This is a genomic window from Massilia sp. S19_KUP03_FR1 (genome assembly GCF_036688685.1).
Taxonomy (GTDB): Bacteria; Pseudomonadota; Gammaproteobacteria; order Burkholderiales; family Burkholderiaceae_D; genus JALYUM01.
In genome coordinates this window covers 113,876-171,546 of sequence record NZ_JAQQPS010000010.1, presented here as the reverse complement: position 1 = coordinate 171,546, position 57,671 = coordinate 113,876, and the positions used below count along the sequence as shown (strand labels likewise).

Here is a 57,671-nt window from a genome sequence, read left to right as displayed (position 1 = left end):
CGCTGTTGTGGCAGCCCACCGCCGCGCTGAAATGGAACCTGGCCTACGAGCGCTTCGCCGACCGCGGCACGCTGCCGATGAACCTGATGCAGGAGCCGCGCGCTGGCCAGGACCGCTGGTCGGCCCTGATCGACATCGCCCCATCGCTGGTGCGCGACACCGACACCTTCCGCTCGCGCATCGAGTACGCCCTGTCCGACAGCCTGGCGCTGACCTACATCGCCGGCTACTCGAAATTCGACGGCGCCTCGACCTTCGACCAGGACGGCGGCGTCGCCATCCCGACCAGCTTTACCACCGGCGCGACCTATCAGGGCAACAACACGGTCAGCTCGAAATACAAGAACTACAGCCACGAACTGGAACTGCAATCGACCGGCTCGCGCACCGTCGACTGGCAGGTCGGCCTGTACTACGCGGCCGAGGACAACAGCATCCGCTTCGACATCCCGGTCTTCAACGGCACCCAGCAAGGCAGCGTGGGCTGGCAGGGTTCCTTCATCCAGCCGAAGGAAACGGTCGAATCGAGCGCCGCCTTCGGTCAGGCCACCTGGAATGTGGGCACCAACTGGCACCTGACCGGCGGCGTGCGCTACACCCACGACAAGCGCACCAACGAAGGCGGCAACGGCTACACCTGGAACTACGACGCGACGGTGCCGCAGGTGCCGCTGTCCGGTTCCATCGACCCGACCATTCCAGGCCAGGGCTACAACCCGGGCGTGCCGTCAAACGAAGGGCGCTACAGCGGCAGCAAGGCCACGGGGCTGTTACGCGCGGCATTCGACATCGACCGCAACAACATGCTGTACGCGAGCGTTTCGACCGGCTACAAATCGGGCGGCCTGCAGGATGGCGGCAAGACCTACGGCGCCGAAACGCTGACCAACTATGAAATCGGCAGCAAGAGCTCGTTCATGAATGGTGCGCTGACGATCAACAATGCGCTGTTCTACGAAAATTTCAAGGACTTCCAGTTCAGCGCACCGGTGACCAATCCGGATGGCACCCGCGGCCTGGCCACCAACAACGCCGAAGGCGCCAAGATCTACGGCCTCGAGTCCGAAATCAATGCCCGCATCTCGCCCGACGACCGCCTGCAACTGGCGCTGGCCTGGACCCCGCATGCGAAACTGGGACGCCTGATCGGCGGCTCGAACGATTATGTTTTGCCGGTCTGCGCCGTCCCCGGCATCAGCACCTGCCTGGACGTAACCGGCCACACCATGCCGCACACGCCGAAGTTCTCGGCGCAGGCCCAGTACCGTCACGTGTTCCGTCTCGACGACGGCGCCACGCTGGCACCGCGCATCAGCGCCCACTACGAAACCACGACGACCCTGTCGGTGTTCGACCTGGGCGAGCCAGACCGCCAGAAGAGCTACACCCGCGCCGACATCGGCCTGCGCTATGCGTCCGGCAGCAGCAAATGGTGGGTCGACGCTTTCGTGCGCAACGTCAGCGACGCTACCATCAAGACCAGCGCCATGAACGCGTTCGGCCCATGGGTTGCGCAGTACGTCCCGCCCCGTACCGTCGGCATCAATACCGGCATCGATTTCTAAGGTACGTGGGTTTTGCCCTCCCGGTGCGCCGGGAGGGTGTTTTTATTGACCGTTTTCTTCACCGAACCAGCCCATGCAGCGATCCATGAACGACTCTCTCCCCTTCCCGCCCGGTTTCACCTGGGGCACCGCCACCAGCGCCTTCCAGATCGAAGGCGCTGCCAGCGCCGACGGCAAAGGGCCGTCGATCTGGGACACCTTTTGCCACACCCCTGGCCGCATCATCGACGCCTCCACCGGCGACGTCGCCTGCGACCACTATCACCGCTTTCAGGAAGACGTCGACCTGATGGCAGCCCTGGGCGTGGATGCCTACCGCTTCTCGATGGCCTGGGCGCGCGTCCAGCCCGATGGCAAAGGCGCCTGGAACGAAGCCGGCTTCGATTTCTACAGCCGCCTGCTCGACGCCCTCGAGGCGAACGGCATCGCTGCCCACCTCACGCTGTACCACTGGGATTTGCCGCAAGGCTTGCAGGATGATGGCGGCTGGCTGGCACGCGACACTGCCTACCGCTTCGCCGACTATGCGCGCGAAGTGGCGCGCCGCTTCGGCCGCCGCCTGGCGACCATCGCCACGCACAACGAGCCGTGGTGCACGGCCAATCTCGGCTACGGCAATGCGCAGTTCGCGCCCGGCGTGGCCGACGCGAAAAGCGCGATCCAGGTCTCGCACCACCTGCTGCTCTCGCACGGCCTTGCCATGAGCGCGATGCGCGAAGTGGGTGCGCCGGCCAAACTGGGCATCGTCCTGAACCAGTGGACGGCGGACCCCGCCACCGACTCGCAGGCTGACCGCGACCTCGCCGCCTTCGAATACAGCCGTTCGGTCGAATGGTTCATGGACCCGATTTTCAAGGGCCACTATCCCGACCTCGCGCTGCGCGCACACGGCGCGAATGCGCCCGTGGTCCTGGCGGGCGACATGCAAGCGATCCACCAAGCCATCGATTTCCTCGGCGTGAATTATTATTTCCGCGCCTGGTGCAGCGCGTCCAATCCGCCGATCCCGGCGCCGGCGCTGGGCGGCAGCACCGACATGGGCTGGGAAATCTACCCGCAAGGGCTAACCGAGCTGCTGTTGAAACTGCACGCCGCCTACACCCTGCCGCCGATCTACATCACCGAAAACGGCATGGCCAGCGCGGACCAGCCGGTCGACGGCTGGGTCGACGACGCCGCGCGCATCGATTTTGTCGCGCGCCACCTGGACGCCTTGTACGCCGCCATGCGCCAGGGCGTCGATGTGCAGGGATACTTTTTGTGGAGCCTGCTCGACAACTTCGAATGGAATTCCGGCTACGCCAAGCGCTTCGGCATCGTCCATGTCGACTACGCCACGCAGAAGCGCACGCCGAAAGCGAGCGCCCTGTGGTACCGTGATTTCGTCGCGGCGCGCCGCGCGCTCAGCGCCACGCCATGAGGGAAGCCATGCACTCTGAGACCTGGCCCGACGGGCCCCGCCTGCTGGCACGGCGCTCGCCACTGCTATGGGTCCCCACCGGCTACTTCACGATGGCGCTCGGCTACACCATGCTGTGCAGCGTCACCGCCATCATGTTCAAGAATCTGGGCATGGACAATGGCCAGGCCGCGGCCTATTCCAGCATGCTGATCCTGGCGTACACGATCAAGCCGCTGTTTGCGCCCATCGTCGAGATGTACCGCACCAAAAAATTCTTCGTGCTGTGCTGCCAGGTGGCCATCGGCCTGGGCTTTTTCGGCGCCGCGCTGGCCATGTCGCTGCCGAACTACATGGCGGTGCTGCTGCCGCTGTTCTGGGCCATGTCCTTCATCGGCGCCACCCAGGACATCGCCAGCGACGGCGTGTACGTCACCTCGCTTGATTCGCGCGCCCAGTCGCTGTACTGCGGCGTGCAAAGCCTGTCGTGGAATCTCGGGCCGATCGTCGCCTCCGGCGCACTGGTGTACCTCAGCGGCCGCCTGCACACCGAGGTATTCCACCACGATGCGCGCGCCTTCGGTCCCGAATGGCTGCAAGCGTGGCAAGTGATTTTTGCGATCGTCGCCGCCATCACCCTGGCGATGGCGCTGTGGCATGCGCGCTTCATGCCCGACGGCGCGCGCGCCGACCATGCGCCAGCCAACCTGCGCGGCGCCTGGAATATCCTGGCCGACTCCTTCGTGACCTTTTTCCAGAAGCCGGGCGTGTGGCGCATGGTGGCTTTTGCGTTCCTGTTCCGGCTCAGTATCGGGCTGCTGGAAAAGATCGGCCCCTTCTTCATGGTGGACGCCGCCAGCAAGGGCGGCCTGGGCATGTCGAACGAACAGCTCGGGATCGTCTACGGCACCTGGGGCCTGGCGGCGGTGCTGCTCGGGTCCCTGCTGGGCGGCTGGTTCGTCGCGCGGCGCGGCCTGCGCCGCACGCTGTTCATCCTGTGCTGCGCGGTGAACATCCCGAACGTGACCTTCCTGATCATGAGCGTCTACCTGCCATCGAGCGTGCTGGGCATCGCGGCCGGCGTGATCATCGAAAAATTCTTCTTCGGCTTCGGCTCGGTCGGCTTCATGATTTATTTGATGCAGCAGCTGGCGCCGGGCAAATACGCCACCACCCACTACGCTTTCGGCACCGGCTTGATGGGCCTGTGCGGCCTGGTCACGGGCGTGCTCAGCGGCCACCTGCAACTGGCGCTGGGCTACGTGCACTATTTTGGCCTGGTGATGCTGGCGACGATCCCCTCGTTTCTGGCGACGTGGTTTGCACCATTCCACCATCCGGAGGACTGAAGGCAGGCTCTGTGCGCGTTCCACTGCGCCTAAAAGAAGTGTTCCCACTCGGCGCGCCAGGCCGGAAAGTCTGCCGCCGCCATTGGTTTGGCGATATAAAAACCCTGGGCATCGGTGCAACCGAGATTTTGTAAAAAATCCCAGTCCGCGCGTGTTTCGACGCCGACTGCCACCGACATGCGGTCCAGGCTGTGCGCGAGTGCGAGGCAGGATGACAGCACGGCGCTGAGCGCATGCTTTCTGGACGCGCCGTCGACAAAACTGCGGTCGATCTTGAGTTCGGAAAACGGCACCTGGGCCAGCAGTTGCAAATTCATGGCGCCGGCCCCATAGTCGTCGATGGCCAGCCGGCAGCCCAGCATGCGCAGGCGCAGCAGGCGTTCGAGGAAGGCCGTGTCGGTGACCAGCACCGACGACTCGGGCAGCTCGAGCGTCAGGGCGTCGGGCGGCATCTGATGGCGCTGCAGGCAGCAGCGCAGTTGCCCGATGAAGTCGGGCCGCGCCAGCGTCGCCGGGTCGAGATTGATCGACAGTGTCATTGGCCGGCCCTGCCCGTGGAACTGGCGGCAGTGGGCCAGCGCCTGCTCAATCATGGTCCAGTCGAGCAAACCGATGCTGTCGGCGTGTTCGAACGCGTCAATAAACGCGTCGGCGCCCAACACCCCATGGTCCGGGTGCATCCAGCGTGCGAACACTTCCAGGCCCATGACCTGACCGCTGTCGAGCGCGATTTTCGGCTGAAAAAACGGTTCAAACTGTTTCGCAATCAAGCCGGCCGCCACTTCGGCTGCGCCAAACACGGGGCCGGCACGGGCGACCGCCGCAGCGGCGGGGGCCGTGTAATAGTCGAGCAGTGCCCGCAGTCCGACGTCGGACGCCGGCTGCGCGATGGTGCCGAGCAGCGCCACCCCATACGCCTGCGCCAGCATCTCGACCGACAACATGAGATTGTCCGTGTGCGCACCCACCACCACCAGGCGCACGCTGGAACCCTGTCCGGACAGAATGCGCATCAGCGCGAGCGCATCAATGCCGGGCAGCGCCAGGTCGAGCAGCGCGACGTCAACCTTGCCGGGGCCGGTCTCCTGGAGCCAGCGCAGCGCCACGTGCCCGTCGGGCGCCGCGGTGATGGCACTGGCGCCCAAGCGGCGCAGCATGTCTGCCAGCGTGCCGCAGGCGGACGGGTCGCCGTGCGCGACGAGGAAATGCAGATTCGACAGCAGCGCAGGCGCGTTGTCCATCTTGCCCCGCTATCGAAAAAGTGCTGTAATTAGCATGAACGGTGTCCTTCTTCAGACCAGCAAATCCCGCGTTCGAGCGCGTATCCGTAGTATGCATCTTTTTCGCTTGTTTGCGCCTTTGGACATGGAGATGGTGGCTGGGGTTCAGCGCCACCAACTGGCTGCCGCAACCGAACCTTACGTCAGGTTCTGGCGCAGGTGCTCAAAAAAACACACCGCCGCGCACGCGGCGACATTGAGCGACTCGACCTGTCCGGCATGCGGAATCACGACCCGGTGGGTCGCCAGCGCCAATAAATCGTCTGCGACGCCCTGCCCTTCGTGGCCGAACAACCAGGCTACCGGGCCGCGCAAGTCGAGGTCGTAGAGCCGCTCGGCAGCGTACCCGCTGGTGGCCAGCACCGGAATCTGCGCTGTCTTGACCAGTTCGGCCAGGTCCGCCTGCTCGAAAATCTCCAGCACGAAGTGCGCACCCATCGCCGCGCGCAGTACCTTGGGCGACCAGCAAAATGCCGTGCCGGCGCTGCAGTACACCTGCTTGACGCCGGACGCAGCCGCGCTGCGCAAGATCGAGCCGACGTTGCCCGGATCTTGCACGCCGTCGAGCAGCACGCTGTCGAGCACCAGCGCCGGCACTGTGGCGGGCACCGGCGTCTCGACGATGAACATCAGGCCGACACCATGTTCGACCTGGCTGAGCGGCGCGTATAGCGCATCCGGAAACGCGGTGACGTGGGCGCGCGCGTCCTCGCAACGCTGCACCACCGCCGCCACTTCCGGGTTGGTCAGCGATGATTCGGAAACCAGCACCTGGATCGGCATGCCGCGCAGGTCCAGCCATGTCTGGCACAGGTGGACGCCGTCGAGCAGTGTGCGTCCTTCGCGGCGGCGCGCCTGCGAGCTGCCAGCGAGCAGCTTGAGTTCTTTATAGGTCGGGTTGTCGCGGGAGGTAATCGTCTTCATGCAAACATATCAGTCGTCACAGGTTCAAGGAGCATCCTGACCGGCGCAAACGAGCGCCGGTGCACCGGGCACGGCCCGTATTGCAGCAGGCGCTCGCGGTGCAGCGCGGTGCCATAACCCTTGTGCTGGTCGAACGCGTACTGCGGATACAGTTCGTGCAGGGTGACCAGCGCCGCGTCGCGCGCGGTCTTGGCCAGGATCGACGCGGCCGAAATCGCGTGCACCTTGTCGTCGCCTTCGATGATGGCGTGCGCGCGCACCGCCATCACCGGGCAGCGGTTGCCGTCGATGAGGGCGATCGTCGGCAGCAGGTGCAGCGCTTCCACCGCGCGGCGCATGGCCAGCATGGTCGCCTGCAGGATGTTGAGCGTGTCGATCTCTTCGTGCGAACACTCGGCAATGGCCCACGCCAGCGCGTATTCGCGGATCTGCGGGGCCAGTTCGTCGCGCCGCGCGGCGGTCAGCTTTTTCGAGTCGCGCAGGCCCTCGATGGGCCGGCGCGGGTCGAGGATGACGGCGGCGGCAAAGACCGGACCGGCCAGCGGGCCGCGCCCGGCTTCGTCGACGCCGCACACGATGTCGGTGTCAACAAAGGGGCGGTCTTTTGGCTTCAGGCCGGGATAAAAGTTAAATTTCCTGCTTGTCATTCGAACCTCACGACCTCGACTCGATGATCCGCATGACCGCATTCGCGCTCTCCTGGGCGCTGTTCCTCAGCAGGCTGTAATGCATGTCGGTGAAGCGCTGCACCAGGCGCGCGCGCCCTGCCGTGTCTTCCAGCTGGTCCCACACGGCGTCGGCCAGCGCTGGCGGCGTGGCGGCATCCTGCAGCAGTTCCGGTACCAGCAATTCGCGCGCCAGGATATTCGGCAAACCGATCCATGGCAGGTAGCCCATGTGGCGCATCAACTGCCATGACGCCCACACGACTTTATAGGCGATCACCATCGGCTTTTTGTGCAGCGCGACTTCCAGCGTGGCCGTGCCGGACGCCACCAGCACCGCGTCGGCCGCGGCGATCGCCGTGTGCGCGTCGCCGTCGACCAGCTTGATGTCGACCTCGCCCAGGCCCGCCGCATTGACCAGTTCAGTGAACAGCGTGCGCTGCTTGGGGCCCGCCATCGGCGCAACAAAGCGCAGGGACGGGTCGCGCGCCGCCAGCAATTTTACGGTCTCAACGAAGGGCACTGTCAAGTGCTTCAGCTCGGCCGTACGACTGCCCGGCATGACAGTAACCACGCGCGCATCAGGCGACAAGCCCAGTGCCAGCCGCGCGGCCGCCTGGTCGGGCGTCATCGGGATGGTCTCGGCCAGCGGATGGCCGATATACGTGACCGGTACCCCGGCCGCGCGATAAATCGCTTCTTCGAACGGGAAGATGACCAGCATGTGCGACACGGCGCGCTGGATCTGCTTGATGCGCCCGCCCCGCCAGGCCCAGATCTGCGGCCCGATGAAGTGCACGGTCGGAATGCCGGCCGCCTTCAACTGCTCTTCCAGCCCCAGGTTGAAGCCGGGGTAGTCGGCGCCGACGAACACGTCCGGCGGGTCGGCCAGCAAGCGCTCGCGCAGGCGGTTCTGGATGCCCTTGATTTCGCGGTAGCGCGGGATGATCTCAAAAATGCCGCGCACGGTCAGCACATCCATCGGGATGTCCGAGACCATGCCCTGCGCGATCATGCTGGGGCCGCCGATGCCGTGGAAACGCGCACCCGGCAGCTGCGGGCGCAGGCCGGACAACAGGCGCGCCGCGAGTACGTCGCCGGACAGCTCGCCCGCGACCAGAGCAACGCTGGCCGCGCTGGCCGCGCCGTCAGCGGACGATGCCACGGCTTGCGCTGTCGAGGAAGGTACGCATGGTGCCGATGGCGTCCGCTGCGTCGGGCATGGCCAGCGCTTGCGCATCGAGTGCCGTTTTGGCCTCGTCCAGCGTCAGGCCGGAGCGGTACAAGTGCTTGTAGGCGGCGCGGATGCCGTCGATCTGCGCGCGCGTAAAGCCGCGCCGCTTGAGGCCTTCGATGTTCACGCCGCGCGCGCCGGCCGGATTGCCGGACACCAGCACAAACGGCGGCACATCCTGGGTCAGGCTGGTGTACATGCCGATGAAGGCATGGGCGCCGATCTTGCAGAACTGGTGCACGCCGGCGTACCCGGACAGAATGGCCCAGTCGCCCACTTCCACGTGCCCGGCCAGCTGGGCGTTGTTCGAGAAGATGGTATTGCTGCCGACCTGGCAATCGTGCGCCAGGTGCACATACGCCGAAATCCAGTTGTCGTTGCCGAGACGTGTGACGCCCACATCCTGGACGGTGCCCAGATTGAAGGTGCAAAATTCGCGCACGGTGTTGCGGTCGCCCACTTCCAGGCGGGTCGGTTCGCCCGACCATTTTTTATCCTGCGGCGCGGCGCCGATCGACGAAAACTGGAAGAATTTATTGTCTTCACCAATCGTCGTATGACCCTCGATGACCACGTGCGGGCCGACCACAGTGCGCGCACCGATGCGCACGTTGGGGCCAATGATCGAATACGGGCCGACTTCCACGGTGCTGTCCAACTGCGCGCGCGGATCGACGATGGCGGTCGCATGAATCAACATGATTACTGCCCTGCTGCTTTGCTGGCATCGACCGCGGAGCGGATCGTGCACATCAGATCGCCTTCCAGCGCAACCTGGCCATCGACCGTGCCGACTGCCTTGTACTTCCAGATGCCGCGTGAAATGCGCACGATTTCAACGTCCATTTTCAGCTGGTCGCCGGGCTCCACCGGGCGCTTGAAGCGCGCATTGTCGATGCCGACGAAATACACGACCGAGTTCTCGTCCGGCTTCACGTCCATCGTCAGGAACGACAGGATGGCCGCGGTTTGCGCCAGCGCTTCGATCATCAGGACGCCCGGCATGACCGGCTTGTGCGGGAAGTGGCCATTGAAGAATTCTTCGTTGACGGTGACGTTCTTGATGGCGGTGATGGTCTTGCCCGATTCCCAGGTCAGCACGCGGTCGACCAGCAGCATCGGATAGCGATGCGGCAGGTACTGCTTGATCGCATGAATGTCGAGGGTTTTGGAGACTGCGTTAGAAGTGTCTTGAGTGGTCATGGTTTGGCGGTTAAGTTTTTGATTGTTTTTTCCAGCGCGCGGATTTTCTCGCGCATGGTGGCCAGGTTGCGCACGATGGCGGCGCTTTTTTCCCACTCGGCGTTTTTGGCGAGCGGATAGAAACCGGTGTATTGGCCCGCTTCGAGGATCGAGCGCGACACCATGCTGCCGGATGAAATGTGGACGTTGTCGGCAATCGTCAGGTGGCCCAGCACCATGGCCGCGCCGCCGAAGGTGCAGTGCTTGCCGATGACCGCGCTGCCGGCCACGCCGACGCAGCCGGCCATGGCTGTGTGCGCGCCGATGCGGCAGTTGTGGCCGATCTGGATCTGGTTATCGAGTTTGACGCCGTCTTCGATGACGGTATCGGCCAGCGCGCCGCGGTCGATGCAGGTGTTGGCACCGATGTCGACGTCAGCGCCGATGACCACGCGCCCGGTCTGCGGAATCTTGATGTAAACGCCGCCCTCATTGGCAAAGCCGAAGCCGTCGGTGCCGATCACCGCGCCCGAATGGACAATGCCGCGCGCGCCAATGACGCAGCGCGCGTGGAACGTGACGTTGGCGAACAGGTGGGTAGCAGCGCCGATGACGGCGTCGCGCCCGATGAAGCAGCCGGCGTCAATCACGGCATCCGCGCCGATCTGCGCGCCCGCTTCGATGGTGACCCGGGGGCCGATAAAGGCGCTGGCGTCCACCACGGCGTCGGGATGCACGCTGGCCGAGGGATCGATGCCCGGCGCCGGCACGAACGCGTCCAGCGCGGCAAAATACTGCGCGGCGCGGGCAAAATATGCGTACGGATTGGGTGTCACGATGCGCGCGCCTTCGAAACTGGCGGCGATGGTGGCGTCGTCGCTGGGCGTGACGATCAGGGCGGCGGCCTGGCTTTGCGCGGCCAGCGCGCGCAGCTTGCTGTTGCTGAGAAAACTGATCTGGGTGGCGCCGGCGTCGGCCAGCGGCGCGATGCCGCTGATGACGACGTTCGGGTCGCCCGCCAGTTGGCCGCCGAAGCGGTCGATCAGGTCGCCCAGCCGGGTGATGGTGCCAACGCTGGTGTTGCTGTGTGCGGAATCAGTCAATCTTGTCGTCGTCTTTACTTGTCGAGCAGTTTGATCACTTTATCGGTGATGTCGATGCGCGGGCTGGACCAGGCCGCTTCCTGCAGCACGATGTCCAGGTGATCCTGTTCGGCGATCTGTTCAATCAGCTTGTAGGCCTTTTGTGCGATGTTGGCGCGCTCTTCGCTTTTACGCTGGAACAGGTCTTCCTGGTAGTCGCGCTGGGTGCGCTGGACGTCTTTCTCCATGTCGAACACCTCGCGCGCGCGGCGCGTGCGGTCGGCGTCCGCCAGGCGCGGCGCGTCGGCATCAAACTTGGCCGACAGCGTCTTGAAACGCGCGACCATCTCTTCGTTCGACTTCTGGCGCACCAGGAACTCGGCCTGGATCTTGGCGTCTGCCGCCTTGGCCAGTTTCGACTCGGTCATCAAACGTTCGGTGATGACGATACCGATCCGGCTCGGCGCATATTGCGCGCGCGCCATCGGGGTGGCGCACAACACGGCAGCCGCCATGGCCATACCGGCCGCCAATCCGCGGGAACGCGATGCTAACAGGGTATTCAACATATTTCTCCGCATTTTTTGGAATGGTAACCGGAACAGGCGGCGCCGATCAGAAACCGGTACCCATCTGGAACTGGAAGCGCTCGGTACGGTCGCCCTGTTTCTCATTCAAAGGTTTAGCATAACTGATCTTGAGCGGGCCAACCGGCGAAATCCAGGACACGCCCAGGCCGGCCGATGCGCGCAATTCGTTGGCGCGGATTTTCTGGCCTTCCTGGTAAATCTGGCCGGCGTCGGCAAACGTGAACCAGCGCAGGCTGCGGTCGGTGCCGCTGCCAGGGAACGGGAACTGCAGCTCGGCGTTGCCAAGCAGGCGGGTCGAACCACCCAGCGCATCGCCGTTGACGTCGACGATACCCAGCGACGAGCTGTAATAGCCGCGCACCGAGCCCATGCCACCGGCGTAGAAGTTCTTGAAGACCGGGTAGGCCTTGCCCTTCAGGCCATGGCCGTAATCGACCTCGCCGCGCAGGGCCAGCGTCATCCAGCGCGTCAGCGGCCGGTACCACTGCTGTTCGTAGATGGCGCGGTAGTACTTGCTCTTGCCGATGACGTCGATCTCGAGGTTGGCGCGCTGGTAGCGGCCGATCGTCGGCGTGGTGGCACTGTCGCGCGAATCGCGGCCCCAGGCAGCGGTGAACGGAATCGAGAAGGTCTGGGCACTGCCGACGCCGTTGGCCGGGCCGCCATTCTGCTTGACGAAGTTCAGGTAGATCTGCGGGCTGGTGACGTCCGTTTCGAGCGTGGTGCGCTCGATACCGGCACCGAAGAAGACGGTATCGATCTCGGAGAACGGCACGCCGAACGTCATGTTGCCGCCGGTCTGGCGAATCGTGTAGGAACCGTAGTTGACTGCCGGCGGACGGGTGGTGCGCAGGTAGATCTGGAACGCGCGCGAAACGCCGTCGTCGGTGAAGTACGGATTGGTCTGCGACAGCGCGATGGTGCGGCTGTACTTGCTGGTATTGAGTTCGATGCCGATCGTCTCGCCGCTGCCGGCGAAGTTGGCCTGCTGGACCGACGCGGTGAACGTGAATTTTTCCGACTGCGAGAAGGCGCCACCGATCATGAAGTTACCGGTCGGTTTTTCCACCACGGCGATGTTGACATCGACCTGGTCGGAGGTACCCTGCGCTTCCGGCGTTTCCACCGTCACGTCCTTGAAGTAGCCGAGGCGGTCGACACGGTCGCGCGACAGCTTGATCTTGTTGCTGTCGTACCAGGAGCCTTCGAACTGGCGGAACTCGCGGCGAATGACTTCATCGCGGGTAGTGGTATTGCCCGAAATGGTCATGTGGCGCACGTAAGCGCGCTTGCCCGGGTCGACATTGAAGCTGAACGAGACCAGGCGCTTGGCGCGGTCGATTTCCGGCTTGGCGTCGACCGACGCGAACGCATAGCCAAAGTTGCCCATGCGGTCCATGATGCGCTTGTTCGACGCGGTCAGCAGCGCGCCCGAATACACGGCGCCCGGTTTCAGCAGGATCAGCTCTTTCAGCTCGGCTTCGCGGCCGAAGGTTTCGCCATCCATCTTGATGTCGGCGACGGTGTATTTTTCGCCTTCGGTGATGTTCACCGTCAGGTAGATATCCTTCTTGTCCGGCGTGATCGAGACCTGGGTCGATTCGACGTTCGCCTCTAAATAGCCGCGGTCCAGATAAAACGATTTGATCGCTTCGATGTCGCCGGTCAGCTTGGTCTTCGAGTACTGGTCGGCCTTCGAGTACCAGGTGAACCAGCCCGAGGTCGACAGCTTCATCGCCTCGCGCAGTTCCTTGTCGCTGAAGGTTTTATTGCCGATGATGTTGATCTGGCGGATGCGCGCGATATCGCCTTCGTCGACGGCGAACATGATGGTCACCCGATTGCGTTCGATCGGCGTGACGGTGGTGGTGATCTTGACGCCATACAGGCCGTGCGACAGGTACTGGCGCTTGAGCTCCTGCTCGGCGCGGTCGACTGCTGATTTGTCGAACGTCTTCGCTTCACCGACGCCGATTTCTTTCAGCGCCTTGACCAGCATGTCCTTCTCGAATTCCTTGGTGCCGCTGAAGTCGACGCTGGAAATCGCAGGCCGTTCTTCGACCAGCACGACCAGCACGCCCTTGTCTTCTTCGAGGCGCACGTCCTTGAAGATACCGGTTGCGTACAGGGCCTTGATGGCGGCGCTGCCCTTGTCGTCGTTGAAGGTTTCACCCACGCGCACCGGCAGATAGCTGAACACGGTACCCGCTTCGGTGCGCTGGATGCCTTCGACGCGGATGTCCTTGACGACAAACGGGGTGACGGCCAGCGCCTGGCCGGAGCACAGGGCAAGCACGGCCGCGCCAATCAGGCTGCGGCGATGGAACGGCAGGGCAAAACGATCTGAGTGTAATTTCATGTGCTAAATCGGTGGGGCTATCATTGAACAGCTGGTTATTCTAATGCCGGCGGCCGGGGTGTAGTCAAAAACTACAGATGCCGCGAGATATCATTGAAGACGGCGAGCGCCATCAGCATGAACAGCAGGCCCACCCCGGCGCGCTGCGCCATGTCGCGGATCCGCTCAGGCAAGGGGCGTCCTGTCAAAACTTCCAGCGAATAATACAGCAAATGGCCCCCATCAAGAACGGGAATTGGTAACAGGTTCATCACACCAAGGCTGATGCTGATGAAGGCGATGAACTGCAAATACACGATCAGACCACCCTTGGCAGACTGGCCGGCGACGTCGGCAATCGTGATCGGGCCGGACAGGTTTTTGACTGACACCTCGCCTGTGAACATCTTGCCGATCATGCGTACCGACATGGTGGCGCGGTCCCAGGTGTAAGCAGCGCCCTTGCCAATCGCGGCAAACGGGTTACTCGACACGCGCACCATCTCGGGCGCCTGCGGAATCAGGGCGCCTATCCTGCCCTCGCCTTTACCGTTTTTTACATCGACGCTGGCCGGCGTGACCCCCAGCAGCAGCGCCTGGCCGTCGCGCTGCACGGCCACCTGCACGGTGCGACCCGGCGCGGCGCGAATCGCGTCGATAAAGGCAATCCCGTCGACCAGCGCCGCGCCATCGATGGCAGTGACCACATCGCCGGCGCGCAGGCCGGCCTTCTCGGCGGCGCCGCCAGGCACGACCTGGTCGATGCGGGCACGCGGGCGCCACAGCTGCAGGCCCAGCGCGCTCATCACGTCGCTGTCGACCTTCAGGGCGGCCACCACGCTGGCGGGGATGCTCGCCGTGTAGGTGCCGCCGGCCTGGCCGACCACGTCGAAGCGCAGTTCGCCCTTGTCGGCCACGGCGCGCACGATTTCCCATTGCAGGTCGAGCCATGACGCCACCGGCTCGCCATTGACCGCGCTGATGCGGTCGCCGCCGCGCAGGCCGGCCTGGTAGACGCTGGACGCTTCTGGTGCGGCGCGCAGGCGCGCCGTCGGTTCGTCAACGCCGTAGACGTACACGCCGGCCATCAGGACGATGGCGACGATGAAGTTCGCCAGCGGGCCGGCCGCGACGATGGCGATGCGCTGCCAGACGTTCTTGCGGGTAAACTCGCGGTGCAGCTCATGCTCGCCCGGAACCACGTCCGGGTCGCGCGCGTCGAGCATCTTGACGTAACCGCCCAGCGGCAAGGCGGAAACGGCCCACTCGGTCTGGTCCGGCCCGATTTTGCGCGACCAGACCACCTTGCCCATCCCGATCGAGAAGCGCAGCACTTTCACGCCGCACAGGCGCGCGACCGCGTAATGGCCCAGTTCATGCAGGATGACCAGGGGACCGAGTGCCAGCAAGCCGGCGACGATGGCGATCAGGATGTTCATGGCGTCAAGCGGACAGGCCGGCGACGATATGCTCGGCGGCCTGGCGCGCTCTGGCGTCCTGCGCCATCACGGCCTCGATGCTGCTGGCCGCGCCGTGCTCGTTCTCATGCATGACGCGCGAGATAATCCTGTCGATGTCGCGGAAACCGATGCGGGTGTCGAGGAAGGCTTGCACCGCCACTTCGTTGGCCGCGTTCAGCAGGGCCGGTGCGGTGCCGCCGGCGCGCAGCGCCTCGAATGCCAGCGCAAGGCAGGGAAAACGCGCAAAGTCGGGCTTTTCGAATTGCAGCGTGCCGATCTGCGTGATATCGAGCTGGGCGACGCCGGAGTCGATCCGCTCCGGGTACGCCAGCGCGTGCGCAATCGGCGTCCTCATGTCGGGGTTGCCCAGCTGCGCCAGCACCGAGCCGTCGCAGTACGACACCATCGAGTGAATCACGCTTTGCGGGTGGATCACCACTTCGATCAGGTCGGCCGGCGCGCCGAACAGCCAGTGCGCCTCGATCACTTCGAGGCCCTTGTTCATCATCGTGGCCGAATCGACCGAGATCTTGCGGCCCATCGTCCAGGTCGGGTGCTTGCAGGCTTCGTCCGGCGTTACGTGTTCGAGCGTGGCGACATCGCGCTGGCGGAACGGGCCGCCGGACGCGGTCAGCAGGATTTTGGCGACGCCGCAAGCGCCAGGCGCGCGGCCGTAGGCCATTGGCAGCGACTGGAAAATGGCGTTGTGTTCGCTGTCGATCGGCAGCAGGGTCGCCTTGTGCTCGCGCACCGCGTCCATGAACAGCTGTCCGGACATGACCAGTGCTTCCTTGTTGGCCAGCAGGATTTTGCGCCCGGCCCGGGCCGCGGCCAGCGTCGGGGCCAGGCCCGCGGCGCCGACGATGGCGGCCATGACGGTATCGGCTTCGGCGGCGATCTCGCACAGGGCTTGCTCGCCGTAAGCGATGGCTATCGGCAGGCCGTCCAGCAGCGCCGCCAGGCGCGCAGCGCCGTCAGCAGTGCCCACCACGGCACGCGCCGGCAGGAAGGCGCGGCACTGGGCCGCCAACGCGTCCACGCGGCTGTGCGCGGACAGCGCGTACACACGGTATTTATCAGGATGACGCGCCAGCACGTCGAGTGTCGAGACGCCGATCGAACCGGTCGCCCCGAGAATGGTGATGCTTTGCATAGGTGGTTCCTTAGTGCCAGGCGCCAATAAGTGCGGCCAGCGGCAATACCGGGATCAGCGCATCGATCCGGTCGAGCACCCCGCCATGGCCCGGCAGCAGCGCACTGCTGTCCTTGAACCCGGCGCGGCGCTTGAGTTGCGACTCGAACAGGTCGCCGACCACGCTGGCGGCGCTGATGAGCACCAGGGCAAGCAGCGTCACGCCCCAGCCGTGTTCGAACTCGAGGCGCACGGCGAAGGTGTCAGCGAGCGGCGAATACATGTTATTGCCGGCAATCAGGATGGTGGCACTGGCAATCACCAGCACGGCAATGCCGCCGCCGATGGCGCCTTCCCAGGATTTACCGGGCGAAATCGATGGCGCCAGCTTGCGTTTGCCAAATGCTTTACCGGAAAAATACGCGCCGATGTCGGCGATCCAGACCAGCGCCATTACTGACAACAGATAGACCGGGGAATGGCGGAACAGTTCGACGATGGCGGCAAAACAGCCGACCACCGCAATGGCGTACAGCATCGACAGGATGGTGTTCGACACGTGTTCCATCGGCGGCAAGCCGAATTTCAGCGACGGCGCGAAGCGGATCAGCCAGATGGCGACGCACACCGGAAACCAGAACTGCGGATTGCGCGCGCCGCCCGGTGTGAAAAAGAAGCCGTAGGCAAACGCAGCGGTCCAGAACACCGCGATCAGGGCCGCGCGCTTGGCGTCCGGATTGAAGAGCCGGAAGGCTTCCCAGATGGCCGCGCCAAAAAAGACCGTCACGATCACGGCAAACACCGTGAAATTATTGAACAACAGCACGGGCAGCAGGACTGCCAGCAATGCCAGCGCGGTGACGATCCGGGTTTTCAGCATCAGGTCTTGGTTTCCAGTTGGGCGCCGGTACGGCCGAAACGGCGTTCGCGGCTTTGGTAGGATGAAATGGCGGCATCTAATGCGCCGGTATTAAAGTCAGGCCAGAAGGTGTCGGTGAAATACAGTTCCGAGTAAGCCAGCTGCCACAACAGAAAATTCGAGATGCGTTCTTCGCCGCCGGTGCGGATGAACAGGTCCGGCTCCGGTGCGTAGGCCATGGCCAGGTGTTCGGCCAGCTGCTCTTCGGTGAAATCGACGACGCCCGGGTTGGCGGCCACCATTTTGCTGGTGGCCTGCATGATGTCCCAGCGCCCGCCGTAGTTGGCGCAGACGGTCAGCGTCAACTGCGTATTGTTGGCGGTGCGGCGCTGCGCGTTGGCAATCATGTCCTGCAGCTTCGGGTCGAAGCGGCTCAAGTCACCGACCACCTTCAGGCGGATATCGTTGGCGTGCATCTTCGACACTTCCCGCTCAAGCGCCGTGACGAACAGGCGCATCAGCAGCGACACTTCTTCTTCGGGCCGGCGCCAATTTTCCGACGAAAATGCAAACAACGTCAGGTATTTGATGCCACGGCCGACGCAGGCGTCGACGCAGTCGCGCACCGCCTCCACGCCCTTCATGTGGCCGGCAACGCGCGGCAAAAAGCGCTTCGTTGCCCAGCGACCATTGCCATCCATAATGATGGCAATGTGCTGCGGCACGGAAGACGCGTCGGGAACGGCTGTGGTCGAACTTTTAAAGATCATGTTTCGGGGTCTGCAAAATACAAGACGAAAGCGCCGGCGCGCCGCGTGGGTGCGCCGGCATTCGGTTCCTATACGGTCAGAATCTCTTTCTCTTTGTCGGCCACGATCTTGTCGACGTCGACCACGAACTTGTCGGTCAGCTTCTGGATTTCATCGTTTGAACGGCGCTCGTCATCTTCCGATGCCAGCTTGTCCTTGACCAGTTTCTTGACTTGCTCATTGGCGTCGCGACGGATATTGCGGATCGCAATTTTCGCGTCTTCCGCTTCGCCCTTGACCAGCTTGACCATCTCTTTACGACGCTCTTCGGTCAGCGGCGGGGTCGGAACACGGATCATGTCGCCCTGCGTCGACGGGTTCAGGCCCAGGTCGGCATCGCGGATCGCCTTTTCGACGGTCGTGATCATTTTCTTTTCCCATGGCTGGACGCCGATGGTCCGGGCATCGATCAGGGTCACATTGGCGATCTGGGTCAGCGCGGTGGCCGAGCCGTAGTAATCGACCTGGATGTGGTCCAGGATGCCGGTGTGGGCGCGGCCGGTGCGCACTTTGGCCAGGTCGGCCTTGAGTGTCTCGATCGACTTGCCCATGCGCTCGGTAGCGCTCTTTTTAACGTCAGCTAAGGACATGCTGCTCTCCTGTTGTATGTTGGATATTAAACGTGGACCAGGGTACCTTCGTCTTCACCCATGATCACGCGCATCAGCGCGCCGGGTTTGACAATGGAAAACACCTTGATTGGCAATTTCTGGTCGCGGCACAGGGCGAACGCGGTGGCGTCCATCACCTGCAGCTGCTTGGAAATGGCTTCATCAAAGCTGATCGTCTCGTAACGGGTCGCGGTCGGATCCTTCTGTGGATCGGCAGTATATACGCCATCGACTTTGGTTGCCTTCAAAACGATCTGAGCCGAAATCTCGGCCCCGCGCAGTGCTGCCGCGGTATCGGTGGTGAAGAAGGGATTGCCGGTGCCCGCAGCGAACACAACCACTTTACCCTCTTCCAGGTATTGCAGGGCTTTCGGGCGAACATAGGGCTCGACCACCTGGTCGATGCCGATGGCCGACATGACGCGTGCGGTGATGCCGACGTGGCCCATGGCATCGGCCAGCGCCAGTGCATTCATGACAGTGGCCAGCATGCCCATGTAGTCCGCGGTGGCGCGGTCCATGCCCTGGGCGCCTGGCGCCACGCCGCGGAAGATGTTGCCGCCGCCAATGACGACCGCCACTTGCACGCCCGCGCGCGCGACTTCGGCGACGTCGCTGACCATGCGATCGATGGTGACGCGGTTGATGCCAAACTGGTCATCACCCATCAGTGCTTCGCCCGACAGTTTGAGGAGTACTCGTTGGTAGGCAGGTTTTCTCATGGGCGTCGCTCCTTAAAATTAATTCGAATTCGGGGTCTGACCGGCTTGTTGCGGTCTCACTCATACTGGTCGAGTGGAAGGTGCGCCTGGATACAAATGCAGCTTGTGGCCAACATTCCATTCCACCACACTGAGGGCGCGGGGCAATTGTAAGCGGTGTCGCCGTGACAACGCCACATCGTAACGTCTTGTTGCAAGGTCATCACTTACAAACCACCCACCTAAAAAAACGGGCCTTCCGGCCCGCTTTCAATTTACTGCTTCGAGGCAGCCATTTGCGCCGCAACTTCTGCAGCGAAATCGTCCTGTTTCTTCTCGATGCCTTCGCCAACCACAAACATCGTGAATGCTTTCACGGTGGTGTTCGCCGCTTTAAGCATCTGCTCGATGGTTTGCTTGTCGTTCTTGACGAACGTCTGGTTCAGCAAGGAAACTTCTTTCAGGTACTTCTGAACCGAACCTTCGAGGCGCTTGGCCAGGATTTCCGGCGACTGCACTGCTTTGCCTTCAGCAACAGCTTTGTCCGCGTCTTCCTGTGCTTTGAGCTGAGCGACGGAACGCTCTTTCTCGATCAGGTCAGCAGGCACTTGCTCCGACGACAGCGCAACTGGCTTCATCGCAGCGATGTGCATTGCAACATCTTTACCGACTGCTTCTTCGCTGCCTTCGAAATCGACCATGACGCCGATTTTGGTGCCGTGCAGATAAGCGGCCAGCTTGCCGGTGGTTTCGAAACGCTGGAAGCGGCGGATCGACATATTTTCGCCGATTTTACCGATCAGTGCAGCGCGCACTTCGTCCAGGGTCTTGCCGTCGAGCGGCAGGGCCAGCAGGGCAGCGACGTCAGCCGGGTTGTTTTCAGCGACCAGCTTGGCGGCGTTGTTTGCCAGGGCCAGGAAGTCGTCGTTCTTTGCAACGAAGTCGGTTTCGCTGTTGATTTCCACCAGCGCGCCGATGCCGCCGGAGATATATGCCGCTACCACGCCTTCGGCGGTGATACGCGACGATGCTTTCGATGCCTTGCCGCCCAGTTTGACGCGCAGGATTTCTTCAGCACGGGCCATGTCGCCTTCGGCTTCGGTCAGTGCTTTTTTGCATTCCATCATTGGTGCGTCGGTTTTCGCGCGCAGTTCGCCTACCATCGCTGCTGTAATCGCTGCCATGTGTTTCTCCTGATAGTAAATTTTGCTTAGAAAAAAGGGGCGCTCGACGCCAAGGCTCGATGCCCCTTCCCGTAACCCGCAGCTTGAAGCCTGCAAGCTACATGATCATGAATTAGGCTTGCTCGGAAACTTCAACGAAGTCGTCCGACGATTTGACCATGGCGGCCACTTCGTTGGTCGCGTTGGCGCGGCCTTCCAGGATCGCATCGGCAACGCCGCGTGCGTACAGGGTGATCGCTTTCGACGAGTCGTCGTTACCCGGGATGATGTGGGTGACGCCTTCTGGCGAGTGGTTGGTGTCGACGATGCCGATGACCGGGATGCCCAGCTTGCCGGCTTCGGTGATCGCACCTTTGTGGTAGCCGACGTCGACGACGAAGATTGCGTCAGGAACGCCGCCCATATCCTTGATGCCGCCGATGGACTTTTGCAGCTTGACCATTTCGCGCTCAAACATCAGGCCTTCTTTTTTCGACAGGTTAGCAACCGAACCGTCTTCGATCTGGGCTTCCATGTCTTTCAGGCGCTTGATCGACGTTTTGATCGTTTTGAAGTTGGTCAGCATGCCGCCCAACCAGCGTTGATCGACGTAAGGAACGCCAGCACGCGCAGCTTCGGCAGCGATGATGTCGCGGGCCTGGCGCTTGGTGCCAACCATCAGGATCGTGCCGCGCTGAGCGGAGATCTGCTTGATGGTTTTCATGGCTTCCTGGTACATCGTCATCGTTTTTTCGAGGTTGATGATGTGGATTTTGTTGCGGTGACCGAAGATGAACGGGGCCATCTTAGGGTTCCAGAAACGGGTTTGGTGACCGAAGTGGACACCGGCTTCCAGCATTTCGCGCATTGTGACGGACATGGTAATTCTCCAGGGTTGGGTCTTGAATACGGTCAGTTACCTGCAGTTTCCTGCGAGGCACCCTTGTCGACCGCATTCGCGATTTCAAAATTAAATGATCGGCTTGTACCGAGCTGCTCAAAAGTAGATTCGAACAACCTGCGATTCTAGCTGGTTTTGCCAGATATTTCAAGTGGCGCTGTCCCGGATCATCATCCTTTATAATGGCGCCATATATGCAAGGCCCGCGCAAGCCCTGGCCTGCCTCCCCGAACTAACCGATCGCTCCCATGTCCAACATCTCCATCAAAACCCCAGAAGACATCGCCGGCATGCGCATTGCCGGCCGCCTGGGCGCCGAAGTGCTCGACTACATCACGCCCTTCGTGAAACCCGGCGTCACCACCGGCGAACTCGACCGTCTGTGCCACGAATACATGCTTAATGTGCAAGGCACCATCCCGGCCCCGCTGAACTATTGCCCGCCCGGCTACACGCCCTACCCGAAAGCCATCTGCACCTCGGTCAACGACGTCATTTGCCACGGCATTCCAGGCGACAAGGTCCTGAAAAACGGCGACGTGGTCAACCTCGACATCACCGTCATCACCAAGGACGGCTACCATGGCGACAACAGCCGCATGTTTTTTATCGGCGAGCCGTCGATTCTTGCCAAACGGCTGGCCGAAGTCACCTATGAATGCATGTGGCTGGGCATCGCCAAAGTAAAACCGGGCGCGCATTTGGGCGATATCGGTCACGTGATCCAGCAGCACGCCGAAAAAGCCGGCTACAGCGTGGTGCGCGAATTCTGCGGCCATGGCATCGGCACGGTGTTCCACGAAGAGCCGCAAGTGCTGCACTACGGCAAACCGGGCACGCTGGAAGAACTGAAAGCCGGCATGATTTTCACGATCGAGCCGATGATCAACGCCGGCCGCCGCGAAATTCGCGCCATGCCGGACGGCTGGACCATCAAAACCAAGGACCGCAGCCTGTCGGCCCAGTGGGAACACATGATCCTGGTCACCGAGACCGGCTTCGAAGTGCTGACCACGTCGGCCGGGACCCCGCCACCACCGGCCATCGTGGCCCAACTGCTGGCCCAGGCCGATTCCGTACCGGCCTGACATGCTAGTTGCCGCCCTCGCCGACCGCGCCCAGTTACGCCAACGTCTGAAAACCGAACGGCAAGCCGCGATTGCCGAATTCCGCGCGCACGGCAAGCCGGAAAAGCTGCTGCGCGCCTTGCGCCACGTCGTGGACGGCGTACTCACGACTGCCTGGCGCCAGGCCGGGCTACCGGCCAACACGGCACTGGTCGGCGTGGGCGGCTATGGACGCGGGGAACTGTTTCCCGCCTCCGATGTCGACTTGCTGATCCTGCTGGGCAAGCCGGCCGACGCTGCGCTGCAAGGCCAGCTCGAGCAGCTGGTGCAATTGCTGTGGGACCTGGGCCTGGAAATTGGCCACTCAATCCGCACCGTCGAGGAGTGCATGAGTGAGTCCGCGGCCGACATCACCGTGCAGACCAGCTTGCTGGAAGCGCGCCTGGTCGACGGCGACGCGGCCCTGTTCGCCCAGCTGCAAAGGCGCTACCGCGACGCGATGGACCCGCAAGCGTTCTTCCAGGCCAAGACCGCCGAGATGCGCCTGCGCCACGTGAAATACGAAGACACGGCCTTCTCGCTGGAACCGAATACCAAGGAAAGCCCGGGTGGCCTGCGCGATTTGCAGGTGATCCTGTGGGTGGCCAAGGCGGCCGGCCTGGCCGATTCGTGGAGCCAGCTGGCCACGCGCGGGCTGATCACACGCACCGAAGCGCGCCAGCTGATGGAAAAGGAAAGCGCCTTCAAGGACATCCGCATCCGCCTGCACCTGCACACCAACCGGCGCGAAGACCGGCTGGTGTTCGACGTGCAGACGGCCATTGCCGAGACCTTCGGCCTGGTGGCCTCGGGTACCGGCCCGGAAGCGCGTCGCGCCAGCGAACTGCTGATGCAACGCTACTACTGGGCTGCCAAGACGGTCACGCAACTGAACACCATCTTGCTGCAGAACATCGAAGCGCAACTGTTTCCGCAGCCGCGCGTGGCCACGCCGATCAACGAGCGCTTCAACAATGTGCACGGCCTGATCGACGTCAAGAACGACAACACCTTCGAATACAAGCCGTCGGCAATTCTCGAAATTTTTGTGCTCATGACGCAGCACCCGGAGATCACCGGCATGACGGCGCGCACCATGCGCGCGCTGTGGCACGCGCGCACGCGCATCGACGCCAAATTCCGTGTCGACCCGGTCAACCGCGCCAATTTCCTGGCGATATTGCAGGCGCCGACCGGCCTGGTGCACGCGCTGCGGCGCATGAACGACATGGGCGTGCTGGGGCGCTACCTGCCGAACTTCCGCCGCATCATTGGCCAGATGCAGCACGACCTGTTTCACGTGTACACGGTCGACCAGCACATCATGATGGTGGTGCGCAACATGCGCCGTTTCACGATGACCGAACACGCGCACGAATACCCGTTCTGCAGCCAGCTCATTGCCAACTTCCGCGACCGCTGGCTGCTGTACGTGGCCGCGCTGTTTCATGATATTGCCAAGGGCCGTGGCGGCGACCATTCGCAACTGGGCGTGGCCGATGCGCGCGAATTTTGCGTCGACCACGGCATGCGCGCGGAAGACACCGAACTGGTCTGTTTCCTGGTCGAGCAGCATCTGACCATGTCGACGGTGGCGCAAAAGCAGGATTTATCCGACCCGGACGTCATCGCCGCGTTCTCGAACGTGGTCAAGGACGAGCGCCATCTGACGGCGCTGTATCTGCTGACGGTGGCCGACATCCGCGGCACCAGCCCGAAGGTGTGGAATGGCTGGAAAGCCAAGCTGCTGGAAGACCTGTACCGCATGAGTCTGCGCGTGCTCGGCGGTGAACCGCACTCTGCCGACCGCGAACTGCGCGCGCGCCAGCAGGAAGCGCTGGCCACCTTGCGCCTGTTCGGCCTGCCGGCAAATGCGCATGAGCAATTCTGGTCGCAACTCGACGTCGCTTATTTCCTGCGCCACGACGCCTCCGACATCGCCTGGCAAACCCGTTCGCTGTACGACAAGTTAGAGAGCGACAAGCCGGTGGTGAAATGCCGCCTGGCGCCGATTGGCGCCGGCCTGCAGGTGGCTGTCTACACGCGCGACCAGAGCGACCTGTTCGCGCGCATCTGCAGCTATTTCGACCGCAAGAATTTCAGCATCCTCGATGCCAAGATCCACACCACCAAGGGCGGCTACGCGCTCGACACCTTCGTCGTGACCGAGCAAAACTTCGCCAGCAATTACCGCGACATCATCAGCCTGATCGAGCACGAACTGACGGCCGTGCTGACCAGCCAGGACGCGCTGCCGGCGCCGTCGCGCGGGCGCCTGTCGCGCCTGGGACGCTCGTTCCCGATCACGCCGACGGTCGACCTGCGCCCGGACGAGCGCGGCCAGTTTCACTTGTTGTCGATCGCCGCGCACGACCGCGCCGGCCTGCTGTACGCGATTGCCAGCGTGCTGGCGCGCTACCGCATCAACCTGCACACGGCCAAGGTGATGACCCTGGGCGAACGCGTGGAAGACGTGTTCCTGGTCGACGGCGCCGTCCTGAACAATGCACGCAAGCAGGTGCAGCTGGAAACCGATTTATTAGAAGCACTTAAAGCATAAAGAACAACCATGACCACCGAATCGAACGAACCCCTGCGCCTGTCCAAACGGATGTCTGAACTGGGCCTGTGCTCGCGCCGCGAAGCCGACGAATGGATTGCCCGCGGCTGGGTCCGGGTTGATGGCAACGTCATCTCCGAACTGGGCACCAAGATCCTGCCGTCGCAGCGCGTGACCGTGGAGCGCCAGGCCGCGGCCGAACAATCGAAGCGCGTTACAGTACTGATCAACAAGCCGATGGGTTACGTCAGCGGCCAGGCCGAGGATGGCTACACCCCGGCGGTGGCCTTGATCAAACCGGAAAACCGCTGGCCGGACGATCCGTCGCCGGAGCAATTCCACCCCACCCAGCTGCGCAGCCTGGTGCCGGCCGGCCGGCTGGATATCGATTCGGTCGGCCTCTTGATCCTGACCCAGGATGGCCGCGTGGCCAAGCACCTGATCGGCGAAACCACGTCAGTCGACAAGGAATACCTGGTGCGCGTGCAATACACCAAGGGCGAAAAACTCCCGGAGACCGAGTTGCGCAAGCTGAACCACGGCCTGTGGATGGACGGCAAGGCCCTGCTCCCGGCCAAGGTGCGCTGGCAAAATGAAGACCAGCTGAGTTTCACCTTGCGCGAAGGAAAGAAGCGCCAGATCCGCCGCATGTGCGATATGGTTGGGCTGAAAGTACTGGGCCTGAAACGCGTGCGAATCGGCAAGGTCAAGCTGGGCGATTTGCCAGTTGGACAGTGGCGCTATCTGCTGCCGGACGAACAATTTTGATGTAAGCGAGAATGCTTACATCTCGACGATCATGTCGAAGCCGCCGTAAATCATGCGCTTGCCGTCGAACGGCAGCGTTTCGGGGTCCATCATGCTGGCCAGGCGCGGGTCTTTCATCACTTTTTCGGTGATTGCGTCGCGCTCGGCGCGCGAGGCGTAGGTGATCCAGGAAAACACGCAAACTTCCCCTTCTTCCAGCTTGACCGCCTGCGGGAACGAGGTCAGCTTGCCGGGCTCGACGTCGTCCTCCACGCACTCGACAAACGACAGCGCGCCATGCTCGCGCCAGACCGTGCCGCCCAGGCGCGACAGTTCTTTATAGGCATCCAGTTTGTCGCGCCGTACCGCCACCACGAAGCCATCCACGTAAGCCATGTCGTTCTCCTTGTTTTGCGCTTGTGTTTACAAGATTAAAACTACAACAGACTGCACGGAAAAACAATCGAAAAAGCGCGCTGAAACATGCGAGAAACAATCGCGCACCCCGGGACAAAAAGGGCATGCAACGCGATTGCATGTTGCTGGCCCAGCGGGTAGGATCCATGCCTTGCCGCTATGCCACGAGCATATTGACGTGGCACGCCATCCATACCAGGGAGAGATTTTGAAAACGGAAACAATACCAGCCGTCACGCAAACGCGCTCGTTCACCACGGTCGCACTGATCGAACTGTGGGAACGCTTCGGCTACTACGGCATGCAGGCGCTGATCATTTATTTCATGGTCGAGCGACTCGGCTTCGAAGACAGCCGCGCCAACCTGGTGTGGGGCGCCGCCGCTGCACTGATCTATGTGGCGCCCGCCATCGGCGGCTGGATCGGCGACAAGGTGCTCGGCACCAAGCGCTGCATGTACTTGGGCGCGATGATCCTCAGCGTCGGCTACGCGCTGATGGCGGTGCCGACCGACAGCACCTGGTTTTTGTTTTCGTCGCTGGGCGTGATCGTGGTCGGAAATGGCCTGTTCAAGCCGAACACCGCCAACCTGGTCCGTAAAATCTACGAAGGCGACGATTCAAAAATCGACAGCGCCTTCACCATCTATTACATGGCGGTCAACGTCGGCTCGACCGTTTCGATGCTGGCCACGCCGTGGATCAAGGATTACGTGAACGCCACCTACGGCGACGGCCTCGGCTGGCACGCGGCATTTGCGGTCTGTTCCGTCGGCCTCGTGCTCGGCTTGCTGAACCTGATGCTCATGCGCAAGACCATCGACCACATCGGTTCCCTGCCCGACCAGTTGCCGCTGAACGTCGGCAAACTGGCGATGGTGCTGGCCGGTGGCCTGTTGGCCATCGCGCTGTCGGCCGTGATCCTGCAATACCAGGCGCTGGCCAAAGCATTCGTTTATCTGGCCGGCGTCGTCGTGCTGGGCATCTTCGCTTACCTGATCAAGATGAGCGAACCGAGCGAACGCGCCGGCCTGACCGCGGCGCTGGTCCTGACGCTCCAGACCGTGTTCTTCTTCATTTTTTACCAGCAGATGTCGACCTCGCTGTCACTCTTCGCGCTGCGCAATGTCGACCTCAACTTCAACTTGATGGGCACCCACCTGTTCACCTGGTCGCCGGCCCAGTTCCAGGCACTCAACGCGATCTGGATCATGGTCCTGTCGCCGGTGCTGGCCTGGACCTACACGGTGGCCGGACGCGCCGGGCGCGACCTGTCGATCGCCGCCAAGTTTGCCGTGGGCTTTGCGGTCGTCGCGGCCGGCTTCTTCGCGTATGGCGCGGCCGGCAGCTTTGCCGTCAACGGCTTGACCTCGTCGTGGATCATGATTGCCGGCTACGGCCTGTATTCGCTGGGCGAACTGCTGGTGTCAGGCCTGGGCCTGGCGATGATCGCGCGCTACGTGCCGGCGCGCATGGGCGGCTTCATGATGGGCGCCTACTTCGTTGCAGTTGGCATTTCGCAGTACCTGGGCGGGGTGGTGGCGAACCTGGCCAGCATTCCGAGAGACCTGACCGACCCGCTACTGACCTTGCCGATCTACACCAGCCTGTTCAACAAGCTGGGCATTGCCGCCATCGTCTGCACCTTCATCGCGCTGGCTGCCTTGCCGCTGATGCGCCGCCTGACTGCGACCCACCATTCGCACCAGTAATTTTTAGACGGGAAACCGGGGCCGGCGCTGACACCGCCGGCTTTTTTTTGAGCGTGTCATGCCAGCGCACCAACCCGGTATGGCTTCGGCGCAGGAACATCGCCAGACAGGCGATCCGCGTGGATCAATGTTGGCGCTCGGATCGAAGCACCTGATCCAACCAGCTTGCCACCGTCGTTGCGCCGCGATCGGTCTTGCCATGCATCAGAACATGGCCAGTGAATTGTCCGTGACGCTTGCAGGCGAAGATCAGCTCGAGTATCCAGCCTTCCGCCTCTTTACCAATGCTGCCTTTTCCCATCGTTGGCCGAGGCGTAAAGAAACAGAACACACCGTCGAAAACGTGGCCGGGATGGGTTGACCCCGGCAACTTCAGATGTTCGCTTGCTACCGAACGAAAGTGCAGGTATTGCGCGGGATAGGGCAAAACGACCATGCTCATTGGTACGTTCAAATCGACATCGGAATGGATCAGCAAGGCTTCAAGGGAAGGCGTGGGCTGAATGACCGTTCCTTTGCTCAGGTGATATTTCAGGTTGCTGCTGATCGTGCTGGCGAGCATTTGCTGCTCGGCCAGCACGGTCCCTGGCGCCGCTTCCGGAAAGTATGACGGCAAATCCATTGCATCAAACTGGCGCATGAGCTCGTCGCCAATGTCCTGCGACGACGTTTGCGATGCTGACCAACTGGTCGAGATATCGGTATCTGCCAGCGCATTGCGCCACGCATCGAACGCCCCCTGGCTAGTGAACTGGCACGGATATGGTTTGTCGCGAAGCGTTTCAATGTGGCTGCAGTCGATCGCATGACCGATGTCGATGGCATCGTGAGCGCCTGGAATGCCATGCGCTACCACCGAACTGGTCGCAGCAGCGCTGCGTGCAGCGCCATTTCCAGGACCTTGCTTGCCCATGGCTCCCTGCCTTCGCGTCGTGATGTGTGGAGAAAATTTGTAAACGAACTTTAGATACGCGGCTCGTCATTCGTTTGCGCTACATCAAGCTTCAAGAGCCGCTGTTGTTATTTCCGCGAACAAATTCGCGATTGATCGAGATCAAGCATTTGGCCAGCACTGCGCGTTACCTTCATTGCTGCGCACGGTTCCCTTGCGTTAACACAGGCCATGCGGCCGGGGAGGCTATGTTGAAAAATATCCAGGCCATCGCGGCCGGTGCAGCGCGCACCGCATTCGGCGCCGACGCCCAACACAACCGGCTGCTACGCCTCGATTTCCCATTCAGGAATGGTCCGCCTGACGCGCTGCTTGCCAACCGCATTCTCGCGCACGAAGAATTGTCACGTGGCTTTCGCTTCGAGGTCGAAGTCCTGTCCAAGGAGGCGCACATCCCCCTGAAAATGCTGATGGGCCGGATGGTCGTCATCTCCCTGGTCCGCTCGGATGGGTCGTTGCGCTATTTCAACGGCTACGTCACAGAATTTCGCTTTGTGCGCACCGACGGCGGCTTCGCGTTCTACGAGATGATCCTCGAACCATGGATGGCGTTCACCCGGCTGCGGATAAATAACGTGTCCTTCCACGGCAAAAGCGTGCGCGAGATTACGGAGGAAACGCTGAAGCATTTCCGCCAGGCCGACTGGCACATGCACATCTTTGAAAGCGATCCCCGCCTGACGGTCGCCAACCAGCACAATGAAACCGACTTCAACCACCTGCACCGCCGCTGGGAAGCGCTCGGGCTGCACTACTGGTACGAACACCGTTTCGATGGCCACACCTTGATGCTGTCGGACTCGAGCCTGCTGGCGGAACCCATCGATGCGACCCGCTACGACGACGCGGAGGTGATCCCCTTTCGCGCAGAGAGTGGCGCGAACGAGGATGACGGTATTCACGCCTGGTCGGCCGTGCGCCAGCTCGGTTCCGGGACCACGACGCTGGCCAGCTTCGACTATAAAAACCCCACCACCCAGCGCGCCAGCTGGGAGTCCGGCAACGAGCAAGGCGATTTCTACCCCTACGAAGTCTACGAAAACATGGGCGAATATGGCTTTCGCCTGCCCAGCCAGGGTGAACAGCTGGCGCAGAAACGCATGGTGGAGCTGGACAAGGCGACACAGTATTTCGAGGCTGCCGGCAACGATCGCACGGTGCAGCCCGGCCGCGTTTTTAAACTCGGCGGCCATTTCAGCGCCGAGCCACGCTCGATGGAATACGATCCCGAACCGCGTGCCAGCATCGGCAGGCGCGAATACCTGATTCTCGATGCGCGGCACGAGGCCAGCAACAATTACCAGGCAGGACCCGGCGCGCCGTCGCACTACAAAAATACGTTCACCTGCGTTCGCAGCAGGATACGCTGGCGCCCCGGTCGCGGCTACAACAGCAAAGCCTGCGTCAATCCTGGCCTGCAGACGGCAATTGTCGTCGGGCCTGCTGGCAGCGAAATTCATACGGACAGTTACGGCCGGGTCAAGATCCAGATGCACTGGGATCGGATGGGGCAGTATGACGAAAACAGTTCGCCGTGGATTCGTGTGATGGCGCCGGCGGCTGGACATCAGTTCGGCCAGATTCGCTTGCCGCGGGTGGGCGAGGAAGTCACTGTTGTCTACCCGGATGGAAATATCGATCACCCCTTGATACTGGGTGCGGTCTACAACGGCCTGCACATGCCGCCGTGGGCGCTGCCGGCGCAGGCGCCGCTGGCAGGTTTGCGCAGCCGGGAAATGGGCGGCGGGACGCGTGGAAATCACCTCATTCTGGACGATACGCAAGGAAAAATTCAGGCCCAGCTGAAAAGCGATCATCAGTGCAGCCAGTTGTCGCTGGGGCATATCACGCGCATTGAGGATAACGCCGGGCGCAAGGATGCGCGCGGCGAAGGTTTTGAATTGCGCACCGACGGCCACGGGGTGGCGCGCGCCGCCAAGGGTATGCTGATCACGACCGAGGCGAGGCAGACAGCGAGCGGACCGATCAAGGACATGGCAGAGTCCATCCGGCGCCTAGATGCGGCACATACGCTGCACGATGCCCAGGCCACTGCCGCACTACAGGGCCTGGCGCAGGAAACCGGCCAGCAACATACCGTGGCCGATGTCCTCAAGGCGCAGTACAACGCGGTGCGCGGCAGCGGCAACGAGTTCCCCGAGCTGGCACAAGCGCACCTGGTCCTCGCCAGTCCGGCTGGCATCGAGACCACCACAGCACAATCGACCCACATCGCCAGCGACGAGCACACTGCGCTGACGACCGGGCGCAACCTGTCGATCGCTGCCGGCGACAGCGTGTTTGCCAGCATCAAGCAGACCTTTCGGCTGTTCGTACACAAAGCCGGCATGAGACTCGTTGCGGCCGCCGGCAAAATCACGGTGCAAGCCCACGACGACGACATCCAGATCATTGCCAACAAGGTGCTGTCGCTGATCAGTCAAACCGACTGGATCGACTTGCGCGGCAAAAAAGGGGTACGGCTGCATGGTGCAGATTGCATGCTCGAAATCAGCGACCTGGTGCAGTTCTTCACCTCCAGGCCAGTTCTGTTTCATGGAAACCTCGAAACGCTGGCGCCCAAGAACAAGCCGCAGCCGGCGCCACCGGCGCCAAACAAAGTCGAAGAGAAAAATCAACTTGCATTCACGCTGCAGGCCAATCCGGACGACGGACGGCCATTCGCACATGTGCCCTACATCGTGTTCAAAAATGGCAGTCCGCATGGCGAGGGAATAACCGACGACCTCGGTGGGCTGACAATCGATCATCAACCCGGCACGCCGGCGTACACCGTCGAATTGGCGAACGGCGAAAAGTTCGACCTGAAGGCCTGGCCCAACTTCGACCCTGCCAACAAGGCGCTGCATCAGGAGCAGACCCTGTCCAACCAGGGTGAGCGCGCATTCGACGGCTCGCCGGAAGGCCGCATTTACACATAACGCCAACAACTTGTTAAAGGGCTTGTATGGGTACCGATTCGTACTTGCGCACGGAAACCGTCCACATCGATGAAGTGCGTTGCGCCGCCACCGGCCGGGTGCAGTGGTTCGCCGAAAACAAAAACCAGAAAGGCAGCGCTTCCCATCCCATCACACATAACAACAGCCTGACCATGTATATCTGCGGGCAGGCAGGCTTTTCCGCAATCGCCAAAGATATTCAGGACGCCAGCGAAAGCATTGACCTTGTGCTCTGGGGTTTCGATCCCGGCATGGAATTGAATCGAAACGGCAGTGTGTGGCCTCGTTCGGATACCTATGGCGACCTGCTGATTGCCGCTGCAAGACGGGGCGTGAAAGTGCGCCTCCTGTGCTGGTACAGCTATAGCGGCGGCAAGGTACAAAAGAACATGCCTGGCTACACCCATGGAACAAACCCGTGGCGCGGCCCCGGTAGCGAAGTGGACGCGAGCCAAATTCATGCACACCGCAGCATCGACATGCTGCGGGAACACGCGCGCGAGCGGCGCCACAAGAAAGAATGGAATCTTGCCGGTGAAAAAATAATCGCCATGGCGCGCGAGGAATATTGCCATAGCTGGTTTTACTACGCGTTCAAAGGCTGGCTGCGTGGCATTGAAATTCGCACGCGCGGTGGCGATCCCGCGGAGATTCAGAAGACACTGGGGCATGAAAAGCAGGCACCCGCCATCGTCGAGCATGCCGGTATGGTGTTTGCGGGTACGCACCATCAAAAGCCGGTCCTGATCGATTTCGCCTACGAAGGCGGCAGCAAAGCGGTGGGCTACGTCATGGGTCTCAATTCGGTCACCAACTACTGGGACACGGCCTCGCATTGTGTCGAAGATTCTCTGCGGGAGGATGGCGGCGCCCTCACGACAGGAGAACAAACCCAGGGCGTAGACGGGAGGTTCGACTTCGCGTCCATGAAGCCTTATCGCGACTACGCCTGCCGCATCGACGGCGGCCAGGCGCTCATTCCTCTTCACGAAAATTTCGAGCGCGCCTGGCAACGTGCGGGAGGCGCAGCATCCGGTGCTTTGTTTTCCTGCACATCGCCGCCGCCCGCTTTGCTCAGGAAAGCCGACAACAGTCATTCGTCCGTGCAGATCGTCAGAACCCAGCCGGAAGAAAACGACGTGACGATCAAGGATATCTACTTCAATGCAACGCGGGTGGCCGCGGCCGGCACTGGCTATCTCTACATCGAGAACCAGTATTTTCAGTACAAGGAATGGGCTGACCACTTGCTGGCCGTGCGCAAGAAGGTGATCGCCGGCTGGAACCGCAACTGCGCAAAAATCGGCAAAACCAGGGAAGACTTGCCGATGCTGTACGTGTTCATCGTCATTCCGGTGCCAGAAATGGCGCCGATGATACCGCGCACTTACGACACCCTTGCAACCCTGGGCCAACAGGCTGGATTGAAAGGTCAGGTTGCGCTGATCGATCAGGCCAACAAGGAAGCCGCGTTGAAGGCCCGTCTCGCCAGACAATCGTCGTTTGGTGATGCTGTCGACAGGCGCGCGAATGCGCCCGTGGTTGCGCCTGTCGTTGAAGATGCGAACAAAATTGACAAGCCGACGATTGAAGAACTTGAAAAAACGTACGGACTGCAACTGTGTGTCGCGGTTCTGAATTCCGGCGAATTCGACCAGGCATCGCGCCAATGGCGCTATCGTGAAATTTATATTCATTCCAAATTAATGCTGGTTGACGACAGCTTTTTTACGCTGGGCAGCGCCAATCTGAACCAGCGCAGCATGGTCGTCGACAGCGAAATCAACATCGCCACCAACGATCCTCGACAGGCGGGGCCGTTGAGAAAGGCTATCTGGTGGCAGCTCACCGGCGGCAAACATGACGGGGGGAACTGTTCTACGCTGGAAATAAAGGATACCCAGCGCAACTGGATTCAGCTGATGGATGACAACAAGAAAGCGCAAAAATCGAAATCGAAAGAGCCGCTACAGAAATTAATGAGTGGATTTATCGTCCCATTGGACGACGCCCGCAGCTCAGTACTGCGACTAGGATAAATATGTTTCGTTTGCCAAGCACCGCACCAAAGAATTGGTGCAATTCCTTCGCTATATCCATCTCATTTTTCATATCAGGGTGCAAAATGGACGCGACTCAACTTCCTCCCCATCTCCAGGCACTGCCTGATTTTAATCCGCATGTTGCATCGTTCACCTGTCAATTTGAAGCGCTGAAGACACCGCCGATTGATGCCCAGGCGAATGACTGGTTTCTGGAAGCGCGCGCGCTTGAAGATCCGTTGGTTTACGATGACGACCTCGATTACAAAAAGGTCGTCCGGTTAACCCGCCAGGCGGCAGACCGTCATCACTGGAAGGCAATGCTCAATCTGGCCAGCCTCTACGTCGAGGGACGTGATCCACCGAACGGGACTAAGGAAGCGGTGACATTGGTGTCGCAAGCCATGGACCTTGGCATTCCGGCTGCATACGACAGAATGGGAACTTACCAGCTGAACGGGACGGGTGTATTCGGTGGTTCCGGCGATGCATATGCACTCTTTCAACGAGCGGCAGAGATGGGCAATGCTCATTCGATGGCGTTTTTGGGTGAAAAGATCGACGCAGGTGCGGACGGTTTGAAAGAAGGCTACTGGGGGAACATACCTGTGGCAATCAAAATGTTTGAATGTGCGCTTGCGCAGGGGTTTGGGCCTGGCGCAGATGAACTTCAATATATGTACAACGTCCCAAGAGATTCGAAGGGAGACGAAACAGGCATGGCCACTCCCGAGACACTAGCTCGAGTAATGCGCGCAATGCACGAGGGAGTTAAAAGCGGCAGCAAGATGTCAGCAATCAGTTTGTTTGTCGAGTTTGGCAACCCGAACCACGCGCCCCAATATGTCTACGTTCCATTCCTGGATAAAGCACGCAGTGAACGCTACGCCATGCTTGCCGACGCCCTCAGCTTCAACCCCGACCGCCGCTTTCCGAATCTCGACAGAATCCTCCCCTTGCCGCCTGCGCCGTTGCCGCCATGGGACGGAACGCGCGACAGTCTCCTGGCCGCAGCCATGGCGGTCACACCAAAGCCCATCGTGCCGGCGCCCACCGAAGCGTCAACGCGAAAAGGTCGGTACTTTCTTGAGGCTGCCTACACTTTCTTGCCAACCAAGGAAACGAGCAATGGCCCGACGGCGCCCGTCGCAAGCTTCTGGCAACCCACCGCGACTACAGGAAGCGCGGAACTGCGCGCATTCCTGGGCACCATCCATCCGGGCCTGTACCAGAAAGGTGAAGCATTTGAAGCGCTGCGGTATCCGGGCGGCATCACAAAAGACGATATTTCCCGCGTGGTCTGGCAACGACTCCTCACTGTGCACAACAACGATGGCGCAGCAGAGCCGCGCGCGGTGCGCACGCTGGCACGCCAGGTGGAACGCCCGCACCCGCCCATGGTCTGCGACGACCACGCCGTCTGCCCGATAACCGGCACCTGGCAACCGTGGCTACCGCCAGGACACCCGCTCGAACAGACGGTCAATCAACCGTGGCGGCAACGATGGCTGCGCGCTGACCAGCCCTTCCCAAATGTGAAGCAGGATTGGATGCTGCCATTGCAGATTGGCGAGCTGAAGTGGCATTTGATCGAGGCAGAAGCGCCAAAACGGAACTAATCAAGGGGGCTTTGAAACTTATGCGTACCGATTCGTCCTTGCGCACGGAAACCGTCCATATTGATGAAGTGCGTTGCGCCGCCACCGGTTGGGTGCAATGTTCGCCGAAAACAAGAACCGGCACGGCAGCCCAACTGGATTCAATTGATGGAGGACAACAAAAAAGCACAAAAATCGCAGTCGACCGACCAGCAAAAGAAGTCAAGGCGTCGTTTTAACGTCCCACTGGACGACTCCCCCAGCTCAGTACTTCGGCTTGGATAAACATGTGTCCTTTATCAGGAATCGCACCGAAGAATTGGATCCATTCCTTCGCTATTTCCATTTCGTTTTTCATTTCAGGGTGCAAAATGGACGCGACTCAATTTCCGCCCAATCTCCAGGCACTGCCTGATTTCAATCCGCATGTTGCATCGTTCACCTGTCAAATTGAAGCGCTGAAGACGCCGCCGATTGATGCCCAGGCGAATGACTGGTTTCTGGAAGCGCGCGCCCTGGAAGATCCGTTGGTTTACGATGACGACCTCGATTACAAAAAAGTCGTCCGGTTAACCCGTCAGGCGGCAGACCGTCATCACTGGAAGGCCATGCTCAATCTGGCCAGCCTCTACGTCGAAGGACGTGATCCACCGAACGGCACGAAGGAAGCGGTGACATTGGTGTCGCAAGCCATGGACCTTGGCATTCCGGCGGCATACGACAGAATGGGAACTTACCAGTTGAACGGGACGGGTATATTCGGTGGTTCCGGGGATGCATATGCACTATTTCAACGAGCAGCAGAGATGGGCAATCCTCATTCGATGGCGTTTTTGGGTGAAAAGATCGACGCAGGTGCGGACGGTTTGAAAGAAGGCTACTGGGGGAACATACCTGTGGCAATCAAGATGTTTGAATGTGCGCTTGCGCAAGGGTTCGGGCCTGGCGCAGATGAACTGCAATATATGTACGACGTCCCAAGAGATGCAAAGGGAGACGAAACAGGCATGGCCACTGCAGAAACACTCGCTCGGGTAATGCAGGCAATGCACGAGGGAGTCAAGGGCGGCAGCGAGAAGTCAGCTATTAGTTTGTATGTCGAGTTTGGCCACCCGAACCACGCGCCCAAAGACGTTTACGTTCCATTTCTGGATAAAGCACGCAGTGAACGCTACGCCATGCTTGCCGACGCCCTCAGCTTCAACCCCGACCGCCGCTTTCCGAATCTCGACAGAATCCTCCCCTTGCCGCCTGCGCCGTTGCCGCCGTGGGACGGCACGCGCGACAGTCTCCTGGCCGCAGCCATGGCGGTCACGCCAAAACCCATCGTGCCTGCGCCGACCGAAGCGTCAACGCGAAAAGATCGGTACTTTCTCGAGGCTGCCTACACCTTTTTGCCGATCAAGGAAACGAGCAATGGCCCGACGGCGCCCGTCGCAAGCTTCTGGCAACCCAGCGCGACGACAGGAAGCGCGGAACTGCGCGCATTCCTGGGCACCATCCATCCGGGCCTGTACCAGAAAGGCGAAGCATTCGAAGCGCTGCGGTATCCGGGCGGCATCACAAAAGACGATATTTCCCGCGTGGTCTGGCAACGACTCCTCACGATGCACAACAACGGTGGCGCAGCAGAGCCACGTGCGGTGCGCACACTGGCACGCCAGGTGGAACGCCCGCACCCGCCCATGGTCTGCGAGGACCACGCGGCCTGCCCGATAACCGGCACCTGGCAGCCGTGGCTACCGCCTGGACACCCGCTCGAACAGACGGTCAATCAACCGTGGCGGCAACGATGGCTGCGCGCTGAGCAACCATTCCCAAATGTGAAGCAGGATTGGATGCTGCCTTTGCAGAGTGGCGAGCTGAAGTGGCATTTGATCGAGGCAGAAGCGCCCGGTCGGAAGTAAGCAGGACTGGATGTTCTGCGTTCGTCAGATGAACACTTAAATGTATCAATACGTCTGCCGACGCCAACTTGAAAGGATACCCCAATGAAGCACGAAGGACGCCAAGTGGTTCGACTAAACGACAAGACCGACCACGGCGGTACAGTCATTTCTGCCTCATCGGGCACGCGGGTGCTGGGACGTGATGCGGCACTTGCGGACGACATGACATTCTGCCCCAAATGCAAGGGCAACTACCCGATCAAGCCCGACGGTGCCGGCGCGCGGCATCAGGGACGTGCCTATGCTTACGCGAACGATTCCACGTCATGTGGCGCAAAGCTGATTAGCTCGCTCTAACCATGCCGGGCGCCGGCGGCATCGCCCGCCAGCACGATCACCCGCGATCGGCATGCGACGACGTATGCCCGTCGTCCTGCATGCTTTTTGCGTCCCGGTTAAGATACTGGCGTCCATCGCTTCCATGCCCGCCATGTCCCCACTCGACCACCTCGCCAGCCGTGTCCACGCCATCGAACCGTTTCGCGTGATGGAGGTCGTGAAAGCGGCCACCGCCCTGCGCCAGGACGGCGTCGACGTGATCAGCATGAGTGTCGGCGAGCCCGATTTCACGGCCGCGCCGCGCGTGGCGGCGGCCGCCATTGCCGCCATCGAAGCGGGCGCCACCCAGTACACCGATGCGCTCGGCCTGGCCACGCTGCGCGCCGCCATCGCCGAACACTACCTGGCCACCTGTGGCTTGACCATCGATCCGCGCCGCATCGTCGTCACGGCCGGCGCCTCGGCCGGGCTGCTGCTGGCCTGCGCGGCGCTGGTGGGGGAAGGCGACGAAGTGCTCATGCCCGACCCGTGCTACCCGTGCAACCGCCATTTCGTTACGGCCTTTGGCGGCAAGCCGGTGCTGGTCGAAGCCCATGCGCGCGACCGCTACCAACTCACCGCCGCACATATCACCGATCGCTGGAACGCCAGCACGCGCGGCGTCATCGTCGCGTCGCCATCGAACCCCACCGGCACCTCGATGACAGCTGCGCAACTGCGGGAAATGCTGGCAGCCGTGCGCGCGCAAGGCGGCTTTGCCGTGGTCGACGAGTTGTACCAGGGCCTGCACTACGAAGGCGCGCATTCATCCGCGCTGCAGGTCGATCCGGACGTCATCACGGTCAACAGTTTTTCCAAATACTTCAACATGACCGGCTGGCGCCTGGGCTGGCTGGTGGTGCCCGACCAGCTGGTGCCGACCTTCGAAAAGCTCGCGCAGAACCTGTTCATCTGCCCGTCGACCATCGCGCAGCACGCGGCGCTGGCATGCTTCCATCCAGAGTCGCTGGCCCTGTACGAAGCACGCCGGCGCGAATTCCAGCGCCGCCGCGATTACCTCGTGCCGGCCCTGCGTGAACTGGGCTTCTCGATTCCCGTCACGCCCGACGGCGCGTTTTATGTGTATGCCGATATCAGCGCCGTGAACCATCGGCTGGCGCACGACAGCACGGCCTTCTGCATGGCGGTGCTGCTTGACACCGGCGTGGCGATCGTGCCGGGCGACGATTTCGGCTTTGCGGCGCCGCAGCGCCACGTGCGCTTTTCGTACGCCACCAAATTCGAACGCATCGAAGAAGCGGTGGCGCGCCTGGGCGCGCTGCTTACTTAGTGATTGCGCGTCGACACTGGCACAGCTCGGACCCGATCACCGTCAGCAGCAGATCGGGCTGGATCGGTTTCACCAGGTACTGGTCGAAGCCCGCGTCGAGCGCGCGCGCCCGATCGTCCGCCTGGCAATAGCCCGACAGCGCAATCGCATACGGCCTGGCGCCGTCCACCGCACTGCGCAAGCTGCCCAGGACTTGATAGCCATCCAGACCGGGCAAGCCGATGTCGCAAATGACGACATCGAAATCGCCCGCCAGCGCCAGCGCCAGCCCGTCCGCGCCATTGTGGGCGGTGGCGACCGTGTGGCCCTCCAGCCTCAGCAGGTGGCACAAGGTGTCGCAGGCGTCGACATTGTCCTCGATGAGCAGCACCGCGCAAGCCGCGCCGGCACCGTTGAGCGGCGCCGGTGCCGGCAACGGCGCCACGCCGGCCTGCAGCACCGGCAACTCCACGGTGAAGGTGGTGCCACGGCCGATGCCATCGCTGTGCGCATGGACCTGGCCACCGTGCATGGTGACCAGGTTGTGGACCACGTTCAGCCCGACCCCGAGGCCGCCTTCCGAGCGCGCCAGCGAGCGCGGACCCTGCGTGAACAGATCGAAGATATGCGGCAGCACATCGGCGCCGATGCCCGTGCCATTGTCGGCAACGGTGATGGTGGCCGCTGCGCCGTCCACCGCGACGGCCAGGCGCACCGCACCCTGATCGCCCGTATATTTCGACGCATTGGCCAGCAAATTGGTGAACACCTGGGTCAGGCGTACGCCATCGGCCTCCAGTACAACGGGCCCCGGCGGCAGGTCGACCACCAGCGATTGATGGCGCTCCTCGATGCGCGGCATGACGGTTTCGATGGCTTGCGCCAGCACGTCGGCGAGGGACACCGGCGCCGGCGACAGCGTGATTTTTCCGCCGCTGATACGCGCCGCATCGAGCAAGTCGTCGAGCAGGTGCGACATGTGCTCGACCTGGCGCTTGACCACACTGGTCATCTGCAGCATTTGGGCCGATGCGTTCGGCGCCCGCGCCAGCAGTGCGCCGGCCATGCCGATCGGCGCGAGCGGGTTGCGCAGTTCGTGCGCCAGCATCGCCAGAAATTCGTTCTGGCGCAGATTGGTCGCTTCGGCCTCTTCGCGCAAGCCCTGCGCTGCGAGCGCGGCAATCACCAGGTGTTCATTCGCTTCGCGCAAGCGCGCGGCCTCCTGCGCCAGCAGTTCACGCTCGCGCATCGCCTGACGCATCTGCACCGCTTCCCGTTCGAGCAGGTCGATTCGGGCGAGCAAGCGCTGTTCGAGGGTGGAGGTCGGAGATGCGTCCGGGTGCAGAGCTGCACCACGGGCGGCGTCGTTTGTCATCATGTCGGAATTGTTCGCTGCCGTTTATCGCGATGCCATGTATGGCTGAAACTGGCGCGGTAGACCGATTGGTGGTTTATGTGCCCGAAGGTAACATGCATTTTCCGACCAATTATATCCTCATTAACGAATCGTATTTTACGATTCAAATGCTAACATCATGATTCGTTTCGACTAAGAAAGTTTTGTCACCATGTCACCACAGTTCCCGCAGCGCCTGGCTGCCCTCGCCGTATTGACAAGTCTTGCCAGCGTCACCAGTTTTGCGGCTGGTTTGCCCGTCGTCACCGAGGCGCCCCTGCGCGCGCATCTCGCCTTTCTTGCCGACGACATGCTGGAAGGCCGCGGCACCGGCCAGCGCGGCGGCGCCCTCGCCGTGCGCTACCTGGAAACGCAGGCGGCGGCCATCGGGCTGCTGCCTGCCAATGGCGGCCAGTATCGCCAGGCCATCAACATGCTCGGCCAGAGCACCCTGCCGACCAGCGCCCTGCGCTTTTCAGCCGGTGCCAAGACGCTCGCGCCGGTGCCGGGCCGCGATGTGGTATTCGGCAATGGCAATGGCCAGGCTGCGACGCGCTTCGATGCGCCGATCGTGTTCGTCGGTTACGGCATTGTCGACGACGGCGAAAAGTGGAACGATTTTGCCGGGGTCGACGTCAAGGGCAAGCTGATCATCGCAATGGTCAACGACCCGCAGCCGACCGCTGCCGAACCGAACCGCTTTGGCGGCAAGTCGCTGACCTACCCGGGCCGCTGGACCTACAAATTCGAAGAAGCCGTGCGCCAGGGTGCGGCCGGCATTTTGCTGATCCACACCACCGCGTCCGCCTCGTATCCGTGGTCGGTTCCGCAAAACAGCTTTTCGCGCGAGCAGTTCCACATCGCCGGCGCTGGCAACGCGCTGCAGGGCTGGATCTCGGAAGACATGGCGCGCACCCTGTTCACCAGCGCCGGTCAGGACCTCGACCAGCTGCGCGCCGCCGCCGAAGTGCGCGGCTTCAAGCCGGTGGCCCTGAACGCCAGCGTCAACGCCAGCATCGACAGCCAGGTACGCCAGATCGAAGAATTCAATGTGGCCGGCATCGTGCCGGGCACCGACCCGGCCTTGAAAAGCGAAGCTGTCATCTATTCGGCGCACTGGGACCACCTCGGCATCGATCCGGGCAACGGCAAATCGGACCATATCTGGAACGGCGCCATCGACAACGCGTCCGGCGCCGCCGCCCTGCTGGCAATGGCCCAGGTGGCGGTCAGGCAGCCGGCCAGACGCACCCAGATTTTCCTCTGGCCCTGCGCCGAAGAACAGGGTTTGATTGGCGCGCTCGGCTACGTGCGTTCGCCCCTGTGGCCGCTCGATAAAACGGTGGCCGATCTGAACCTCGACTCGCTCAATTTCGTCGGCACCACGCGCGCCATTGGCGTGGCCGGCGCCGAGCGCAGCACTCTGTATGCCACCTCGCAACAGGTGGCCAAGGCGATGGGCCTGCGCCTGGCGCCCGCGGTGCCGGACCTGGGCGGCGCCTACTTCCGTGCCGACCACTTCAATTTTGCCAAGGCCGGCATCCCGGCCTTCAACGTCGGTTCGGCGGTGTTCTCCGGCGACGGCTATTTTGAATTCGACAAAGATCCCGCCGGCGCAAAAGCGCGCATGCTCGCCTTCACCAGGGATTACCACCAGGAGAGCGACGAGTACAGGCCCGAGTGGGATTTGTCGGGCATGGTGCAGCAGGCCCAGTTCACGTTGAACCTGGGGTATGCGGTGGCCAACGGGGCGACCCGGCCCACCTGGAAACCCGGCATGGCCATCAGCAAGCCGGTGCGTTGATGAAAGCGCCCGTTCAACTGATGCTGGCCAGCGCCTTCGCCCTTGCCACGCTATCCGCACCCGTGCAGGCGGCCGCCAGCGCCACCGATGCCCAATTTAAAAAACTGTACGAAAAAGAGTGGCGCTGGCGCGTCGACAACGACCTGGCCAGCGACGACGAGTCACCGCGCGCTGGCAGGCCGGCGTTTCCACACGAAGACAGCGCCACGCAACTGCAACACCTGGCGTACTGGCAGGGCATCATGAAGTCGCTCGCCGCGCTCGATCCGGCGCGCCTGTCGCCGTCCGCGCAAGTCGACTACGCCATCTACCGCGCCCAGATCGCCGCCTTTGTCGACGCGCTGCGCTTTCGTGAATACGAAATGCCGGTGAACGCCGACAGCGCGTTCTGGACCAATGTGAATTACATTGCGCGGCGCCCGTTCAGGGACCTTCCCGGCTACGAAAACTACCTCAGGCGCCTGGCCGCACTGCCGGTCTATTTCGACGAAAACCTGGCCAATATGCGTGCCGGGCTGGCGCGCGGCTTCACGCCGCCGCAGGTCACGCTGACCGGGCGCGATGCCGCGCTGGTGCCGGTGGCCACGGCCGCCACCCCGGACGAGACCGTGTTCTTCGACCCGTTCAAGGCCATGCCGGCGACCATTCCGGCCGCGCAGCAGGAAGCTTTGCGCGCACGCGGGCGCGAGGCGATTGCCAGGTATGTGCAGCCGGCCTACGTGAAGGCGCTGGCCTTCATGCGCACCGAGTACATGCCGAAGGCGCGCACCACGCTGGCGGCGTACAGCCTGCCGGACGGCGCGGCCTACTACCAGTCGAAGATCACCGAGTTCACGACCACGGCGCTCACGCCCGCGCAGATCCACCAGACCGGTTTGTCCGAGATGGGCAAGATCCGCGCCGAGATGGATGCCACCATCAAGCAGACCGGCTTTACGGGCAGCTTCCCCGCGTTCCTGACCTTTCTGCGCACCGACCCGCAGTTCTATGCCAAAACGCCGGAAGAGCTGCTGATGCGCGCGGCCTGGACCGCGAAAAAATTCGACGCCAAATCGGCCCGGTATTTCGGCTACCTGCCGCGCCAGCGCTTTGCCATCATCCCGGTCCCGCCCGACCAGGCGCCGTTCTACACGGCCGCGCGCGGCGGGCCGGGCGTGTATCTCGTCAACACCTACAATCTGCCGGCGCGCGCGCTCTACAGCCTGCCCGCGCTGACGCTGCACGAATCCGCGCCGGGCCACGCCTTCCAGTTGCCGATCGCGGCGGAACAAAAGCATGTGCCGAACTTCCGCAAGGCCTATATTTCGGCCTACGGCGAAGGCTGGGCGCTGTACTGCGAACGCCTGGGTGTCGAGATGGACATCTACGCCACCCCGTACGAAACCTTCGGCATGCTCAGTTACCAGGCCTGGCGCGCGGCGCGCCTGGTGGTCGACACCGGCGTCCATGCGCAGGGCTGGACGCGCGAGCAGGCGCTGGCCTACATGCACGACAACACCGCCCTGTCCGATCATGAAATCGAAACCGAAGTAGACCGCTATATTTCATGGCCGGGCCAGGCGCTGTCGTACTACCTGGGCCAGATGGCGATCCTCGAAGCGCGCCGGAAGGCGGAAGCGGCGCTGGGGCCGAAGTTCGATATCCGCGCCTTCCACGACACCGTGCTGCAACTCGGTTCGGTGCCGCTGCCGGTGCTCACGGCGCGCATCGACACCTTTATCGCGGACGGGGGCAAGAATCCTTATGCCGACGCCAAAGCCGTGACGGCGGACGGCAATTGAGCATCGCGCTGACGCTGCTGCCGGCCATTGCCATCAACCTCGGCCTGGGCGTGCTGCTCGGCGCAGTCGGCGGCCTGCTCGGCATCGGTGGCGGCCTGATTGCGATCCCGATTCTGGCCGGTCTATACGGCATGGACCAGCACCTGGCGCAGGGCACCGCGCTGGTGATGATCCTGCCGAATGTGCTGGTCGGTTTCTGGCGCTATCACCAGCGCACGCCGGTCGATTTCCGCGCGCTGGCGTGGATGATCGTGTTGTCGATCGGCGCGGCGGCGCTGGCAGCGCATTTTGCCGCGCGCCTCGGCGCCGACCAGCTGCGGCGCAGCTTTGCCCTGTTCCTGATTGCGCTGGCCGTGTACTTCATCTGGCAGATCCGCGCGCGGCCGGCGCTGCACTCGGTGGCGCTGTGGCCGATGCGCTTCGTCCCCGGTGTGGGCGTGTTGAGCGGCTTGATGTCCGGCCTGTTCACGATCGGCGGCGGCCTGGTCAGCGTGCCGGCACTGGTCAGCCTGTTCGGCATGCGCCAGACGCAGGCCCAGGGCATCGCGCTGGCACTCGTGATCCCGGCGTCGGTGACGGCCCTGGCCAGCTACGCGCAGGCGGGCAACGTCGACTGGACTGTGGGTGCGCCGCTGGCGCTCGGTGGCCTGGTCAGCGTGTCGTGGGGCGTGGCGCTGGCGTACCGGCTGCCAGCGGTCAAATTGCGGCTCGGTTTTTGCGTGCTGCTGGTGGTCACGGCGGTGGTGATGCTGGCGCGTGGATAGCGCGCAAGTGTTACCAGATGTAAAGGCGTCAACCAGGGGCGGCAGCGGGCCGTTAATGGCTCAGTCGCACAGAACAAACCACCTGATCAACCACCAAGGATGCCCATCATGAAAAAAGTACTCTCCACACTGTTCATCACCCTCGTTGCAGGTTCCGCTTTCGCCCAGGCGCCGGCCGCTACCGTCGCGAAAGCCGATGCCAAGCAAGCCGCCACCGTTACCGGCGCCACTGCCGTCGAAGCCAAGGACGTGACCAAGGCCAGCACCAAATCGGCTGGCAAGATCGTCAAGGCCGAAGCCAAGGATGCCACCGGCGGCCCGGATGCTGCCCCTGCCGTCGCCGCTGCCCACAAAACCTCGGCCAAGGAAAAGAAAGCTGCCAAGGCAAAGGCTGCGTCGAAGAAGGCCGATGCCGCTGTCAAGGCCGATGCTACCAAAGAAGCCGCAGTCGTCAAGTAAGCTGCGCTTCCCCAAAAAAAAGACAGACCGCGGTCTGTCTTTTTTTACGCCCTGATTACTTACCGTCGTACAGCTTGAACTTCAGCTGCACCGACACCCCGCCATACAGCCGGTCGCCGATGGTGGGGATGATGCCGATGTTCACGCCAACACGCTGGTACTCCAGCGTCAGGGTGGGAATCAGCGCCGGGAACCAGCGGCCGCCGCGCACGCGCGGGTAACCGTTGAAGCCGGCCACGGTCGCGCCCAGGCGCAGCGGCCCGATGGCGTAAGGTTGCCAGATCAGGCCGCCGTACGACGAGTGGCTGCGGTCGCTGTTATAGAAATGACCGGCGGTGGCGGCCATGGTCCCGGAAAAGCGGTACTCGGCGCCGTAGCCCGTGTTGCGGCCATTGAGGCCCTTGCCGCTGTCGAAGTGGGCAGTGGCAAAACCGGTGTCAACCCACAGCTCGCTGCGCGGGTCGGCGTCGATTCTGGTGAACCAGTCGTCCGCCTGCGCCGCGCCGCTGGCCACGACCAGCGCCACCAACGGCAACGATTTAGTTAGTTTGCGCATCAATCGTCCTCGTCCGGATCGAGGTCCGGGAACATGACCGACGTATAGCCGAAATTGGCGAAATTCTGGATCCGCATCGGGTACAGGATACCCAGCAGGTGATCGACTTCATGCTGCACCACGCGCGCATGAAATCCATCGACATCGCGGCTGATCAGATTGCCGAACTGGTCGACACCCTCGTAGTGCAGCTGCGTGTAGCGCGGCACCGAACCACGCAGGCCCGGCACCGACAGGCAGCCTTCGAAGGCTTCTTCCATCGCGTTCGACAAGGGCGCCAGCACGGGATTGATCAGGACCGTCTCCGGCACGGCCGGCGCATCCGGATAGCGCGCATTGTCCTTGAAGCCGTAGATCACCAGTTGCAGGTTGACCCCGATCTGGGGCGCGGCCAGACCGGCGCCGTTGGCGGCATGCATGGTGTCAAACATGTCGGCAATCAGCTCTTGCAGCGCCGGCGTGTCGAATTCGGTGACAGGTTCGGCCACGCGCAGCAAGCGCGGGTCGCCCATCTTCAGGATTTCACGAACGGTCATGCTGCCCTCGCACTCAATTCTTTCAGGAATTCTGCAAAACCTGCGCCCGTTTCCGGGTGCTTCAGACCCATTGCCGTCATCGCCTTCAGGTAGCCCAGCTTGGAGCCGCAATCGTAACGCTGGCCGTGGTAACGGCAGGCCAGCACGCGTTCGCTGGCCATCAGTGCGGCGATGCCGTCGGTCAGCTGGATTTCGCCGCCGGTGCCGATGCCGATATTTTCCAGGTAATCGAAAATGCGTGGCGTGAGCACGTAGCGTCCCACCACGGCCAGGGTCGACGGCGCGACCTCAGGCTGCGGCTTTTCGACGATGCCCGATACCAGCTCCAGGTTGGCGCGGTACGGCGCCGCGCTGACGATGCCGTACTGGCGCGTGTGCTCGCGCGGCACGTCCTGCACGGCCAGCACGCTGCAGCGCTCGTATTCGAATACGTCGGTCATCTGGGCCAGTACCGGGCGCACGCCGGCATCGGTGTCCATGAAGTCGTCGGCCAGCAGCACGGCGAACGGCTCGTTGCCCACCACCGGGCGCGCGCACAGCACCGCGTGGCCGAGGCCCAGCGGCGCCGACTGGCGGATGTAGATGCAGGTGATGTTCTTCGGCACCACTGTGCGCACCATCTCGAGCAGCGCCTGCTTGCCGGCCGCTTCCAGCTCCGATTCCAGTTCGTAGGCCTTGTCGAAATGGTCCTCGATGGCGCGCTTGTTGCGCCCGGTGATGAAGATCATTTCGTTGATGCCGGCGGCGACCGCCTCTTCCACCGCGTACTGGATCAGCGGCTTGTCGACCACCGGCAGCATCTCTTTCGGCTGGGCCTTGGTGGCGGGCAGGAAGCGGCTACCGAGGCCGGCAACGGGAAAAACGGCTTTGCGAATGAGGGTCATGGGGTGTCAGTTTCCAGGGTTTCTTGTGGAGTAGTCGATTTTGCCAGCAGCGCCAGCAGCGCCGCTTCGTCGAGGATGGCCAGGCCCAGCGTTTCCGCTTTGGCCAGCTTGCTGCCGGCGTCGGCGCCGGCCACGACGTACGTGGTTTTTTTGGAGACCGAGCTGGCCACCTTGCCGCCGGCCGCTTCGATCAGCGCACCGGCTTCGTCGCGCGACAGTGCCGGCAGGGTTCCGGTCAGGACGAAGGTCATGCCGGCAAACGGCCCGGCGTTCTGCATGACGTGGCTACCCTCTTGGAAGTAGAGCTGGGCGCGCAGCGTGTTCACCAGCGCCAGGTTGTCGGCGTCGCTGAGGAATGCGCTAATCGAGCGCGCCACAATCGGGCCGACGTCGGCCACTTCCAGCAGCTGGATGCCGTTCTCCCAGGTGGCCGCGTGCAGCAGCGCGTCCAGGTTACCGAAATGCTGGGCCAGCGCCTTGGCGGTGGACTCACCGACATTGCGGATACCGAGCGCGTAGATGAAGCGCGCAAAGGTCGTGTTCTTCGATTTTTCCAGCGCGTCGATGACGTTCTGCGCCGATTTCTCGGCCATGCGGTCGAGACTGGAGAGGCGCGCCTTGTCGAGCGTGTACAGGTCGGCCGCGGTGTGGATGAGGTTCTTGTCGACCAGCTGTTCGATCAACTGGTCGCCCAGGCCCTCGACGTCGATCGCGCGGCGCGAGACAAAATGCATCAAGCCGCCTTTCTTCTGGGCGCCGCAATGGGTCCAGCCGCCCGAGCAGCGCGCCACCGCTTCCTCTTCCAGGCGCACGATGGCCGAGCCGCATACCGGGCAACTGGTCGGCATGACGAACTCGCGCGCGTCCAGTGGACGGCGCTCGGGAACAAACGCCACCACTTCGGGAATCACGTCACCGGCGCGGCGCACGATGACCGTGTCGCCAATGCGGATATCCTTGCGCCGCACTTCGCCTTCGTTGTGCAAGGTGGCGTTGGTGACCATCACGCCGCCGACCAGCACCGGTTGCAGGCGTGCCACCGGCGTGATGGCGCCGGTGCGGCCCACCTGGACGTCGATCTCGACAACCTGCGTCAGCGCTTCTTCGGCCGGAAATTTATGGGCCAGGGCAAAGCGCGGGGCGCGCGACACAAAGCCCAGCGTCTGCTGGTCCTCGACCGCATTGACCTTGTAGACGACGCCGTCGATCTCGTACGGTAGCAGGCTGCGGCGCGTGCCGATGTCGCGATAAAAGTCGAGCAGGCCAGCGGCGCCCTGCACCACGGTGCGCTCTTTCGAGACGGGCAAGCCGAGTTGTTCGAGCCAGTCGAGCAAGGCGGCATGGGATGCCGGCATCGGCGCTCCTTCCAGCACGCCGATCCCGTAGGCGAAAAATTTCAGGTTGCGCTGCGAGGTGATGCGCGAGTCGAGCTGGCGCAGGCTGCCGGCGGCGGCATTCCTCGGGTTGGCTTTTTCCTTTTCGCCGGCCGCGCGCAGGCGCTCGTTCATTTTCAAAAAGTCGGCTTTGAACATCAGCACCTCGCCGCGCACTTCCAGCACGGCAGGCACGGCTTGATGACCAATGCCGTGCAGGCGCAGCGGAATCGCGCGCACGGTCTTGATGTTGGCGGTGACGTCTTCACCGGTGCTGCCGTCGCCGCGCGTGGCAGCCTGCACGAACACGCCGTTCTCGAAGCGCAGGCTGATCGCCAGGCCGTCGAATTTCAGTTCGGTGGCATAGGCGACGGCTTGCACGCCCAGCGTTTCACGCACGCGCCGGTCGAACTGTTCAACGTCGTCGTCGGAAAAGCCATTATTCAGGGACAGCATCGGCAAGGCGTGCGTCACCTGGGAAAATTCTGGGATCGGCGCCGCGCCCACGCGCAGGGTCGGCGAATCGCTGGCCATGCTTTCCGGGTGCGCCGCTTCAAGCTGCTGAAGTTCGACAAACAGCCGGTCGTACTCGGCGTCAGGGATGGTGGGCGCGTCGAGTACGTGGTAGTTATACAGGTGGCGGTTCAGTTCCCGCGTCAGTTCGGCCATCCGGGCCACGGGATCGATTGCAAGAGTCACGGCAACGACCTTAGCTGAACAGGCGCATGGCGCGGTTCGACCCGGCTGGAATATCGGACGCCTCCATCTCCTGGTAGAACTCGATCACCTGGCCGTTGATCTCAAGCAGCGCCGGGTCGAGCAGCGGCTGATCGCTGTCGTCGACGATGGTGGCGTCGAGCCGGCCCACCAGCGCGCGCGCGCAGGCCACCATGGCGCCGAAGCCGTCGCGCGCAGGGGACACGCACGGCACGTCGAGCAGCAGCGTCAGGCGTGAGCTAGTGTCGGCGCCCAGCGTGACATTGGTGGTCAGCGTGAACAGCACGCCGCCCTCGCCGTCCGGCATGGCGAAGCGCCCGTCCGGACGCACGTCGAAGCCCTGGTTTTCAAGTGCGCCGATCAGGGTGGAAATGGCCCATGGGCCGCTGTTGGCCAGCAGGTTCACGCCCAGCTGGGCGTCGTGGCCGGCCACGAAGCGGTGCAAGGTGCGTGCTTCGGCCATCACGTCGATCATGTCCGGCACTTCCGGTTCGGCGCCGATATCGTCGGCCACCGCGCGCAGGCGCGTGACGAGATCCGAGTATTCGATTTCGTTCAGGGCCGTGGTGCGCGTGGCCATCTGCACGCCGGCCTGCAGCTTGGTGTACACGCCGCCGTGGACGATCGGTTCCCAGTCGCCGTTGACAGCCAGGCCAATGTAGTGGACCGGCTTGGTGCCGACCAGGCGCAGGGTTTGCAGGATCGGCAGAATCTTGTCGCCGCGCACTGCGCCTTCGAGATTCAGGGGAATCAGGCAATCGATGAGCGGGTCGACCAGGCGGTCGGCCAGTTCGCTCGGCGGGGTGGGCGTCGGCCTGGCGATGGTGATGGTCGGTTCGACCGGCGCGCTGTCGGACGCGGCGTAGCTGGTGGCAGGCGTGATGGCGGGCGCTGAGGATGGCTCCAGGGGCCGGCCATCCGGCATGGGCTCGATCGGGACGGGGGTCGTGCCCAGGTCGAGCAGCGGTTCCTGGCGCGCGGCGGGCGCGCCGTCATTGCGCATCAGGACATCGTCATGGTCGGTGGCAAAGGCCCGTTCAACGCTCTTGCGCGCCTTGTACTCCTGCCATTTGTTATAGCTGATGACGGCGACGATAAACACGCCACCGGCGGCGATCAGGCTCATTTGGAAATCTGTCATGCGGCTTGTGCCTTCGTAGCGAATTTCTTTTTATGTGGCAAATGTGGCCCGCCACCAGCGCGATGCGCTGCACGGGGGACCGACTTCATACCATGATACCAATATCGCCGAATAACCGCTATGTTGTGAGCAACTCCGGGAACGCACCCGCCACCGATTCCATGTCCACGGCCACGATGCGCGAAACGCCCTGCTCCTGCATGGTGACGCCGATGAGCTGATTGGCCATCTCCATCGCGATTTTATTGTGCGAGATGAACAGGAACTGGGTGTGCTCGGACATGCGCTTGACCATGCGGCAGAAGCGCTCGGTATTCGCGTCGTCCAGCGGCGCATCGACCTCGTCCAGCAGGCAGAATGGCGCCGGGTTCAGGCGGAACATCGAAAACACCAGTGCAGTGGCGGTAAGCGCCTTTTCGCCACCCGACAGCAGGTGAATCGTCGCGTTCTTCTTGCCGGGCGGCTGCGCCATGACCTGCACGCCGGCGTCGAGGATTTCGTCACCCGTCATCACCAGGCGCGCATTGCCGCCGCCGAACAGGATCGGGAACAGCTCCGAAAAATGCAGGTTGACCTGGTCGAAGGTGTCCTGCAGAAGCTCGCGCGTTTCCTTGTCGATGCGCGCAATCGCGTCTTCCAGGGTGGCGATCGCTTCCTGCAGATCCTGGTTCTGGGAGTCGAGGAAGCGCTTGCGCTCGGAGGCCTGCGCCAGTTCATCGAGCGCGGCCAGGTTGACCGCACCGAGCGCCGTGATGGCGTTGGTCAGGCGCGTCACTTCGCCCTGCAGGTATTGCGGCTTCATGTCCGGCTCCAGCTTGGCCAGCAGCGCCGTTTCATCGGCATTGGTCGAGGCCAGCGCTTCCGAAAACTGTTCCTGGTTCAGGCGCGCGGCCTGCTCCTTCAATTGCATCTCGGTGATGCGGTCGCGCTGCGGCTGCAGGCTGCGCTCGGACGTGGTGCGGGCGTCCTCGGCCTCGCGCAGTTTCAGCGCCACCTGGTCCAGCTCATGGCGCGCGTCGGACAAGGCCTGCTCTTGCTCCATCCTGCGCTCCAGCAGGTCCTGCAGACCATCGGCGGCGGCGCCGGACTCCAGCGCAGCCAGTTCGTTCTGGCCGGCCGCCAGGCTGGCGCCAACTTGTAAAGCCTGTTCGCTGGCAGTGGCGATATTGCGGCGCAGTTCCTCGATTTTGACGCGCGCGGTTTTTTCGGCAAACAGCGCTTCCTGCGCACTGCGTTCGAGCTCGCGCAGTTTTTCACGCGCCAGGCTCAGGGACTGCTCTTTTTCCAGGAACAGGGTTTGTCCGTCTTCGTGCGCGCCCTGCAGTTCGGCCAGCTCCATGTCCAGTTCCTCGAAGCGCAATTCCGATTCTTCGCGCACCTGGCGCTGCTCTTCTTCCTGCTGCGCGATTTCACGCAGGTCCTGGTCGATCTGGCCGCTGCGCTGGGCGAAGCGCGCCTCGATCTCACTTTGCTTGACCACCTCGATCTGCAAGCCGTGCAAGCCGCTGGTCAGGCTGGCGACGCGCGCGCGCGCGTCCTGCATGCGCCGCGCCAGTTCGGTGACGGCGGCGTCGGCGCGCACGGCGTTGGCGCGCGCTTCGTCGGCCAGCATCGTTTGCGCGCGCAGCTGCCGGGCGAGATTGTCGATTTCCTGCTGGCGCGCCAGCATCCCGTCCTGCTCGGCGTCGGCCGCATAGAAACGCACGCTGGAACTGCTGACGGTGTGACCCTGGCGCGTGACGAACAGCGCGCCCGCGGGCAGACGAGCGCGCTCGGCAAACGCCTGCGCCGCATCGTCGGCGGCGTACACGCCGTACAACCAGTCGGCCAGCACGCCCCGGATGCCATGGTCGTTCAGTTTCAGCAGGTCGATGAACGGTTTCAGGCCGGGCGCGTCAAGTGCGGCCTGCGCCGTATTCGACGGCGCGTACAGGGCCAGGCGCGCCGGCGGCGCATCGGTGAAGAAGCCACGCGCCCAGTCGATGTTGGACAGCTCCAGCGCGCCGGTGCGTTCGCGCAGCACCGCTTCGAGCGCCGTCTCCCAGCCCGCCTCGACCTGCATTTTTTGCCACAGGCGCGGCAAGCTGTCGAGTTCGTGTTTCTGCAACCAGGGCTGGACCTTGCCCTTGGTCTGGACCCGGTCCTGCATCTGTTTCAGCGCATTCAGGCGCGCTTCCAGCTGGGCGTTGGCGGCGCTCTCGGTGTTGACCTGGGCCTGGGCCGCGGCGCGCTGCGCTTCCAGCTGCGGCTGCTGCTCCTGGGCCTCTTCCAGCACCATGGTGTGCTCTTCCAGCGCCTGCTGTTTTTCCTCGAGTTGCAAGCGCAGGTTGGCCAGCTGGCTGCTGTCGGGCAGGTGCAAGCCGGTCTTTTCCTGCTGCAGACGCTCGCGTCGCGTGGTCAAACCGGTGAGGATGTTCGACGCATTGCGCTGGTGCGCCGAGGCCAGTTCGATCTGCTGCTGCGCCGCCATGATGCGGGTGCGCGATTCGCCGGTGGCTGACTGCGCCGCGCGCCAGGCCGCATCGATCTCGGGCAGGCGTTCCTGGTGCACCTCCACCGCGATCTGGGCGCCTTCCGCGCGCGCGGCCAGTTCTTCGACCAGGTACTCGCCTTCCTCGATCTGCTCCTGGTAATCCTGGGCCTGGGTTTCCCACTGGGTGCGCTGGGCGGCCAGGGTGACCAGCTGGTTTTGCAGGCGCGTGCGCGATTCGACCACGAAGCGGATCTGCGCTTCCAGGCTGCCGATTTCGGCATTCGTCTGGTACAGCACGCCCTGGGCGGTGTGCAACCGGTCGCCCACGGCGAAATGCGCCTGGCGCAGCTGCTCGAGTTCGAGTTCGACGTGACGCAGGCCGGCGGTCTGGGCTTCCAGCGCCGTCTGCGCTTGCTCCATCTCGCGAAAAAAACGGGTTTGTTCGTTCTGCGCGTCGACTTTGCGCAGCATCCACAGCAGCTTCTGTTTTTCTTCCTGGTCGGCCTGCAGCGCGTGAAAGCGCGTGGCGACGGCCGCCTGGGCTTCCAGCTTGTCCAGGTTGGCGCCCAGTTCGCGCAGGATGTCTTCCACCCGCAGCAGGTTTTCGCGCGTGTCGGAGAGCCGGTTTTCGGTCTCGCGGCGGCGCTCCTTGTATTTTGAGACACCGGCCGCTTCTTCGAGGAACACGCGCAATTCTTCCGGGCGCGACTCGATGATGCGCGAGATCATGCCCTGGCCGATGATGGCATACGCACGCGGGCCCAGGCCTGTGCCGAGGAAAATATCCTGGATATCGCGCCGGCGTACCGGCTGCCCGTTGATGTAATAGGTGGAGGTGCCGTCGCGCGTCAGCGTGCGCTTGACGGCGATCTCGGCATATTGGCCCCACTGGCCGGACGCCTTGCCATCGTTGTTATCGAAAATGAGTTCGACCGAGGCGCGTCCGGCTGGCTTGCGATAGGTGGAGCCATTGAAAATAACGTCCTGCATCGACTCGCCGCGCAACTCCGACGCCTTCGATTCGCCCAGCACCCAGCGCACCGCGTCGATGATGTTCGACTTGCCGCAGCCATTCGGGCCGACCACGCCGACCAGTTGGCCGGGCACCTGAAAATTGGTGGGATCGACAAAAGACTTAAATCCCGACAATTTGATGGAGGAGAGACGCACGTTGCTGAAGCTTTTCGGGTGGTGGCAGACGGCGCCATCATACCATCGCTACGGTGGGGGTCAGGGTGAAACTAGGCCGCGGCGTGGTGGTTCTGGTCGTTCCCGGCCGCAGCAAGCATCGCTTCCGACAAGACCCGGCCCACCACGCCTTCGAGCGCAAGGATGGCGGCGCTGCCGGCGCGGATCCGTTCGGCCAGGCGCGCGGCCTGCATCGAAAACGCCTCTTCGCGCGCACCGGCCGAGAAGATGAACAGGGTACGGCGCGGGCTCACCCACGCCAGCTTCAGGCGGTGCACGCTGCCGTCTTCCTGCGTGAACGCCAGCCAGCGGCCGCGCTCCAGGCCTTCGACGATCTGGGTCACCGGGTCGTCCGATTCGAGCTCGAGCTGCTGCGCCGCGGCCTGCTCCTGGGCGATCAGGCGCAGTGCATCCTGCTGGGCCGCTTCGACCGCCAGCTCCAGCTGGCGCTCGGGCGACAGGTCGATCGGTGCGCGCACGATCGACGCATGGCATTCAGCGAGCGCGGCAAAGAATCGCAGGCGCGCGGCATCCTGCCACTTGATGATGTCGAGCCATTTATTGATGGTGGCCAGCAAGCTTGGCAGGCGCGCGATCAAGGCTTTGCGCTGCTCCTGCGTGGCCTTCGGCTTGACGCTCCAGACCAGGTCGTCCATGGCCCGGGTAGCGCTGTTGACGGCGCCGGGCTTTTTGTCTTCCACGTCGTAGGCCAGGGTCAGCACGTCGCGCCACTTCTGCTCAAGGAAGACCCCGACGATCGGCACGATACTGTCGCCGGCAATGCGCAGTTTGATCGCATCGGTGGCCGCGCGGCGCGCCACGGCGATGTGTTCCTGGCGCAGTGCCAGTGCGACCGGCGCGGCCAGCTGCGCCTCTTGCGCGCTGTCGTCCTGCGCCATGGAGGCTTCGAGCTCGGCGACCGCCTCGGCAAACACCTCGGGCTGGCTGGCGCCGTCGCGCTCGACGCGCTTGATATTCCGTTCCATCGCCTGGAACAGCGGATCGTCCGGGTCGGTGCGCTGATCCAGGCCCATGCGCGCCAGCAGGTCGATCATGCGCCGCGCCGGGTGCGCTTCCTCGAAGAAGAAATTCTTGTCGACCAATGCGGCCTTGAGTACCGGCATTTGCAGCGACTGGATCAGCTCGCGCGTCGGTGCCGGAATCGCCTCGTCGAGGAATACCGTCTCGAAGATACGCGCCAGCAGGTCGAGCGTGCTTTCGTCGCCGCGCGACAGGCTGCCTTCAGGCAAGCTCTGCTTCAGGCGCGGCAGGTAAAAGGCTTGTTGCGGATGGGCGCCCGCGGGTGAGGCCGCCGCTGCGGCGCCGGTAAACCGCGTTGGCGCTGGCCCGCCGGCAGGCAGTTGCGCCAGGCTGGCCAGGTTTGGCAACTGCGCCAGCATCTCGAGCAATGGCGCCATGTGCGCAGGCGCGGAGACCATGGCGGCGCCCGACTGCGCGGCAAACCCGGCAGCAGGGCTGGCAACCTGCTGGCCAGGCGCGAAGCCGGCGTAGGGCGACGCCGGCTGGCGGCCCGCGTGCGCCGCATCGTACGGCACGGCAGCGACCGCGCCCGGGGCCGGCGCTGCCTGCGCGCCGGGCGCGCCAGCCGGGGCCGGGAAACCGCTGACCGCACTCGGCCGCCAGCCGCCGGCGCCCTTGGGCAGGTCCGGCAAGTCGGGGATCAGCGGGATGGCGAACTCGGACGAAGCGGCACTGCCTGGCGCGCTGTCACCGAAGAAACTGCGCAGTTGCTGGGCCAGCGCCGCCTGGCTGCTCGCGCGCGCCGCCTTGCTGGCTGCGGCATCGTCGGTCTTGCGGATCTGGCGCTTGTCGTTGGCGGCGGGCTGGCGGCCGTTGCGCTTGATGGCCTTGTTCAGCGCTTCATACATGGGCCCGAAATCGAACACGATGCCGGGGTGCAGCAGTGGCTGGATGATGTCATGCGCGCTTTGATCGGGCTCGAAGGCACGCCAGGCGCGGTCCAGTTCAACCAGGAACACTTCCGGGCGGAACGGGTTTTGCGCACTGCGCAGGATCTCGCGTTCGAGCATGCAGGCAAGGCGCACATTCAGGCTGGCCAATTGTTCGGCCTGCTCGATATCGAAGGGGCGGCTGATGACGCCGAACGCGACTTTGCTGTCCATTTCGGCCATCGGCACCAGGGCCAGCGCATCGAGCAGGACATCGGCATGGCCAGGCGTGGCCGGCACCAGCATGGCGGCCTCGGCACGCAGCGCGGCCTCGATCCCGCTCACGGCCAGATGGACAAAGGCGTAACTATTCTGCTTGAGCAAATTGCCGGACTTGACGCGCTGGTAAACATTGCGAGCTTCGTCGGGCGCGGTGAGGTCGAGCAAGGCGCCACTCAGGTTTTGCGCGATCGCGACCAATTGCTCGCCGGCCAGGCGCGTGGCCAGGACGACAAGCTGCTCCACCATCGCCTTGGGCGAAGCGGGCGCCTCGGCAAGAGGCGATTCGGGGATGGCGCGGGAAGCCATGGCGCAGTTTACCTTTCGAGATACTACAGTGTGCAGGTGTCATTATGCCAGTATATTTCCACATGGCAATCACAATTGGGCAGGAGAATCAGAATTCTCGGGCGGTGTTGTATTGCGGTCAGCAAAGCCATATCTTCCCGACATCTGATTTGCCAGAATGTCTGTATTTCAGAAACGGAAGCACAGATTTTGGCAGCAGCCCTTGTCAGTTTTATTCCTACAGGTACTCAAGTGCCGCGCCGATACCGATCGACATCCCGCTGCCGGATGATGCTTGCTCCTCCGTCACGATCATGCGGGCGCGAGCAGACAGCAGGACTTTTTCCAACGTCGAAAGGACCACCATGAACTCGAACCAAAAAAGCCCCAACAAGCAATCCGGCAACCAGGGCAGCGTGCAGGGCGGCACGCCCGAGCAGCATGCCGAAGCGGGACGCCAGAGCCACAAGAACGACGCCAATCGCCAAAGCGGCGGCACCGGCTCGGCCGCGGGCACGAATGCGGCCGGGGGAGGATCGAATGCGGGGGGAGCGAGCGGCGGCCGTTCGGCTTCCTCAGGCTCCGCCAGCGGCAAGCGCGGCGGGACCCCTGAGCAGCATGCAGAAGCCGGTCGCCAGAGTCACAAGAACGATAGCAAAAAATAATTGCTTCCCCGCGCAGGCGGGGATTTATATGTTGCTCAGCGAGGCACCTTTCGGTGGCGCGAAATCGGCGATGGCGGTGATCATGCGCGCGGTCCTGGCATCGCGCGCCGTCAGGTGCAGGTCGGAATACTGGTGAATGGCCCACTGCTCGGGCGTCAGTTCGATATGCCGCCGCAAAATGGACTCGGTGCGCGCGTCGTCGGCGCGCAAGCCCTCGACGATGATGTTCAAGGCATCGGGTCGCGCCCCGGGCGATGCGGTGGCGTGCGATTTGTGGACCATGAAGCGCGCGGTGTCGCTGGCATAGCGGCGCGCGCCGGCCAGGTACAGGATGACAGCGATCGATGCGACCGCACCGCCGTTGTACATCACGAACTCGACCGGAGAGTTGGCCAGGAAATTGTACAGGCACAGCCCGTCGCTAACGTAACCGCCGTTCGACTGGACCAGCACGTGGGCGGTTTCGATGCCGTCGGCGGTCATCCGGGAGACCGACTCGAAGACACGGTGCACCATGTCACTGTTGACGTCGCCTGATAGCGTGAACCACGCCTCATTGCTGGGGCTGCTTTGCTCGCCG

At 62.7% G+C, this 57,671-nt stretch carries 47 protein-coding genes (2 of these 47 running past the window's edge); 19 read left to right on the top strand and 28 right to left on the bottom strand.

Translation table 11 applies throughout. The features are described 5' to 3' along the window. The 3 genes from V6M87_RS13135 to V6M87_RS13125 all read left to right on the top strand — a co-directional run. Positions 1–1,565: the 3' portion of a TonB-dependent receptor gene (locus V6M87_RS13135; RefSeq protein WP_332877077.1), read on the top strand. Its footprint begins 874 nt before the window's first position; only the last 1,565 of its 2,439 coding nucleotides appear in the window; its start codon lies off the left edge, out of view; it ends in the stop codon at positions 1,563–1,565. An 85-nt stretch (positions 1,566–1,650) separates the two neighbouring features. Beyond that, on the top strand, positions 1,651–2,985 hold the full coding sequence (locus V6M87_RS13130; RefSeq protein ID WP_332877076.1) for a GH1 family beta-glucosidase: 1,335 nt from the start codon (positions 1,651–1,653) through the stop codon (positions 2,983–2,985). 8 nt (positions 2,986–2,993) lie between these two features. Next, positions 2,994–4,313, top strand: coding sequence for an MFS transporter (locus tag V6M87_RS13125; protein ID WP_332877075.1), 1,320 nt, complete (start codon positions 2,994–2,996; stop codon positions 4,311–4,313). Positions 4,314–4,342: 29 nt separating this feature from the next. On the opposite strand, the gene V6M87_RS13120 is transcribed toward V6M87_RS13125, so the two are convergent. From V6M87_RS13120 to rpsB, 17 genes are all read right to left on the bottom strand, one after another. Then, on the bottom strand, positions 4,343–5,554 hold the full coding sequence (locus V6M87_RS13120) for an EAL domain-containing response regulator (protein WP_332877074.1): 1,212 nt from the start codon (positions 5,552–5,554) through the stop codon (positions 4,343–4,345). A 177-nt stretch (positions 5,555–5,731) separates the two neighbouring features. Further along, positions 5,732–6,517, bottom strand: a complete 786-nt coding sequence (locus V6M87_RS13115; protein ID WP_332877073.1) for a TrmH family RNA methyltransferase — start codon at positions 6,515–6,517, stop codon at positions 5,732–5,734. Continuing rightward, on the bottom strand, positions 6,514–7,164 hold the full coding sequence (gene rnhB / locus V6M87_RS13110) for a ribonuclease HII (protein ID WP_332877072.1): 651 nt from the start codon (positions 7,162–7,164) through the stop codon (positions 6,514–6,516). Before rnhB ends, V6M87_RS13115 begins: the two co-directional genes overlap by 4 nt. Positions 7,165–7,171: 7 nt before the next feature. Next, entirely contained in the window at positions 7,172–8,347 is a 1,176-nt protein-coding gene (gene lpxB, locus V6M87_RS13105) for a lipid-A-disaccharide synthase (RefSeq protein ID WP_332877071.1), read from the bottom strand. Further along, positions 8,331–9,119, bottom strand: coding sequence for an acyl-ACP--UDP-N-acetylglucosamine O-acyltransferase (lpxA, locus tag V6M87_RS13100; RefSeq protein WP_332877135.1), 789 nt, complete (start codon positions 9,117–9,119; stop codon positions 8,331–8,333). The genes lpxB and lpxA overlap by 17 nt, the downstream gene beginning before the upstream one ends. Continuing rightward, entirely contained in the window at positions 9,119–9,619 is a 501-nt protein-coding gene (fabZ, locus tag V6M87_RS13095; RefSeq protein ID WP_332877070.1) for a 3-hydroxyacyl-ACP dehydratase FabZ, read from the bottom strand. The genes lpxA and fabZ overlap by 1 nt, the downstream gene beginning before the upstream one ends. Beyond that, positions 9,616–10,644, bottom strand: a complete 1,029-nt coding sequence (lpxD, locus tag V6M87_RS13090) for a UDP-3-O-(3-hydroxymyristoyl)glucosamine N-acyltransferase (RefSeq protein ID WP_332877134.1) — start codon at positions 10,642–10,644, stop codon at positions 9,616–9,618. The genes fabZ and lpxD overlap by 4 nt, the downstream gene beginning before the upstream one ends. 71 nt (positions 10,645–10,715) lie before the next feature. After that, positions 10,716–11,246, bottom strand: a complete 531-nt coding sequence (locus V6M87_RS13085; RefSeq protein ID WP_442920586.1) for an OmpH family outer membrane protein — start codon at positions 11,244–11,246, stop codon at positions 10,716–10,718. Positions 11,247–11,295: 49 nt separating this feature from the next. Next, positions 11,296–13,629 (bottom strand): outer membrane protein assembly factor BamA, encoded by a 2,334-nt coding sequence (gene bamA, locus V6M87_RS13080; protein ID WP_332877068.1) that lies wholly within the window; start codon positions 13,627–13,629, stop codon positions 11,296–11,298. A 71-nt stretch (positions 13,630–13,700) separates the two neighbouring features. Then, positions 13,701–15,047: an RIP metalloprotease RseP gene (gene rseP, locus V6M87_RS13075; RefSeq protein ID WP_332877067.1), complete on the bottom strand. Its 1,347-nt coding sequence runs from the start codon at positions 15,045–15,047 to the stop codon at positions 13,701–13,703. Between the two features lie 4 nt (positions 15,048–15,051). Next, on the bottom strand, positions 15,052–16,221 hold the full coding sequence (ispC, locus tag V6M87_RS13070) for a 1-deoxy-D-xylulose-5-phosphate reductoisomerase (RefSeq protein WP_332877066.1): 1,170 nt from the start codon (positions 16,219–16,221) through the stop codon (positions 15,052–15,054). A 10-nt stretch (positions 16,222–16,231) separates the two neighbouring features. Next, positions 16,232–17,080, bottom strand: coding sequence for a phosphatidate cytidylyltransferase (locus tag V6M87_RS13065; protein ID WP_332877065.1), 849 nt, complete (start codon positions 17,078–17,080; stop codon positions 16,232–16,234). Continuing rightward, the gene (gene uppS, locus V6M87_RS13060) at positions 17,080–17,829 is read right to left on the bottom strand and encodes a polyprenyl diphosphate synthase (protein ID WP_332877064.1); all 750 of its coding nucleotides are present in this window, start codon (positions 17,827–17,829) and stop codon (positions 17,080–17,082) included. The genes V6M87_RS13065 and uppS overlap by 1 nt, the downstream gene beginning before the upstream one ends. A 68-nt stretch (positions 17,830–17,897) precedes the next feature. Further along, the gene (frr, locus tag V6M87_RS13055) at positions 17,898–18,458 is read right to left on the bottom strand and encodes a ribosome recycling factor (protein ID WP_332877063.1); all 561 of its coding nucleotides are present in this window, start codon (positions 18,456–18,458) and stop codon (positions 17,898–17,900) included. Between the two features lie 26 nt (positions 18,459–18,484). Further along, positions 18,485–19,201 carry a UMP kinase gene (gene pyrH, locus V6M87_RS13050; protein ID WP_332877062.1) on the bottom strand — a complete coding sequence of 239 codons (717 nt, stop codon included), beginning with the start codon at positions 19,199–19,201 and terminating at the stop codon, positions 18,485–18,487. Between the two features lie 254 nt (positions 19,202–19,455). Next, a complete protein-coding gene (gene tsf, locus V6M87_RS13045; protein WP_332877061.1) occupies positions 19,456–20,364 on the bottom strand; it encodes a translation elongation factor Ts in 909 nt (302 codons plus the stop codon). A gap of 112 nt (positions 20,365–20,476) precedes the next feature. Next, complete coding sequence (rpsB, locus tag V6M87_RS13040) at positions 20,477–21,223, bottom strand: 30S ribosomal protein S2 (protein ID WP_332877060.1); 747 nt, start codon at positions 21,221–21,223, stop codon at positions 20,477–20,479. Positions 21,224–21,492: 269 nt separating this feature from the next. Here rpsB and map point away from each other — a divergent pair, with 269 nt between their 5' ends. From map to V6M87_RS13025, 3 genes are read left to right on the top strand one after another with little or no spacing between them, the layout of a single operon-like run. After that, positions 21,493–22,332 (top strand): type I methionyl aminopeptidase, encoded by an 840-nt coding sequence (gene map / locus V6M87_RS13035; RefSeq protein ID WP_332877059.1) that lies wholly within the window; start codon positions 21,493–21,495, stop codon positions 22,330–22,332. Position 22,333: 1 nt separating this feature from the next. Then, entirely contained in the window at positions 22,334–24,910 is a 2,577-nt protein-coding gene (locus V6M87_RS13030; protein ID WP_332877058.1) for a [protein-PII] uridylyltransferase, read from the top strand. A gap of 9 nt (positions 24,911–24,919) precedes the next feature. Further along, positions 24,920–25,678 carry a pseudouridine synthase gene (locus V6M87_RS13025; RefSeq protein ID WP_332877057.1) on the top strand — a complete coding sequence of 253 codons (759 nt, stop codon included), beginning with the start codon at positions 24,920–24,922 and terminating at the stop codon, positions 25,676–25,678. A 15-nt stretch (positions 25,679–25,693) separates the two neighbouring features. On the opposite strand, the gene V6M87_RS13020 is transcribed toward V6M87_RS13025, so the two are convergent. Beyond that, complete coding sequence (locus V6M87_RS13020; protein WP_332877056.1) at positions 25,694–26,053, bottom strand: DUF1428 domain-containing protein; 360 nt, start codon at positions 26,051–26,053, stop codon at positions 25,694–25,696. Positions 26,054–26,252: 199 nt separating this feature from the next. Here V6M87_RS13020 and V6M87_RS13015 point away from each other — a divergent pair, with 199 nt between their 5' ends. Next, positions 26,253–27,785: a peptide MFS transporter gene (locus V6M87_RS13015; protein WP_332877055.1), complete on the top strand. Its 1,533-nt coding sequence runs from the start codon at positions 26,253–26,255 to the stop codon at positions 27,783–27,785. A gap of 124 nt (positions 27,786–27,909) precedes the next feature. Here V6M87_RS13015 and V6M87_RS13010 read toward each other — a convergent pair whose 3' ends face one another. Then, positions 27,910–28,698 (bottom strand): hypothetical protein, encoded by a 789-nt coding sequence (locus V6M87_RS13010; protein WP_332877054.1) that lies wholly within the window; start codon positions 28,696–28,698, stop codon positions 27,910–27,912. A 227-nt stretch (positions 28,699–28,925) separates the two neighbouring features. On the opposite strand from V6M87_RS13010, the gene V6M87_RS13005 reads away from it, so the two are divergent. From V6M87_RS13005 to V6M87_RS12975, 7 genes are all read left to right on the top strand, one after another. Beyond that, entirely contained in the window at positions 28,926–31,679 is a 2,754-nt protein-coding gene (locus V6M87_RS13005; protein WP_332877053.1) for a type VI secretion system Vgr family protein, read from the top strand. Between the two features lie 26 nt (positions 31,680–31,705). Then, on the top strand, positions 31,706–33,739 hold the full coding sequence (locus tag V6M87_RS13000; RefSeq protein ID WP_332877052.1) for a phospholipase D-like domain-containing protein: 2,034 nt from the start codon (positions 31,706–31,708) through the stop codon (positions 33,737–33,739). Positions 33,740–33,825: 86 nt separating this feature from the next. Then, a complete protein-coding gene (locus V6M87_RS12995; protein WP_332877051.1) occupies positions 33,826–35,361 on the top strand; it encodes a tetratricopeptide repeat protein in 1,536 nt (511 codons plus the stop codon). Between the two features lie 20 nt (positions 35,362–35,381). Further along, positions 35,382–35,579: a hypothetical protein gene (locus V6M87_RS12990; protein WP_332877050.1), complete on the top strand. Its 198-nt coding sequence runs from the start codon at positions 35,382–35,384 to the stop codon at positions 35,577–35,579. Between the two features lie 132 nt (positions 35,580–35,711). Continuing rightward, the gene (locus tag V6M87_RS12985) at positions 35,712–37,247 is read left to right on the top strand and encodes a tetratricopeptide repeat protein (protein WP_332877049.1); all 1,536 of its coding nucleotides are present in this window, start codon (positions 35,712–35,714) and stop codon (positions 37,245–37,247) included. Between the two features lie 84 nt (positions 37,248–37,331). Beyond that, entirely contained in the window at positions 37,332–37,586 is a 255-nt protein-coding gene (locus tag V6M87_RS12980; protein ID WP_332877048.1) for a PAAR domain-containing protein, read from the top strand. 124 nt (positions 37,587–37,710) lie between these two features. Then, positions 37,711–38,898, top strand: a complete 1,188-nt coding sequence (locus V6M87_RS12975; RefSeq protein ID WP_332877047.1) for a pyridoxal phosphate-dependent aminotransferase — start codon at positions 37,711–37,713, stop codon at positions 38,896–38,898. Here V6M87_RS12975 and V6M87_RS12970 read toward each other — a convergent pair. Beyond that, positions 38,891–40,255 carry an ATP-binding protein gene (locus tag V6M87_RS12970; RefSeq protein ID WP_332877046.1) on the bottom strand — a complete coding sequence of 455 codons (1,365 nt, stop codon included), beginning with the start codon at positions 40,253–40,255 and terminating at the stop codon, positions 38,891–38,893. The two genes, V6M87_RS12975 and V6M87_RS12970, sit on opposite strands and share 8 nt — an antisense overlap. Positions 40,256–40,445: 190 nt before the next feature. Between V6M87_RS12970 and V6M87_RS12965 the strand changes: the two genes are divergently transcribed. The 4 genes from V6M87_RS12965 to V6M87_RS12950 all read left to right on the top strand — a co-directional run bounded on the left by V6M87_RS12965 (position 40,446) and on the right by V6M87_RS12950 (position 45,081). Continuing rightward, positions 40,446–42,077, top strand: coding sequence for a M28 family peptidase (locus V6M87_RS12965; RefSeq protein WP_332877045.1), 1,632 nt, complete (start codon positions 40,446–40,448; stop codon positions 42,075–42,077). Beyond that, complete coding sequence (locus V6M87_RS12960; protein ID WP_332877044.1) at positions 42,077–43,858, top strand: DUF885 domain-containing protein; 1,782 nt, start codon at positions 42,077–42,079, stop codon at positions 43,856–43,858. The genes V6M87_RS12965 and V6M87_RS12960 overlap by 1 nt, the downstream gene beginning before the upstream one ends. Positions 43,859–43,860: 2 nt before the next feature. Further along, positions 43,861–44,622, top strand: a complete 762-nt coding sequence (locus V6M87_RS12955; RefSeq protein ID WP_332877133.1) for a sulfite exporter TauE/SafE family protein — start codon at positions 43,861–43,863, stop codon at positions 44,620–44,622. A 108-nt stretch (positions 44,623–44,730) separates the two neighbouring features. Next, positions 44,731–45,081, top strand: a complete 351-nt coding sequence (locus V6M87_RS12950; RefSeq protein ID WP_332877043.1) for a hypothetical protein — start codon at positions 44,731–44,733, stop codon at positions 45,079–45,081. A 55-nt stretch (positions 45,082–45,136) separates the two neighbouring features. Here the strand turns inward: V6M87_RS12950 and V6M87_RS12945 are convergent, their stop codons facing one another. The 7 genes from V6M87_RS12945 to V6M87_RS12915 all read right to left on the bottom strand — a co-directional run bounded on the left by V6M87_RS12945 (position 45,137) and on the right by V6M87_RS12915 (position 56,447). Further along, complete coding sequence (locus V6M87_RS12945) at positions 45,137–45,637, bottom strand: hypothetical protein (RefSeq protein ID WP_332877042.1); 501 nt, start codon at positions 45,635–45,637, stop codon at positions 45,137–45,139. Further along, complete coding sequence (gene def, locus V6M87_RS12940) at positions 45,637–46,173, bottom strand: peptide deformylase (protein WP_332877041.1); 537 nt, start codon at positions 46,171–46,173, stop codon at positions 45,637–45,639. Before def ends, V6M87_RS12945 begins: the two co-directional genes overlap by 1 nt. Beyond that, on the bottom strand, positions 46,170–47,057 hold the full coding sequence (gene galU / locus V6M87_RS12935; RefSeq protein WP_332877040.1) for a UTP--glucose-1-phosphate uridylyltransferase GalU: 888 nt from the start codon (positions 47,055–47,057) through the stop codon (positions 46,170–46,172). The genes def and galU overlap by 4 nt, the downstream gene beginning before the upstream one ends. Continuing rightward, on the bottom strand, positions 47,054–49,099 hold the full coding sequence (ligA, locus tag V6M87_RS12930; protein ID WP_332877132.1) for an NAD-dependent DNA ligase LigA: 2,046 nt from the start codon (positions 49,097–49,099) through the stop codon (positions 47,054–47,056). Before ligA ends, galU begins: the two co-directional genes overlap by 4 nt. 40 nt (positions 49,100–49,139) lie before the next feature. After that, on the bottom strand, positions 49,140–50,288 hold the full coding sequence (locus V6M87_RS12925; protein WP_332877039.1) for a cell division protein ZipA C-terminal FtsZ-binding domain-containing protein: 1,149 nt from the start codon (positions 50,286–50,288) through the stop codon (positions 49,140–49,142). 118 nt (positions 50,289–50,406) lie between these two features. Next, entirely contained in the window at positions 50,407–53,931 is a 3,525-nt protein-coding gene (smc, locus tag V6M87_RS12920) for a chromosome segregation protein SMC (RefSeq protein WP_332877038.1), read from the bottom strand. A 71-nt stretch (positions 53,932–54,002) separates the two neighbouring features. Beyond that, complete coding sequence (locus tag V6M87_RS12915) at positions 54,003–56,447, bottom strand: DUF1631 family protein (RefSeq protein ID WP_332877037.1); 2,445 nt, start codon at positions 56,445–56,447, stop codon at positions 54,003–54,005. A 344-nt stretch (positions 56,448–56,791) separates the two neighbouring features. On the opposite strand from V6M87_RS12915, the gene V6M87_RS12910 reads away from it, so the two are divergent. After that, positions 56,792–57,091, top strand: coding sequence for a hypothetical protein (locus V6M87_RS12910; RefSeq protein ID WP_332877036.1), 300 nt, complete (start codon positions 56,792–56,794; stop codon positions 57,089–57,091). 24 nt (positions 57,092–57,115) lie between these two features. Here the strand turns inward: V6M87_RS12910 and V6M87_RS12905 are convergent, their stop codons facing one another. After that, on the bottom strand, positions 57,116–57,671 hold the 3' portion of the coding sequence (locus V6M87_RS12905) for an ATP-dependent Clp protease proteolytic subunit (RefSeq protein WP_332877035.1). The gene runs 5 nt beyond the window's last position; the window shows 556 of its 561 coding nt (coding positions 6–561); the start codon falls outside the window, past its right edge — the gene reads right to left on this strand; its stop codon occupies positions 57,116–57,118.

Excerpts from the sequence above, each read along its gene's own strand:
- V6M87_RS12950 (WP_332877043.1), top strand. The coding sequence starts at position 44,731 with ATGAAAAAAGTACTCTCCACACTGTTCATCACCCTCGTTGCAGGTTCC.
- def (WP_332877041.1), bottom strand. The coding sequence starts at position 46,173 with ATGACCGTTCGTGAAATCCTGAAGATGGGCGACCCGCGCTTGCTGCGC.
- V6M87_RS13115 (WP_332877073.1), bottom strand. The coding sequence starts at position 6,517 with ATGAAGACGATTACCTCCCGCGACAACCCGACCTATAAAGAACTCAAG.
- map (WP_332877059.1), top strand. The coding sequence starts at position 21,493 with ATGTCCAACATCTCCATCAAAACCCCAGAAGACATCGCCGGCATGCGC.
- V6M87_RS12995 (WP_332877051.1), top strand. The coding sequence starts at position 33,826 with ATGGACGCGACTCAACTTCCTCCCCATCTCCAGGCACTGCCTGATTTT.
- galU (WP_332877040.1), bottom strand. The coding sequence starts at position 47,057 with ATGACCCTCATTCGCAAAGCCGTTTTTCCCGTTGCCGGCCTCGGTAGC.
- ispC (WP_332877066.1), bottom strand. The coding sequence starts at position 16,221 with ATGCAAAGCATCACCATTCTCGGGGCGACCGGTTCGATCGGCGTCTCG.
- V6M87_RS12965 (WP_332877045.1), top strand. The coding sequence starts at position 40,446 with ATGTCACCACAGTTCCCGCAGCGCCTGGCTGCCCTCGCCGTATTGACA.
- V6M87_RS12975 (WP_332877047.1), top strand. The coding sequence starts at position 37,711 with ATGCCCGCCATGTCCCCACTCGACCACCTCGCCAGCCGTGTCCACGCC.
- V6M87_RS13000 (WP_332877052.1), top strand. The coding sequence starts at position 31,706 with ATGGGTACCGATTCGTACTTGCGCACGGAAACCGTCCACATCGATGAA.
- fabZ (WP_332877070.1), bottom strand. The coding sequence starts at position 9,619 with ATGACCACTCAAGACACTTCTAACGCAGTCTCCAAAACCCTCGACATT.
- V6M87_RS12980 (WP_332877048.1), top strand. The coding sequence starts at position 37,332 with ATGAAGCACGAAGGACGCCAAGTGGTTCGACTAAACGACAAGACCGAC.
- V6M87_RS13010 (WP_332877054.1), bottom strand. The coding sequence starts at position 28,698 with ATGGGCAAGCAAGGTCCTGGAAATGGCGCTGCACGCAGCGCTGCTGCG.
- V6M87_RS13130 (WP_332877076.1), top strand. The coding sequence starts at position 1,651 with ATGAACGACTCTCTCCCCTTCCCGCCCGGTTTCACCTGGGGCACCGCC.
- rseP (WP_332877067.1), bottom strand. The coding sequence starts at position 15,047 with ATGAACATCCTGATCGCCATCGTCGCCGGCTTGCTGGCACTCGGTCCC.
- V6M87_RS12910 (WP_332877036.1), top strand. The coding sequence starts at position 56,792 with ATGAACTCGAACCAAAAAAGCCCCAACAAGCAATCCGGCAACCAGGGC.
- V6M87_RS12945 (WP_332877042.1), bottom strand. The coding sequence starts at position 45,637 with ATGCGCAAACTAACTAAATCGTTGCCGTTGGTGGCGCTGGTCGTGGCC.
- V6M87_RS13125 (WP_332877075.1), top strand. The coding sequence starts at position 2,994 with ATGCACTCTGAGACCTGGCCCGACGGGCCCCGCCTGCTGGCACGGCGC.
- bamA (WP_332877068.1), bottom strand. The coding sequence starts at position 13,629 with ATGAAATTACACTCAGATCGTTTTGCCCTGCCGTTCCATCGCCGCAGC.
- V6M87_RS13065 (WP_332877065.1), bottom strand. The coding sequence starts at position 17,080 with ATGCTGAAAACCCGGATCGTCACCGCGCTGGCATTGCTGGCAGTCCTG.
- V6M87_RS12960 (WP_332877044.1), top strand. The coding sequence starts at position 42,077 with ATGAAAGCGCCCGTTCAACTGATGCTGGCCAGCGCCTTCGCCCTTGCC.
- pyrH (WP_332877062.1), bottom strand. The coding sequence starts at position 19,201 with ATGAGAAAACCTGCCTACCAACGAGTACTCCTCAAACTGTCGGGCGAA.
- V6M87_RS13020 (WP_332877056.1), bottom strand. The coding sequence starts at position 26,053 with ATGGCTTACGTGGATGGCTTCGTGGTGGCGGTACGGCGCGACAAACTG.
- V6M87_RS12985 (WP_332877049.1), top strand. The coding sequence starts at position 35,712 with ATGGACGCGACTCAATTTCCGCCCAATCTCCAGGCACTGCCTGATTTC.
- V6M87_RS12915 (WP_332877037.1), bottom strand. The coding sequence starts at position 56,447 with ATGGCTTCCCGCGCCATCCCCGAATCGCCTCTTGCCGAGGCGCCCGCT.
- ligA (WP_332877132.1), bottom strand. The coding sequence starts at position 49,099 with ATGGCCGAACTGACGCGGGAACTGAACCGCCACCTGTATAACTACCAC.
- frr (WP_332877063.1), bottom strand. The coding sequence starts at position 18,458 with ATGTCCTTAGCTGACGTTAAAAAGAGCGCTACCGAGCGCATGGGCAAG.
- tsf (WP_332877061.1), bottom strand. The coding sequence starts at position 20,364 with ATGGCAGCGATTACAGCAGCGATGGTAGGCGAACTGCGCGCGAAAACC.
- V6M87_RS13025 (WP_332877057.1), top strand. The coding sequence starts at position 24,920 with ATGACCACCGAATCGAACGAACCCCTGCGCCTGTCCAAACGGATGTCT.
- rpsB (WP_332877060.1), bottom strand. The coding sequence starts at position 21,223 with ATGTCCGTCACAATGCGCGAAATGCTGGAAGCCGGTGTCCACTTCGGT.
- V6M87_RS12925 (WP_332877039.1), bottom strand. The coding sequence starts at position 50,288 with ATGACAGATTTCCAAATGAGCCTGATCGCCGCCGGTGGCGTGTTTATC.
- V6M87_RS13005 (WP_332877053.1), top strand. The coding sequence starts at position 28,926 with ATGTTGAAAAATATCCAGGCCATCGCGGCCGGTGCAGCGCGCACCGCA.
- V6M87_RS12990 (WP_332877050.1), top strand. The coding sequence starts at position 35,382 with ATGCGTACCGATTCGTCCTTGCGCACGGAAACCGTCCATATTGATGAA.
- V6M87_RS13030 (WP_332877058.1), top strand. The coding sequence starts at position 22,334 with ATGCTAGTTGCCGCCCTCGCCGACCGCGCCCAGTTACGCCAACGTCTG.
- V6M87_RS12970 (WP_332877046.1), bottom strand. The coding sequence starts at position 40,255 with ATGATGACAAACGACGCCGCCCGTGGTGCAGCTCTGCACCCGGACGCA.
- rnhB (WP_332877072.1), bottom strand. The coding sequence starts at position 7,164 with ATGACAAGCAGGAAATTTAACTTTTATCCCGGCCTGAAGCCAAAAGAC.
- uppS (WP_332877064.1), bottom strand. The coding sequence starts at position 17,829 with ATGATCTTTAAAAGTTCGACCACAGCCGTTCCCGACGCGTCTTCCGTG.
- V6M87_RS13120 (WP_332877074.1), bottom strand. The coding sequence starts at position 5,554 with ATGGACAACGCGCCTGCGCTGCTGTCGAATCTGCATTTCCTCGTCGCG.